This is a genomic window from Micromonospora sp. L32, from assembly GCF_052068055.1.
Classification (GTDB): Bacteria; Actinomycetota; Actinomycetes; order Mycobacteriales; family Micromonosporaceae; genus Micromonospora; species Micromonospora purpureochromogenes.
Genome location: NZ_JBQHDD010000002.1, coordinates 166,604 through 223,746, shown reverse-complemented (window position 1 = coordinate 223,746; position 57,143 = coordinate 166,604). Strand labels below are relative to the sequence as shown.

Genomic DNA, 57,143 nt, shown 5'->3' with positions numbered 1-57,143 from the left:
GGCTGGCCGTGCCGCACCTGTCGATCGAGCCCGGCCGGGCGATCGTCGGCCCGGCCGTCTTCACCCTGTACGAGGTCGGCACGGTCAAGGACGTCGACGGGATCCGCACCTACGTCAGTGTCGACGGCGGGATGAGCGACAACATCCGCACCGCGCTCTACGACGCCTCGTACTCGGCCACGATGGCGAACCGGGCGTCGGTGGCCGAGCCGATGCTCGCCCGCGTGGTGGGAAAGCACTGTGAGTCCGGGGACATCGTGGTGAAGGATGAATTCCTGCCCGCCGACGTGCAGCCCGGAGATCTTGTCGCGGTGCCCGGCACGGGTGCGTACTGCCGCAGCATGGCCAGCAACTACAACCACGTGCCCCGCCCCCCGGTGGTCGCGGTGCGGGACGGCCGGGCCCGGCTGATCGTCCGGCGGGAAACCGAAGAGGACCTGCTCGCTTTGGATGTGGGATGACGTCACCTGTGCGTTTGGCGCTGCTCGGCTGCGGGACCGTGGGCAGCGAGGTGGTCCGGTTGCTGCACCAGCAGTCGGCCGACCTCGCCGCCCGGATCGGCGCCCCGCTGGAGATCGCCGGCATCGCCGTACGCCGGGTCGGGCGCGACCGCGGTGACCTGCCGGTCGACCCGGCGCTGTTCACCACCGACCCGCTCGGGCTGATCAAGCGCGACGACGTCGACGTGGTGGTCGAGGTGGTCGGCGGCATCGAGCCGGCGCGCGGCTGGCTGGTCGAGGCGCTGCGGGCCGGCAAGAGCGTGGTCACCGCCAACAAGGCGCTGCTCGCCGAGGACGGCGCGGCCCTGCACGACGCGGCGGCCGAGGGCGGCGCCGACCTCTACTACGAGGCCTCGGTGGCGGGGGCGATCCCGCTGCTGCGCCCGCTGCGCGACTCGCTGCACGGGGACCGGATCAACCGGGTCACCGGCATCGTCAACGGCACCACCAACTTCATCCTCTCGGCGATGGACGCCACCGGCGCCGGCTTCGCCGAGGCGCTGGAGGAGGCCACCGAGCTCGGGTACGCCGAGGCGGACCCGACCGCCGACGTGGAGGGCTTCGACGCCGCCGCCAAGGCCGCCATCCTCGCCTCGCTGGCGTTCCACACCCGGGTCACCGCCGCCGACGTGCACCGCGAGGGGATCACCGAGGTGACCGCCGCGGACGTGGCCAGCGCCCGGGCGATGGGCTGCACGATCAAGCTGCTCTGCATCGCGGCCCGGGGCGCCGACGCCGCGGGCCGGGAGACGGTCAGCGTGCGGGTGCACCCGGCGATGATCCCGCTGACCCACCCGCTGGCCAGCGTCGGCGACGCGTTCAACGCGGTCTTCGTCGAGGCCGAGGCGGCCGGGCAGCTGATGTTCTACGGCCGGGGCGCCGGTGGCGCGCCGACGGCCAGCGCTGTCCTCGGCGACGTGGTGGCGGTGGCCCGCAACCGGCTCGCCGGGGCGCGGGCGGCCAGCGAGTCCGCGTACGCCGACCTGGCGGTGCGGCCGATGGGGGAGGCGCTGACCCGCTACCACATCAGCCTCGACGTGGCCGACCGTCCGGGTGTGCTGGAGGCGGTGGCCGGGGTGTTCGCCCGGCACGAGGTCTCCATCGCCACCGTGCGGCAGGGCCCGGCGGGCGGCGGGCCGGCCGGTCGGGGCTCCGACGCCGAGCTGGTCATCGTCACCCACGTCGCGCCGGACGCGGCGCTCGCCGCGACCGTACGCGAGCTGCGCGGGCTGGACATCGTCGGATCGGTGACCAGCGTGCTGCGGGTGGAGGGCGGGCAGTAGGGCGTCCCGTCTGGTGGGTGGCGGCGGGTGCGCCGGTCGCCACCCCGGTCGGTTGGTCCAGGCTTGAGGCACCCCCGAAGGAACGGGGCGAGGCGAGGAGAGCGACATGTGGCGGGGTCTGATCGAGACGTACCGGGACCGGCTGCCGGTCACCGACGCCACCCCCGTCGTCACCCTGCACGAGGGGAACACCCCGCTGCTGCCCGCGCCGGTGCTCTCCGCCCGGCTCGGCTGTGACGTGCACCTGAAGGTCGAGGGGGCCAACCCGACCGGCTCGTTCAAGGACCGCGGCATGACCGTCGCGGTGTCCAAGGCGGTCGAGGCGGGCGACAAGGTGATCATCTGCGCCTCCACCGGCAACACCAGCGCCTCCGCCGCGGCGTACGCGGCCCGCGCCGGGATCACCTGCGCGGTGCTCGTGCCGCAGGGCAAGATCGCGCTGGGCAAGCTGGCCCAGGCGCTGGTGCACGGGGCGAAGCTGCTCCAGGTCCACGGCAACTTCGACGATTGCCTGTCGCTGGCCGCGAAGCTCGCCCAGGACTTCCCGGTGGCGCTGGTCAACTCCGTCAACCCGGACCGGCTGCACGGCCAGAAGACCGCCGCCTTCGAGATCGTCGAGGCGCTCGGCGACGCCCCCGACATCCACTGCCTGCCGGTCGGCAACGCCGGCAACATCTCCGCGTACTGGATGGGCTACGGCGAGGACCTGGCCGCCGGCAACGCCACCCGGGCCCCGAAGATGTACGGCTTCCAGGCCGCCGGCGCCGCGCCGATCGTGACCGGCCAGGTGGTGCACGAGCCGTCCACGATCGCCACCGCCATCCGGATCGGCAACCCGGCGAGCTGGACGAAGGCGGTCGACGCCCGGGACGCCTCGCAGGGCCTGATCGCGGCGGTCACCGACCGGGAGATCCTGTCGGCGTACCGGCTGCTCGCCCGGGAGGTGGGCGTCTTCGTCGAGCTGGGCAGCGCGGCCAGCGTGGCCGGCCTGCTCCAGCAGGCCGCGGCGGGCCGGGTCCCGCCCGGTTCCACGGTCGTCTGCACGGTCACCGGCCACGGCCTCAAGGACCCGGAGTGGGCCATCTCCACCGCCCCCGCCCCTGTCACCATCGCCAACGACCCCCTCGCCGCCGCCCGCTCCCTCGACCTCGCCTGACCCCCCGGTCCCCCGCTCCGACGGGGTCGAGCGTTGATCATGAAGTTGGCAGCCTGGAATGCGCTTTCCCGGCAATTTCATGATCAACGAGCGGGGTGCCGGTGGGTGGGGGCGGCGGTGGGCCGGTGGGGGTGGGGGAAAGTGAATCGGGCACACTCTGGTCACCCCGTCGACCTCCTGCAGGAGTGAGTCCGCTGATGTCGCTGCTCGCCCGATCCAGCCTCGCCAACCGGGGACTGGTCGCCCTGATCGCGGTGGTGACCGCGGCGTTCGGGGCGTTCGCCGTCCCCTCGCTCAAGCAGCAGCTGCTTCCGTCGCTGGAGTTCCCCGGCGCGTTCGTCGTGGCGGTCTACCCCGGCGCCGGGCCGGAGATCGTCGAGTCCCAGGTCACCGAGCCGATCGAGAACAGCCTCCAGGGCCTGCCCGGGCTGGAGAAGGTCACCTCCACCTCGCGGGAGGGTTCGGCGACCGTCTCGGTGCAGTTCGAGTTCGGCACCGACGTCGACGACGCGGCCAACAAGATGCAGACCGCGCTGGGCCGGATCGACGCGCAGCTCCCCGCGGAGGTGGACCCGCAGGTCCTCACCGGGAGCACCGACGACCTGCCCGCGGTGGTGCTCGCCGCCAGCGGCGGCGGCGACGAGCGGGCGCTGGCGGAGAAGCTGCGCAGCACCGTCGTAGGAGAGCTGGAGGGGATCGACGGCGTCCGTACCGTCGAGGTGACCGGCACCCGCGACCAGGTCGTGACGATCACGCCGGACCCGGCGAAGTTCGCCGCCAAGAAGCTGGCCCCGACCGCCATTCCGACGGCGCTGAAGACCAACGGCATCTCCGTGCCGGCCGGCGCGGTCACCGACGGCACCCGGGCGCTCCCGGTGCAGGTCGGCGCCCCGATCACCACCCTGGACGACCTGCGCGGCATCGTGCTCACCCCGAGCGTGCCCAAGGCGCCGCCGGTCCGCCTCGGTGACGTGGCCGCCGTGCAGCAGCAGCTCGCCCCGGCCACCGCGATCACCCGCACCAACGGCATCGAGAGCCTCGGCGTCCAGGTGATCGCCGCCCCGGACGGCAACGCCGTACGCATCTCGCACGAGATCCGGGACCGGCTCGACGCCCTGCGCTCCACCTCCGGCGCCGAGCTGACCGTCGTCTTCGACCAGGCGCCGTTCGTCGAGAAGTCCATCGAGAGCCTGACCACCGAGGGCCTGCTCGGCCTGCTCATGGCCGTGGTGGTGATCCTGGTCTTCCTGCTGTCGGTGCGCTCCACCCTGGTCACCGCGGTCTCCATCCCGCTGTCGGTGGTGGTGGCGCTGCTCGCGCTCTGGGTCGGCGACTACTCGCTCAACCTGCTCACCCTCGGCGCGCTCACCATCGCCGTGGGCCGGGTGGTCGACGACTCGATCGTGGTGCTGGAGAACATCAAACGCCACCTGGAGTACGGCGAACCCAAGCGGGACGCGATCGTCACCGCGGTCCGCGAGGTGGCCGGCGCGGTGACCGCGTCGACCCTCACCACGGTCGCGGTGTTCGCCCCGATCGCGCTGGTGGGCGGCTTCGTCGGGCAGCTCTTCGCGCCGTTCGCGATCACCGTGACGGTGGCCCTGCTCGCCTCGCTGCTGGTCTCGCTGACCGTGATCCCGGTGCTGGCGTACTGGTTCCTCACGCCGCGCCGGGCCGGGGCGGACGACGCCGAGGTGCGCCGGGCCGCCGAGGAGAAGGAGCTGCGCAGCCCGTTGCAGCGGGCGTACCTGCCGACGATCGGGTTCGCCACCCGCACCCGCGGGACCCGCTGGATCACCGTCGCGGTGGGGCTGCTGGTGCTGCTCGGCACGTTCGGCCTCGCCCAGAAGCTGGAGACCAACTTCCTGGACGACTCCGGCCAGGACACCCTGAACATCACCCAGGAGCTGCCGGCGGGCACCGGACTGGCCGCCACCGACCAGGCGGCCCGCCGGGTCGAGGAGGTGCTCGGCCGGACCGACGGCGTCGAGACGTACCAGGTCACGGCGGGCGGCAGCGACCAGCCGTGGCTGGCCGGCGGGGGCAACAACACCGCCCGCTGGTCGGTGGCGCTCGACGGCGACACCGACGCCAAGGAGATGAAGGAGATCCTGCGGGAGAAGTTCGACGCCCTCGGTGCCGAGGTCGGCGAGCTCACCTTCGGCCAGGGCCAGGGTGACCAGCTGGAGCTGGTCGTCCAGGCCGCCGACCAGGAGACGCTGGCCAGGGCCGCCGAGGAGGCTCGCGCGGCGATGGCCGGCACGCCGGACGTCGAGGACGTCTCGACCAGCCTGGCGACGCGCGTGCCCCGGGTCGACGTCAGCGTCGACCGGCTCGCCGCGGCCCGGGTCGGGCTGAGCGAGGCGGCGGTCGGGCAGCTGGTGTCGCAGGCGTACCGGGGCGCCCCGCTGGGGCGGGTGACCCTGGACGGCGGTCAGCAGGACGTGGTGCTGCGGACCTCGGCCACCCCGCCGAGGACCGTGGAGCAGTTGCGGGCCCTTCCCGTCGGCCCGGTCAAGCTGGACGACATCGCGGACGTCACCCAGGGCGAGGGACCGCAGCAGGTCACCCGGATCGACGGCGAGCGCAGCGTGTCCGTCACCGGCACCGCCACCGGCTCCAACCTGGGAGCGATCACCCAGGAGCTGCGGAAGCGGATCGACGACATCGACGTGCCCGGCGCGACGGTGACCGTCGGTGGCGCGAGCGCCGAGCAGGAGGACGCCTTCGGCGACCTGGGCCTGGCGGTGCTGGCCGCGATCGCGATCGTCTTCCTGATCATGGTGGCGACCTTCCGCAGCATCACCCAGGCGCTGATCCTGCTGATCTCGATCCCGTTCGCCGCGACCGGCGCGATCGGCCTGCTGCTGGTCACCGGCACCCCGCTGGGCGTGCCGGCGCTGATCGGCGTGCTCATGCTGGTCGGCATCGTGGTGACCAACGCCATCGTGCTGCTGGACCTGGTCAACCAGTACCGGGCGCAGGGGATGGGCGTGGCCGAGGCGGTGGTCGAGGGCGGCCGGCGGCGGCTGCGTCCGATCCTGATGACCGCGGTCGCCACCATCTTCGCGCTCCTGCCGATGGCCCTCGGGCTGACCGGCGAGGGCGGCTTCATCTCCCAGCCGCTGGCCGTGGTGGTGATCGGCGGTCTGCTCAGCTCGACGCTGCTGACCCTGGTGCTGGTGCCGACGCTCTACACCATGGTGGAGCGCACCAAGGAGTCGCTGCGGGCCCGCCGGGCCCGGCGCTCCGGCGGCCCGGCCCCGGTCGAGCCGGCCGCGCCGGCCGCCGCCGGGGACGAGACCGACGCGCCGGTCCCGGCCGCGGTCGCCGCCACCGGTACGCCGGCCGCCGGATCGCCGGCCCGGCCGGCGCCCTCGGCCGCGCTGCTGGACGGCACGGACCAGTTCGAGGTGCTGCGGCTGCCGAAGACCCGGCGCTCGCCGCTGCCGCCGACCGAGGAGTAGTCCGACCCACGCACAGCGCCCCCGGCCCGTACCACCGGCCGGGGCGCTGTGCTGTCGAAACTCCGACAGCCCGCCGTGACCTTGGCCCTGTGCCGGCGTTGCGGCGGCCCCCTACCGTCGGTTGTCGATCATCCACTTCGGACGACCAGACGGGCGGGGCGCGGCATGGCGGGCGGGGACGGCGTGCGGTGGGGACGGCGGACGGTGCTGCGCGGCGGCGCGCTGCTGGCCGGTGGCACCGCGATCGGTGCGGTCGGGATGTCCGAGACCACGTACCTCGCCGACCGGCGGCTCCCGCTCGCCGGCGGGCCGGCCAGCGCCACCGTGGGCAACCGCCGGCAGCAGGTCGGCGGCGGCGCGCTGGAGGTGGTCTGGCATGTCCCGACCGAGGACCGGACGGTGGCGCTGACCTTCGACGACGGCCCGCTGCCACAGTGGACGCCGATGGTGCTGGACACCCTCGACGAGCACGACGTGCCGGCCACCTTCTTCCTGGTCGGCCAGCGGGTCCGCCGGCACGCCGGTCTGATCCGGGACCGGCTGGGCCGGCACGAGGTGGGCAACCACAGCTGGCGGCACCGGGACCTGGCCCGGATGGACGCCGCCGAGGTCCACGACGACCTGCGCCGCTCCCACGACGCCATCACCGACGTCACCGGCCGCCCGCCCCGGGTGGCCCGGCCGCCGTACGGCCACCTCGGCGGCGCGGTCCTGCACGCCGCCGTACGCCTCGACTACCGCCTGGTGCTCTGGTCGCTCCAGATGGTCGAGGGCGAGTTCCCGAACGACCCGGCGGGGCACGCCCGGCGCATCGTGGCCGACGTCGTGCCGGGCACCATCCTGCTCGCCCACGACGTGGGGGCCGAACGCCGCCAGGTCGCGCTGCGCGGCCTGCCGGCGATGATCGACGGGCTGCGGGACCGCGGCTACACCTTCGTCACCGTCTCCCAGCTGTTGCGACGCACCGCCGCGGTGTGAGCGGCCGGGTAAGGTTCGGGCACGTGTCGCCCACCTTCTCGGTCCTCACCCGCAACCGGAACTTCCGCAACCTCTTCCTGGCCGAGCTGGTGGTCTTCGGCGCCGACTGGTTCGTCATGGTGCCGCTGCTGGTGCTCCTGCCGAAGCTGACCGGCAGCGGCGTCTGGGGCGCGCTGGTGCTCGCCCTGGACACCGGGGTGGTCGCGCTGCTGCTGCCGTACACGGGAACAATCGCCGACCGGTTCGACCGCAAGAAGATCATGATGGTGGCGAACGTCGCCGCCCTGCTCGGGGTGCTGCTCCTGCTCGGCGTGCGCAGCGCCGGTACCGCCTGGCTGGCCATGCTGGCGATCGCCGCGGTGGCGGTGGCGAAGGCGTTCTACTCGCCGGCCGCGCAGGCCGCCCTGCCCAATGTGCTCGACCCGGACGAACTGGCCGCCGGCAACGCGATCGCCGGCTCCGCCTGGGGCACGATGACCGTGGTCGGCGCCTCGCTCGGCGGCGTGCTGAGCGCGGCGGCCGGGCCGTACGCCTGCTTCTGGGTGGCAGCGGTCGGCCTGGCGCTGGCCGCGGGCCTGGCCGCGCTGATCCGCCGGCCCCTGCAGGCCCCCCGGGACGCCGACCTGCCGACGCCGCGCACCTGGGCGGCGATCCGGGAGGCGCTGGGCTACATCGGGCACCGGCCGCGGGTGCTGGCGCTGGTCACGGTCAAGTCGGCGGTCGGGCTGGGCAACGGCGTGCTGACCGTCTTCCCGTTGCTCGCCGGCGTGTACGGCGTCGGCCCGGTCGGCGCCGGGCTGCTCTTCGCGTTCCGGGGCGCGGGGGCGCTGGTCGGGCCGATCCTGATGCGCCGGGTGCTCACCAACCGGGCCTGGCTGCTGCCCGGCCTGGCCGCGTCGATGTCCCTGTACGGCCTGGCCTACCTGGGCACCTCGGTGGTCGGCTGGTTCCCGCTGGTGCTGGTCCTGGTCTTCGTGGCCCACTTCGGCGGTGGCAGCAACTGGGTCCTGTCGAACTTCGCCCTGCAGGGCGAGGTGCCGGACCGGCTGCGCGGTCGGGTCTTCGCCACCGACATGATGCTGGCGACGCTGGCAATCTCGGTCAGCCAGCTGGTGGTGGCCTCGGTGGTGGACCTGGTCGACGAGCGGGTGGTGCTCGCCGGCTGCGGACTGGTGACGCTGGTCTACGCGGTGGGCTGGCGGATCGCCACCCGTCGCCTCTCGCTGTCCGACCCGGCCACGGAAGCGGCGCCGGCGTCGGCTTCCTGACAACCACCGGCCGACCCTCCCGACGGCCGCCGACCGCCCCGTGGCGGCCGGCGTCACCCGGCGGATCAGGTGCGGTCGGGCGGGAGCGCGGGGAGGTCGGTCACGCCCCACTGCGTGGCGGCGGGGGCCGGTGACGACGGGCCGGGGTCGACGTGCCCCGCGTCGTCCCCGGCCGGCGGCGTCCAGGCGCCCCAGTCGACGGTCGGCGCGGTGACCGGCCGGCCGGCGAGCACGGCGGCGACGAGCAGGCCGGTGCCGACCGGGTACCCGATCCACGCCACCACGCTCACCGCGATGCTGAGCAGTTTGAACCGGCGGAATTCGCCGCCACCGTCGATCGAGCGGAAGTCGAGCAGGTGCGGCACGGCGATGGTCCAGGCCAGGCTCACCAGGCCGGCCATCAGCAGCACCGCGATGCCCGACAGCACCAGCGCCCGGGACCGGCCGGGCAGCCGGCCGCGGCGGGCCACGACCAGCACCAGGCTGGCCACCAGCACGGCCAGGGTGGGCAACTCCCCGGCCAGCTGCAGGATCGAGTAACCGAAAAGTTCCATGCCGCCTCCGTCTGGCCGTGCGTCGGGCCAGGCTAGTGCCGTGTCCACAATCGTTGGCCGGGTGGGGTCGGGTTGGGAAAATGTCGTAGGGGTGGTGTTGGCTTCGGTTTATGCCTCGCCGTCGGGATCCCGCCGCCGAGCGGGTCGTGTACCGCACCGCGCGTGTCGCTGTGCGGGTCACGCCCGGCCAGCGGCGCCGGTGTTTCGGACTGCTGCGCTCCGCCGGTGACGTGTGGGCGTGTGTGGTGGAGGTCAACGCGTGGCGGCGCCGCCGCTGGGACACGCCGCTGGCCGGCTATCAGCAGTTGTGTCGCGAGCTGGCGGCATCCGGGCCGGGCACGTTCGCCGAGTTGAACTCTGTGGGTGCCCGCTCGGTGTTGCGCCGGTTTTCGGATGCGTGGTTCGCGGCGGCGAAACGCCGCAAGGACGGTGACCTGTCGGCCCGGTTCCCCCGTCGCCGGCGGGGGTTGGTGCCGGTGCGCTGGTATCACGGCACGTTCACCCTCGACGGGCGCCGGTTGCGGATTCCCACCGCCAGAGGCACCGCGCCATTGTGGGTGCGCCTGGCCAGGGAGGTGCCGTATCCGGCCGAGCAGGTCCGGTCGATCACGCTGCTGTGTGAGGGTGGGCGGCTGTTCCTCGACGTGACCGCCGAGGTGCCGGTGACGGTCTACCCGACCGGTGAACAACCGGACCCGGGCAGGGTGGCGGGGGTGGACCTGGGGATAATCCACCCCTACGCGGTGGCCGGCCCCGACGGGGAAGGGCTGCTCGTGTCGGGGCGGGCGATCCGCGCCGAGCACCGCATGCACCTGGCCGACACGAAAGCCCGCCGCCGTGCTGTCTCACGCCGGGCACCGAAGCCGGGCCAGAAGGGGTCGCGGCGGTGGCGGCAGTACCGGCGTCGGGCACGCCTAGTCGAGGGCCGGCACCGGCGTAGGGTCCGTCAAGCCCAGCACGAGGCCGCCCGCAGCGTCGTTTCGTGGGCGGTGCGGCAGCGGGTCGGTGTGCTGCATGTCGGTGACCCACGGGGCGTGCTGGATCTTTCCGCGGGGCGGCGGCACAACCTGCGGTTGCGGCAGTGGCAGATCGGCCGGCTCCTGCAGGTCCTCACCGACAAGGCCACCCTCGCCGGCATCACCGTCCGGCTGGTCGACGAACGCGGCACCTCCTCCACCTGCCCGGCCTGCGCCCGCCGGGTACCGAAACCCCGCGGGCGGACCCTGTCCTGCCCGCACTGCGCGTTCTCCGGGCACCGCGACCTCGTCGCGGCCGCCAGCATCGCCACCCGAACCCCGGGCGGCGGACCCACCACCCCGACAGCCGTCGTGCTGCCGCAGGTGGTCACGCACCGTCGAGCCGGCCGGCACCTCCCCGGTGCCGGACGGTCCCGACGTGACCCGCGGCGCCCAGCATGGGTGGCGCGAGGATCAGTTGGCCCGCGGAGGCCCGCCCCACCACCCGGTGGGGAGTCGCTCGCCCACCCGGCGAGGATCCACAACACCCACCGGACACCCAGTGAACGTTAGTGGACACCGCACTAGCGGAAAAGATCAGTTCCCACGCTCCGGGCGGAACCCCGCCACGTCGGTCCCGGGCCCTAGCATGAGCCGGTGCCGTTGACTTTCGCCTCCGGGCCGGTCCGCGTCCGGGTCCCCGCCACCAGCGCCAACCTGGGCCCGGGCTTCGACGCGCTGGGCCTCGCCCTCGGGCTGTACGACGACGTGGCGGCCGAGGTGACCTCGGGCGGCGTACGAGTGTCGGTGACCGGCGAGGGCGCCGGTGAGCTGCCGGCGGACGACCAGCACCTGGTGGCCCGCGCCATGCGCGCCACCTTCGACGTGCTCGGCGGTCAGCCGCCGGGGCTGGCGCTGGAGTGCGTCAACCGGATCCCGCAGGCCCGTGGCCTGGGCTCCTCCTCGGCGGCGATCGTGGCCGGGGTGCTGCTGGCCCGCGCGCTGGTCACCGACGGGCCGGAGCGACTCGACGACGACGCGGTGCTCCGGCTGACCGCCGAGATCGAGGGCCATCCGGACAACGTGGCCCCCTGCCTGCTGGGCGGCTTCACCGTGGCCTGGACGGAGCCCGGCGGCGCGCGGGCGGTGTCGCTGCCCGTCGCCGGGGGGATCCGGCCCACCGTCTTCGTCCCGGCCGAGCGCGGGCTGACCGCGACCGCCCGGGCGGCGCTGCCGGTGACCGTTCCGCACGCCGACGCCGCGCAGAACGCCGGCCGGGCGGCGCTGCTGGTGCACGCCCTGACCGCCGAGCCGGCGTTGCTGCTGCCGGCGACCGTCGACCGGCTGCACCAGGACTACCGCGCGCCCGGGATGCCGGGGACGGCGGCCCTGGTCAACGCGTTGCGTGCGGCGGATGTGGCGGCTGTGGTCAGTGGGGCGGGGCCGACGGTGCTGGCGCTGGGCGAGCCGCCGAGCGGCTTCCAGGCGGGAACAGACTGGCAGGTCTGGCGGTTGTCGGTAGAGGTGCGCGGCGCAACGGTCGCGCGGGGTAGACTGGGACACGCCGAGCGGGACCCTGTTGCCGCAGGTCGGAAGAGTTGATTACGCTCTAGACTTAGCACAGCCGCGAAGCATGCGATCTCCCTGCGGGTCGGCGCACCCCCGAAGCTCTCGGCGGTAAGCCCGTCACCCCTGCCAAGGCCCACGCCGCACCGCAGTTTCCACAGGTCGCCGCAGACGGCGAGACCTGCTCACCGATGCTGGTGAGTCGGGAAACCGACCAGCTGCTGTGCCACAGACTCCCGCGACGTGTCCATGCGAGGCGGGTGCACCGAGGCCGCCCGGCCACCTGAGTTTGTCGACTCCGGGCAGTCCCGGCCTATCGAGGGAAGGAATCCATTGAGCGACACCACCGACGTGACGTCGGATGTTTCCAACGTCGCTGGCGATGCCACCACCGCTGCCCCCGCCCGTCGTCGACGCAGCGGCACCGGCCTGTCGGCGATGCTGCTGCCAGAGCTGCAGAGCCTGGCCGCGTCGCTCGGCATCTCCGGGACGGCGCGTATGCGCAAGGGCGAGCTGATCAGCGCGATCACCGAGCGGCAGCAGGGCGGCGCCGCCGGCACCCCTCGACCGCGGGCCGAGGTCGCGGCCGCGGCCGCCCCGGCCCGTGAAGAGGTGCACGCCGAGGTTCGCGAGACCGGTGAGCGGGCTGCCGAGCAGGCCGCCGCCGCACCGGCCGCCACCGGCGAGGCCGAGGGCCGTACCCGGACCCGGCGCAGCCGGGCCGCCGCTGAGGGCCGTCCCGCTGAGGGCCGTCCCGCCGAGGGCCGTCCCGCTGAGGGCCGTCCCGCCGAGGCGCGGACCGAGGAAGCTGCTCCCGCCGAGGCCGGCGAGCGTGCCGAGCGCGGCGAGGGCCGTGGCCGGGACCGGGCCGAGCGCGGCGAGCGTGCCGAGCGCGGTGAGCGTGCCGAGCGCGGTGAGCGTGCCGAGCGTGCCGAGCGCGGCGACCGCAACGAGCGGGCCGACCGTGGCGACCGGGCCGAGCGCGGCGAGCGCAACGACCGCGGTGAGCGGGCCGAGCGTGACCGCACCGACCGGGGCGACCGCAACGACCGCGGTGGCGACCGGGCCCAGCGCGACACCGACACCGACGAGGACGGCGAGGGCGGCGGCCGGCGTGGCCGGCGCAGCCGGTTCCGCGACCGTCGGCGTGGCCGCGGCGAGCGCGCCGAGGGCGGCGACGGTGGCCGCGAGGGCGGTCGCGAGGGCAGTCGCGAGCCGCAGGTCAGCGAGGACGACGTGCTCGTCCCGGTGGCCGGCATCGTCGACATCCTGGACAACTACGCCTTCGTCCGGACCACCGGCTACCTGGCCGGCCCGAACGACGTCTACGTCTCGATGTCCCAGATCAAGAAGTACGGGCTGCGCCGCGGTGACGCGATCACCGGTGCGGTGCGGGCCTCCGCCCGTGACGGTGAGCAGCGGCGGGACAAGTACAACCCGCTGGTCCGGCTGGACACCATCAACGGCATGGAGCTGGACGAGGCCAAGCGTCGTCCCGAGTTCTACAAGCTCACTCCGCTGTACCCGCAGGAGCGGCTGCGGCTGGAGACCGAGCCGCACATCCTCACCACCCGGGTGATCGACCTGGTCATGCCGATCGGCAAGGGGCAGCGGGCGCTGATCGTGTCGCCGCCGAAGGCCGGTAAGACCATGGTGCTGCAGGCGATCGCGAATGCGATCACGCACAACAACCCGGAGTGCCACCTGATGGTGGTGCTGGTGGACGAGCGGCCCGAAGAGGTCACCGACATGCAGCGCACGGTCAAGGGCGAGGTCATCGCGGCCACGTTCGACCGTCCGCCGCAGGACCACACCACGGTGGCCGAGCTGGCGATCGAGCGGGCCAAGCGCCTGGTCGAGCTGGGGCACGACGTGGTCGTGCTGCTCGACTCGGTGACCCGGCTCGGCCGGTCGTACAACCTGGCGGCGCCGGCCAGCGGCCGGATCATGTCGGGTGGTATCGACTCCACCGCGCTCTACCCGCCGAAGCGCTTCCTCGGCGCGGCCCGCAACATCGAGAACGGCGGCTCGCTGACCATCCTCGCCACCGCGCTGGTGGAGACCGGGTCCATGGCGGACACGGTCATCTTCGAGGAGTTCAAGGGCACCGGTAACGCGGAGCTGAAGCTGGACCGGAAGATCGCCGACAAGCGGACCTTCCCGGCCGTCGACGTCAGTGCGTCCAGCACTCGCAAGGAGGAGATCCTGCTCTCGCCGGAGGAGCTGGCCATCATCCACAAGCTCCGCAAGGTGCTGCACTCGCTGGACTCCCAGGCGGCGCTGGACCTGCTGCTGGACCGGCTCAAGAAGTCCCGCACCAACATCGAGTTCCTGATGCAGATCGCCAAGTCGACGCCGGGGGAGTGACCTCACCCGGGTGAGACCCGCGAAGGGCACGGCCACACCGGCCGTGCCCTTCGTCGTGTCCCGGTCCGGCGGGGTTTGGAATTTTCCTTCAATTCAGTCCCCGGGTATTGAAACTTCTGTGCATAGCCGGGTTGACTGTCGTCCATGCGTACCCGCAGCCGAACCGCCCGCCTTCCCGGCGTCCTGCTGTTGACGCCGCTGCTCGCGCTCGCCGGGGCCGTCCCGGCGTCCGCCGCGCCGCCCGCCGCCGGCACCGCCGCCGAGGACGCGCCCCGTGCCTCGTCGTATCCGGCCGCCGCGGTGGCGCTCGCCCCGACCGGCGTCGCGCTGGCCGACGGACTGGAGACCGCCCGGACCACCCGACCGGTCGCGCCCGGGCTCGACCTCACCTCCTTCGACCGGTACGACGCCGTCGGCTGGCTGCGCGCCGACGCGCTCACCGCCGACCTGAGCGGCGGGCTGAGAGTCGACTACGTCAACTCGGGGGAGGTGGCCCGGGCCGAGCCGCTGCGCGGCGCGGTCGACCGGTCCCGGGCTGTCGCCGCGGTCAACGGCGACTTCTTCGACATCAACAACTCCGGTGCCGCGCAGGGCGTCGGCATCCGCGCCGGCGAACTGATCCAGTCGCCGGTCGCCGGCCACCACAACGCGGCCGCGATCACCGGCGACGGCCTCGGCCGGGTGGTCCAGGTGCACTTCGACGGCACCGCGACGCTGCCGGCCGGCCCGGTCACCCTGACCCAGTTCAACAACATGGTGCAGGCCAACGGCGTCGGCGTGTTCACCGCGCTCTGGGGGTCGTACCCCCGGCGGCGGGCCGTCGACGGGGCGGCCCGGGTCACCGAGGTGGCGGTCCGGGACGGCCGGGTGGCCACCGTCGGCACCGCGGCGGGCGAGGGGCCGATTCCGGCCGGGACCACCGTGCTGCTCGGCCGGGACGCCGGCGCGGACGCCCTGGCCGCCCTGCGCCCCGGTGACCCGATCGACCTGACCTGGAAGCCGAAGCCCTCCGAGGGCGGCGACCTGCGCGCCGCCGTGGGCGGCGGCAACGTCCTGGTCCGCGACGGGGCGGTGCAGACCATCGCCGACCCGACCCTGGCCCCGCGCACCGCCGTCGGCTTCTCCGCCGACGGGCGGCGGATGATCCTGCTCACCGTGGACGGGCGTCAGCTGGACAGCCGGGGCATCACGCAGACCGAGATGGGCGAGATGATGGCCGGGCTGGGCGCGTACCACGCGCTCAACCTGGACGGGGGCGGCTCGTCCACCCTGCTCGCCCGGGAGCCCGGCGCGGCGGCCGTGCAGGTGGAGAACAGCCCCTCCGACGGCACCGAGCGCCCAGTCCCCAACGGGCTGGCGGTCTACGCCCCCGAGGGCAGTGGGCGGCTCACCGGTTACTGGCTGGAGACCGCGAGCGACCCGACCGCCGCGCCGGGCGTCGCGCCGGTGCGGGGCGGCCGGCCCGACCGGGTCTTCCCCGGACTGACCCGCCGGCTGACCGCCGCGGGCTACGACGAGACGTACGGCCCGGCGGAGGGCGCGCCGACGTGGCGGGCGAACCCGGCGGCGCAGGGCACCGTGACCGACGGGGTCTTCCGAGCCGGCGCACCCGGCCGCAGCACCGTCACCGCCTGGCGCGGCGATGCCCGGGGCACGGTCGAGCTGACCGTGCTCGGCCCGCTGGCCCGGGTCGACTCCACCGTGGACCGGGTCGGCCTGAACCGGGCCGGCGACAGCGGGCTGTTCGGCGTGGTCGGCTACGACGCCGAGGGCAACACCGCGCCGATCGAGCCGGCCGACCTGAAGCTGGAGTACGACCCGAAGCTGCTGGCGGTCACCCCCACCGCCGACGGCAACCTGTCGGTCAAGGCCCTCGGCGACAGCGGGTCCGCCCTGGTCACCGTCCACGTCGGCCGGCACGCCACGGTGCTGCCCGTGACCGTCGGGCTGACCGACGTGCCGGTGGCCGGCTTCGACGACGCGGCCTCCTGGAGGTTCAGCCAGGCCCGGGCCAGCGGCGCGGTCGCCCCGGCGCCCGGGCACACCGGCACCGGCCTGCGGATGACGTACGACTTCAGCCGATCCACCGGCACCCGGGCCGCCTACGCCGACCCGCCGGCCTGGATCGCGGTGCCCGGCCAGCCGCAGGCGTTCGGCATGTGGATCCACGGCAACGGCACCGGCGAGTGGCCCAGCCTGCACCTGCACGACGCGCAGGACACCCAGCATGTGCTGCGCGGCCCGCTGGTCACCTGGAAGGGCTGGAAGTACGTCGAGTTCGCGGTGCCGCCCGGCGTGCAGTACCCGGTGCGGGTCCGCCGGTTCTACGTGGCGGAGACCAACCCGACGGCGCAGTACACCAGCGAGGTCATCATCGACGACCTGGTGGCGAAGGTGCCGCCCACCCTCGACGCGCCGGCCGAGCCGCCCCGTACCGACCGGGTGGTGCTGCGCGACGGCACGGTGGACGGCGCGCCCTGGCGCTTCGCGGTGATGTCCGACGCCCAGTTCGTCGCCGCCGACCCGGACAGCGACCTGGTCGCCCAGGCCCGCCGTACGCTGCGCGAGGTCAAGGCGGCGAAGCCGGACTTCCTGGTGATCAACGGCGACTTCGTGGACACCGCGTACCCGGCGGACTTCGCGCTGGCGAAGCGGCTGCTGGACGAGGAACTGGGCGGCGAACTGCCCTGGTACTACGTCCCGGGCAACCACGAGATCATGGGCGCGCCGATCGACAACTTCCGCGCCGTCTTCGGCGACACCCAGCGGGTCTTCGACCACGAGGGCACCCGGTTCGTCACGCTGAACTCGTCCACCGGGTCGCTGCGCGGCGGCGGCTTCGACCAGGTCCGGATGCTGCGCGAGGCGCTCGACTCGGCCGCCGCCGACCCGGCGGTCGGCTCGGTGGTGGTACTGCACCACCACCCGCCCCGCGATCCGAGCCCCGCCAAGGCCAGCCAGCTCGGCGACCGCAAGGAGGCGGCGCTGCTGGAGCAGTGGCTGGCCGACTTCCAGCACCGCACGGGCAAGGGCGCCCTGTTCGTCGGCGGGCACGTCGGCACCTTCCACGCCGACCGGGTGGACGGAGTGCCGTACGTGATCAACGGCAACTCGGGCAAGAACCCGTCGACGCCGCCGCAGCTCGGCGGCTTCACCGGCTGGACCGAGTTCGGCGTGGACCCGGTGACCCCGGCCGAGGCCGACCGGGCCCGCCGGGATCCGCTGGTCGAGGGGCCGCGCTGGGTCGCCGCGGAGTTCCACGCCCACACCGACCGGCTCGCGGTGAGCGCGCCGGCCGCCGTGCCGGTGGGGACGCCGGCCACGGTGACCGCGACGTTGACCCAGCCGGGCGGCCGTACCGTCCCCGTGGCGGCGCCGGTCAGCGCCGACTGGTCCGCCTCACCGAACGTCCACATCGGAGGGGCCGGCGGGGTGCGGCCCTGGCACGTGGCCCGCTTCGACCCGGCCACCGGGCAGCTGACCGCGCTGCGGGCCGGCGCGCAGGTGCTGCTCGCGGTGACCGTGAACGGCGTCCGGGCCGGGGCGACGATCGCGCTGACGGCGGCGGAGACACCTGGGGAGGCATCCGCCGCCTGACCGGCCCGGCGTACGCCGGGCATCCCGCTCGCCGGTCGGCCCCTGCGGCGAGGGGCCGACCGGCGGTCCGCTCCGGCCCGGTCGTCGGTCTCCTCGGCGAGGGCCGACCGGCGGCGCGTCTCAGAAGTCGCCCTCGGCGACCTGGAAGACGGTCAGCCCGAGCGACCGCCACATCCGCACCACCTGCTGCCGGTCGTCGAAGACCCCGGCCACCCGGTAGCGGTCGCGCACCTCACGCTCGTAGATCTCCTGCTTCACCACGGCGTCCTTGCGGGAGTCGCCCACCGCGCGCAGGTGCAGACCGAGGTACGGCACCCGCACGTGCCGGTCCAGCCAGGCCACCGTGGCGGCACGGGCGGTGGCGTCGCGTCCGGAGCAGAAGATCACCCCGTATCCGGCGGCGTGCATCGCCCGGACCGCCGCGATCACCGCCTCGTTGGGCTCGTCCTCGCCCACCCGGGTCATGTCGTACGGGCTGCGGGAGACGTTCAGCGCGACCGTGCCGTCGATGTCGACCAGCACGATCTCCGGCGGGCCGGCCGGGCTCGCGTCGACCGTGCCGGCCCGGCCGGTGCGGGCCGTCGGCACCGGCAGCGGCAGCTGCCGGTTGGCCAGGAAGCGCTCGTGCAGGCGACGGATGGCCGACTCGCCGACCCGGTCCGCCTCCGCCCGCACGGCGTCGCGGCGCAGACACTCGTCCAGCGGTACGTCGGTGAAGTCGTGCACCTCGAAGTCCGCGTCGTACCGGGCGGCCAGGTCGGCCCAGTCCCGCAGGGTGCGCGAGCGCAGGTTGGTGTCGTCCACGCAGACGCTCACCCCGGCCCGCAGCAGCGCCTCCACCTGGGCCCGCTGGGCGAGCGTCACCTGGTACTCGGCCCGCTGGGTGAACAGCCGCTCACCGTGCAGCATCCGGCGCAGGTCGTCGCGGTTCACCCGGGCCACGGCCGGTTGCAGGGTACGGGCGAAACTGGTCTTGCCGGAGGCGGGCAGCCCGCGGGTGGCGATCAGTCGGGGCATCCTGCCCATCCCACTCGGGTCAGGGATGAATCGGGCACGATCCCACCGTACGCCGGGGGCGGGAATGCTGGTCCCCGGTGGCGGGAATGCGAGCAGGGAGGCGGGCGTTTCCACTGCCGGACCGATCGTGCGGCCCGCCTGCCGGGTCGGCTCACGCCCATGGCACACTGGTCAATCGGCCACCGGTTCCGGTTCACGCCCGAGTCCGTCGCGCATCAGGCGACGGGGAGATCAGCGGCGACCCGGCGACCATCGACGAAAGGACCGAGGCGACATGAAGCCCAACATCCACCCGGAGTACGTGACCACCGAGGTCTCCTGCTCCTGCGGTAACACCTTCTCGACCCGCAGCACCGCCAAGGGCGGCTCGATCCACGTCGAGACCTGCAGCGCCTGCCACCCGTTCTACACCGGTAAGCAGCGCGTCCTCGACACCGCCGGCCGGGTCGCCAAGTTCCAGCAGAAGTACGCCAAGGTTCAGCCGAAGAAGGCCAAGTAGCTCCACCGACGACGCCCGTGTCCGGCTTCGGCCGGGCACGGGCGTTCGTCCGTTCCGCCCCCGGTTACGCCCGTCCGTCCGTCGAAGGAGCATCCCCCGCATGAGCAGCGAGCGCCTGGCTTCCCTCCTCGACGAGTACGCCGAGCTGGAGAAGCGGCTGGCCGACCCGGCCATCCACGCCGACCAGGGCACCGCCCGCCGGGTGGGCCGCCGGTACGCCGAGCTGGTCCCGCTGCACAAGGCCGCCGGTGAGCTGGAGCAGGCCCGCGCCGACCTGGCCGCGGCCCGGGAGTTGGCCGCCGAGGACCCGTCCTTCGCCGCGGAGGCGGAGTCGATCGCGGCGAGCCTGCCGGCACTGGAGGAGCGCCTGGCCGAGCTGCTGATCCCGCGCGACCCGCACGACGCCAAGGACGTGATCATCGAGATCAAGGCCGGCGAGGGTGGCGAGGAGTCCGCGCTCTTCGCCGGCGACCTGCTGCGGATGTACACCCGGTACGCCGAGCGGCACGGCTGGCTCACCGAGGTGATCGACGCGCAGGACTCCGACCTGGGTGGGGTCAAGGACGTCTCGCTGGCGATCAAGACCAAGGGCGTCCCGGAGGGCGGCAACGGCGTCTGGTCGCGGCTGAAGTGGGAGGGCGGCGTGCACCGGGTGCAGCGCGTGCCGGTCACCGAGTCGCAGGGGCGCATCCACACCAGCGCCGCCGGCGTGCTGGTGCTGCCCGAGGCGGAAGACGTCGACGTCACCATCGACCCCAACGAGCTGCGGATCGACGTGTTCCGCTCGTCCGGGCCGGGCGGCCAGTCGGTGAACACCACCGACTCGGCGGTCCGGATCACCCACCTGCCGACCGGCGTGGTGGTCTCCTGCCAGAACGAGAAGTCCCAGCTGCAGAACCGGGAGCAGGCGATGCGCATCCTGCGGGCCCGGCTGCTCGCCGCCGCCCAGGAGCAGGCCGACGCCGCCGCCTCCGACGCCCGCAAGGCGCAGGTGCGCACGGTGGACCGCTCGGAGCGGATCCGCACCTACAACTTTCCGCAGAACCGGATCACCGACCACCGGATCGGCTACACGGCGTACAACCTCGACCTGGCGCTCGCCGGCGACCTGGACGGCGTCCTGGACGCCCTCACCGAGGCCGACCGCGCCGCCCGCCTGGCCGGCGACCCCGAACTGACCCGCCGCTGACCGACCTCCCCACGGGGCGGGCCCAACGACGCACCTTCACGGAAAGTGTGGCTATTCGGCGCCGAATAGCCACGCTTTCCGTGAAAGAGGCCCCAAGCGCTCGGGGGTCAGGAGGCGCGGGGGCGGGTTTTCGCGCGGAGCATCTCGCGGTCGGCGATCTCGAAGGCGGTGCCGAGGGCGTCGCGCAGGGCGCCGTGGGCGCCGTCGACCTCGGCGAAGCCGATGCTCACGCCGACCGGGGTGCCGGGTACCAGGGACTCCCAGTCCTCGGTGCGGACCGCCGCGTGGATCCGCCGGGCCACCTCGGCCGCCTCGGTCATCCCGGCCCCGGAGAGCACCACCACGAACTCGTCCCCGCCGTAGCGGGCCACGAAGTCGCCCCGGCGCATCACCCGGTTGATCACCCCGGCGATGCGTTGCAAGACCAGGTCGCCGGAGTGGTGGCCGTGGGTGGTGTTGACCGCCTTGAACCCGTCCAGGTCGCAGACGCCGATCACCACCCGCTCGCCGCGGGCGGTCACCGAGGCGATGTAGCGCTCCAGCCGGCGCCGGTTCGGCAGGCCGGTGAGCGGGTCGGTCAGTGCCTCGCCCTCGTACCGGGCGGCCTCGCGGCGCATCTCCTCGTGGTCGATCCGGGCGGCGATGCCGTCGATGTACACGTCGCGCAGCCGGTCGTTGCGCTGGGCGGCCAGCCGGAACGCCATCCGGTCGGCCCGGTGCGCCGCCACGTGGTCGCCGGCCCGGGCGTACGCGATGCTGCGCAGCCGGGACGGCTCGGCCGCGCCGAGCGTCTCGTTGGAGACCAGCGCGGTGTCCAGCCGGGTGATCGCCTCGATCGGCCGGCCGTCGGCGACGGCCAGGCAGACCTGCCCGAGCTGCCGCATGTCGCGGGCGCGGGCGCTGTCGCCGCCGTGGGCGAGCAGCCGGACCGGGTCGGTCTTGGTGCCGGTCTCCAGCGGGTCGCCGAGGGCGGCCCGGCGGGCCGCCGCGTAGCCGTACGCGGCCAGGCTGCTGGGGCGGATCCGCTCGCTCCGCCCGTCGCGGACGAACCGGTTCAGGTCGATGGCGATGTCCCGGAGCACCCGCAGGCAGCCGTCACTGTCGCCGTTGTGGTCCAGGGCGACCGCGTTGCGCAGTCGGATCCCCGGCGCGGCGAAGACCTCCTCGGGGAGCCCGGCGGCCAGCCCGTGCTGCCGGGCCCGCTCGATCGCGCCGAGCGCGTAGCCGTGGAAGCTGAGGTACGAGTAGGCCATCGCCAGGTCGTGCCAGCCCCAGGCGGTGTCCCGGTCGCGCTCCTCGGCCGCGCCCAGCGCCCGGGCGGCGCGCACCAGGTGGGTGACGCACCGGTCCAGCGCGCCCTGGTGGTGCGCGGCGAGCGCGGCCAGCGCGTTGAGGTGCCCGTGCAGGTACGGCTCGGGCAGGTCGCGGACGGCGGTGGACGCCTCCTCGATGGCCCCGGTGAACTCCGCCGTCCGACCGAGATTGATCAGCGCGCAGAGACGCTGCACCAGCGCGTCGGCGCGGGTGTTCGGGTCGGTGGTGCTGCGCAGCACCGCTTCCAGCAGGCCGCACGCCTCGGCGGACCGGCTCGCCTCCTGCAGGGCCCGGGCACGCCGGAGAGCGTCAACCTGGTCATCGACCCGGTCGAGCCACCCCACCTGCGAACCTCCTGTCGGTGTGCGTCCGGCCGCACCCACTCGTGACGTGACCCGCGACGCTTCATGATTATGTCGTGACCTTCCTTCCGCGCCACCCCTCCGAAGGGACAGAACGCGAGCGACCCTCGCTCGCCGTGGCCCGCGCCACCCGTGCCCTGACCGCCGCCGGGGTGGAGTCGGCCCGCGCCGAGGCGGAACTGCTCGCCGCGTACGTGCTGGACGTGCCCCGCGGCCGGCTGGCGCTGGCGGACGGCTTCACCGCCGCCCAGCGGGAGCGGTTCGAGGCGCTGGTCGCCCGCCGGGCCGACCGGGTGCCGTTGCAGCACCTGACCGGCCGGGCCGGGTTCCGGCACCTGGAGCTGGCGGTCGGGCCGGGGGTCTTCGTGCCCCGGCCGGAGACCGAGCTGCTGGCCGGGTGGGGGATCGAGGTGGCCCGGTCCCGGCCGGCGCCGCTGGTGGTGGACCTGTGCAGCGGCTCGGGGGCGATCGCGCTGGCGGTCGCCCAGGAGGTGCCGGCCGCCCGGGTGGTGGCCGTGGAGCGGTCGCCCGCCGCGCTGGAGTGGCTGCGGCGCAACGCCGCCGAGCGGGCCGCCGCCGGGGACCGGCCGATCGAGGTGGTAGCCGCCGACGTCACCGACCCGGAGCTGCTGGCCGCGCTGGTCGGCGAGGTGGACGTGCTGCTCTGCAACCCGCCGTACGTGCCCCGGGCGGTGGCCGTACCGCCGGAGGTGGCCGGGCACGATCCGGACGAGGCGGTCTTCGGCGGGACGGACGGGTTGAGCGTGATCCGGCCGGTGCTGGCCCGCGCCGGGGACCTGCTGCGCCCCGGCGGCGCGCTGGGCGTGGAGCACGACGACACGCACGGGGCGGCGGTGCCGGCGCTGCTCGCCGCCGACGGCCGGTACGTCGACGTGACGGAGCACCGGGACCTGGCGGGACGGTCCCGCTTCGCCACCGCGTCCCGGCGGGCGGACGGCCCGCACGCCGGTGTGGCCCCGGCGTGGCAGACTGGCTCCTCGTGATGCTCTACGACTGTCGGTCGCCCGCCGACCGGGACCGCGGCATCGCCGCTGCCATCGAGGCGGTCAAGAACGGCGAGCTGGTCGTCCTGCCGACCGACACGGTCTACGGGATCGGCGCGGACGCCTTCACCCCGTACGCGGTCAAGGCCCTGGCGGACGCCAAGGGCGGCAGCCGGCAGGCGCCGCCGGTGCTGATCGGCTCCCGGCACACGCTGGACGGCCTGGTCTTCTCGCTGCCGCGCGCCGCGCGCGACCTGGTCGAGGCGTTCTGGCCCGGTGCGCTGACCATCGTGGTGGAGCACTCGCCGAGCCTGGCCTGGGACCTGGGCGACGCCACCGGCACGGTGGCGGTCCGGATGCCGCTGCACCCGGTGGCGCTGGAGGTGCTGCGGGAGACCGGCCCGATGGCGGTGGCCTCGGCGAACAAGGCGGGCCAGGCGGCCGCGCTGACCGCCGAGGAGGCCCGCGACCAGCTCGGCTACTCGGTGCGCGCCTACCTGGAGGCCGGGCCCTGCCCGGACCCGGTGCCGAGCACGATCGTCGACCTGACCGGCGAGCTGCCGCGGGTGCTCCGGCTGGGCGCGATCGGGCTGGACAAGCTCCGCGACGTGGCGCCGGACATCCTCGACGAGCGGGGGGCGTGAGTGCCGCCGTTCACCGTCCTGCACGTGTGCATGGGCAACATCTGCCGCTCGCCGATGGCGGAGCGGCTGCTGGTGCTCGCGGTCCGGGAGCGGCTGGGTCGGCTCGGCGTCGATCCGACCCGCCCCGACGAGCTGCTGCACACCCACAGCGCCGGCACCGGCGGCTGGCACGCCGGCGAGGAGATGAACCCGCCGGCGGCCCGGCAGGTGCTCTCGCGCGGCGGTGACGTGGACGGCTTCGCCGCCCGCAAGCTGCGCTCGGATCTGATCGACGCCGCCGACCTGGTCCTCACCGCCACCGCCGACCAGCAGGAGTACGTGGTGGCGCTGCGTCCCGACGCCGCGGCCCGCACCTTCGTGCTCGGCGAGTTCGGCCGGCTGCTCGGGCTGGTGGACGCCGCCGCCCTGCCACCGGCGCAGGCCACCGGCGAGGCGGTGTACGCCCGGGGCGTGGCCCTGGTGGCGGCCGCCGACGCGGCCCGGCAGGGCGCCTCCGCGCTGCACTCCGACGACCTGGACGACCCCTGGGGCCGGGGCGACCAGTGCTTCAGCCGGGTTGCCGACGAGATCGAGGAGACCGTGCACCCGCTCACCGCGGCGCTGCTGCCCTGACCCCCCGTCCGGGTGAACCGGGCGGCGTGTCCGGTGCTCCGCGCCGCGTCCCGCTCGCGAGTTTCCTCCGGGTTTCACGAAATATGAGGGCGGAAGGGGCATAGCGGGTCATTCTGAACGGGTCCTGACGGCTCCTGCGGGGAGTGCTGATGATCCGGGCCCATCTCGACAAGTTGTTCACCGTGGTGATCGCCGGCGTGCTCGCCGGGCTGGTGCTGGCGGCGGCGGCCCTCCCGGTCGCCCTGGTGCTCGGGCTGGGCTTCGGCGCGCTCTCCGCGCCCTACTCCGAGCTGCCGTCGAGCCTGCGCACCCCACCCACCGCGCAACGGTCGAACCTGTACGCCAACGACGGCCGCACCCTGATCACCTCGTTCTACACCGAGGACCGCGTCGAGGTGCCGCTGGCCAAGGTGGCGCCGGTGATGCGCCAGGCCATGGTGGCCGCCGAGGACACCCGCTTCTACCAGCACCGGGGCGTCGACCTGCGCGGCGTGCTCCGGGCCCTCACGGTCAACCGGCGCGACGGCACGACCCGGCAGGGCGCCTCCACGCTGACCATGCAGTACGTGCGCAACGTGCTGGCCAGCGACCCCCGGCTGACCCGGGAGCAACGCACCGCGGCCACCGAGATCAGCGCCGCCCGCAAGCTGCGGGAGATGCGGTACGCCCTGTCGCTGGAGCGCGAGCTGGACAAGGACGAGATCCTCCGGCGTTACCTCAACATCGCCTACTTCGGCGCCGGGGCGTACGGCATCGCGGCGGCCAGCAAGCGCTACTTCTCCACCTCGCCGGCGAACCTCACCCTGCCGCAGGCGGCCCTGCTCGCCGGTCTGGTCCGCTCGCCGGACACCGACGACCCGATCAACGGCGACGCCGACGCGGCGCTGCGCCGCAAGGCGTACGTGCTGGACCGGCTCGTCGACGCGGGGCAGGTGTCGACGGCCGAGGCGGCGCAGGCGAAGGCCGCCCCGTTGGCACTGCGCCCCAGCCAGACCCCGAACGACTGCACCGCGGTGCCGCGGGAGCAGGGCGACTGGGGCTTCTTCTGCGACTGGTTCACCCAGTGGTGGAACGCCCAGCCGGCCTTCGGCGCGTCCGCCGCCGAGCGGCAGGACACCCTGCGCCGGGGCGGCTTCCGGATCGTCTCGTCGCTGGACCCGGCCGTGCAGCGGGCCACCCTGCGGCAGGTGCTGGACATCTACCCCGTCACCGACCGGCGGGCCGTGCCGACCGCGGTGGTCCAGCCCGGCACCGGCCGGGTGCTGGCGATGGCGGTGAACCGGAACTACAGCGTGGCCGACAACCCCGGCGGCCAAAAGAACCACCCGAACACCGTCAACCAGCTCGTCGCCGGTGGCGGCGGCATCGAGGGCTACCAGGGCGGCTCGACCTTCAAGCTCTTCACCATGCTGGCCGCCCTGGAGTCCGGGCTGCCGCTGGACACCGGCTTCGACGCCCCGACCCGGATCGTCACCCGGTTCCCGGTCGACGCGGGACGGGCCAGCTGCGGCGGCAACTGGTGCCCGGTCAACGCCACGCCGGACTGGATGGACGGGCGGCACACCATGTGGACCGCCTTCGGCCGCTCGGTGAACACCTACTTCGCCTGGCTGATCGAGCGGGTCGGCGCGGACCGGGTGGTGGAGATGGCCGAGCGGCTGGGCATCGGGTTCCGGGCCGAGGACGACGCCCGGCTGGCCCGCTCCGGCGCGCGGAACTGGGGCTCGTTCACCCTCGGGGTCTCCTCGACCACCCCGCTCGACCTGGCAAACGCGTACGCCACGGTCGCCGCCGAGGGGACCTGGTGCGCGCCGCTGCCGGTGGTGTCGATCACCGACAGCGCCGGGCAGGAGGTGGCCGCCGGCCGCCCGGACTGCCGGCAGGTGGTCGACACCGACGTGGCCCGGGCGGCGGTGGACGCGGCCCGCTGCCCGGTCGGCGACCAGACCATGTACCACCGCTGTGACGGCGGCACCGCGGAGCGGCTCCGGCCGTTGCTGGGCCGCCCGGTGGCCGGCAAGACCGGCAGCTCGGAGGGGTACGAGAGCGAGTCGGTGGTCGCGTTCACCCCGCAGCTCGCGATCGCCTCGATGGCGGCGAACCCGGACGACCCGCGGGACGCGGTCGGCAAGGCGGTGCAGGCCCGGATGGTGGACGCGGTGGGCCGGGTGCTCCTCACCGCGCTCAAGGACCAGCCCGTCCGCGACTTCGTCCCGCCCAGCGCGGCGGTCACCTACCGCCAGACCGGCCCCCGCGACGGCAACTGACCCGCGCCGGACCGGGTCAGCCGGTGGCGTGCTCGGCGCCCCGGGCGATGTTGCGGGCCATCCCGCCGAAGACGATGGCGTGGAAGGGGGCGACCGAGCCCCAGTAGGCGTGGCCGGCCAGGCCGCGGGGGAGGAAGACGGCGCGCTGCACGTACCGGCTGCGGCCGTCGGCGGTGGGCTCGACGCGCATCTCCAGCCAGGCCCGGCCGGGCAGCCGCATCTCGGCGCGCAGCCGCAGCAGCTCGCCCGGCACGATCTCCTCGACCCGCCAGAAGTCCAGCGCCTCGCCGACCTGGAGCCGGTGCGGGTCCCGCCGGCCGCGGCGCAGCCCGACCCCGCCGATCAGCCGGTCCAACCAGCCCCGCACCGACCAGGCCAGCGGGAACGAGTACCAGCCGTGCTCGCCGCCGACCCCCTCGATCACCCGCCACAGCGCGCTGCTCGGGGCGGCCACGTCGCATTCCCGGACGTCGGTGTAGACCGTGCCGCCGGACCACTTCGGGTCGCTGGGCAGCGGCTCGGCCGGCGCGTCCGGGCCGCTCGCGGTGGACCAACGGGTCTCCACCTCGGCGTCGCGCACCTTGGCCAGCGCCAGCGCCACGGCCTCGTCGAAGCCGGTCAGCCCGCCCGGCGGGTCGGGGATGAACCGGGCGATGTCGTGCTCGTGCGCCACCGCCTCGTGGACCAGGCTCTCCACCAGCGGCCGGGCGATCTTGTTGGGCACCGGGGTGACCAGCCCGACCCAGTACGAGGAGAGCGACGGCGTCAGCGGCCGCACCCGCAGGATCACCCGCCGGCGCAGCCCGGCCACCCGGGCGTACCGCTGCATCATCTCCTCGAAGGTGAGCACGTCCGGGCCGGCGATGTCGAAGGCCCGGTCCACCTCGGGCGGCAGGGCCGCGCCGGCGACCAGGTAGCGCAGCACGTCGCGGACCGCGATCGGCTGGATCCGGTTGCGCACCCAGCGCGGGGTGACCATCCCCGGCAGCCGCTCGGTGAGATAGCGCAGCATCTCGAACGAGGCCGAGCCGGACCCGATGATCACGGCGGCCCGCAGCACCACCGTCGGCACGCCGCTGGCCAGCAGGATCCGCGCCACCTCCGCCCGGGAGCGCAGGTGCGGCGAGGGGACCGCGCCGTCCTGCTTCGGCTCCGGGCCGCCGAGGTAGACGATCCGGCGTACGCCGGACCGGGCGGCCGCCGCGGCGAAGTGGGTCGCCGCCTCCCGGTCGGCCGCCTCGAAGCCGGCCTGCCCGAGCGAGTGCACCAGGTAGTACGCGACGTCGACGCCCTCGAACGCGGCGGGCAGCGTCTCCGGCCGGCGCAGGTCGCCCTCGACCACCTCGGCCCGCGCCGCCCAGGGCACGTCGCGCAGCCGCCCGGCCTTGCGGGCCAGGCAGCGCACCTCGTACCCCTCGGCGAGCAGCCGGGGGGCGAGCCGTCCGCCGATGTAACCCGTGGCGCCGGTGACCAGGCATCTCACGGTTTCCAGTGTGCGGCCCCATAGACTCCTTCGCTGTGGAGAACGCGAGCAACACCTTCTGGGGGCCGGACTTCCAGCAGCTCAGTACCGTCGACCCGGAGATCGCCGGGGTGGTGCTGGGCGAACTGGAACGGCTGCGCGGCGGCCTGCAACTGATCGCCAGCGAGAACCTCACCTCCCCGGCGGTGCTCGCGGCGCTCGGCTCGACGCTGACCAACAAGTACGCCGAGGGCTACCCCGGCCGGCGCTACTACGGCGGCTGCGGCGAGGTCGACCGGGCCGAGGAGATCGGCATCGCCCGGGCGAAGGAGCTCTTCGACGCCGAGCACGCCAACCTCCAGCCGCACTCCGGGGCCAGCGCCAACCTCGCCGCGTACGCCGCCCTGGTGCAGCCCGGCGACACGGTGCTGGCGATGGACCTGCCGCACGGCGGGCACCTCACCCACGGCAGCCGGGTGAACTTCTCCGGCAAGTGGTTCCATCCGGTCGGCTACACGGTCCGGCCGGACACCGAGCTGATCGACTACGACGAGGTCCGTGACCTCGCCCTGGCGCACCGGCCCAAAATGATCATCTGTGGCGCGACCGCCTATCCCCGGCTGATCGACTTCGCCCGGTTCCGGGAGATCGCCGACGAGGTCGGCGCGTACCTGATGGTGGACGCCGCGCACTTCATCGGGCTGGTCGCCGGCCGGGCCATCCCGTCGCCGGTGCCGTACGCCGACGTCGTCTGCTTCACCACCCACAAGGTGCTGCGCGGCCCGCGCGGCGGCATGATCCTCTGCCGGGAGTCACTGGCCGCCCGGATCGACAAGGCGGTCTTCCCGTTCACCCAGGGCGGCCCGCTGATGCACGCCGTCGCGGCCAAGGCGGTCGCGCTGCGCGAGGCCGCGCAGCCCGAGTTCCGGGCGTACGCCGGGCAGGTGGTGGAGAACGCCCGGGCGCTCGCGGCCGGGCTGGCCGCCGAGGGGATGCGCCCGGTCTCCGGCGGTACCGACACCCACCTCGCCCTGATCGACCTGCGCGAGACCGGGGTGACCGGCGCGGAGGCCGAGGCCCGCTGCGACGCCGCGACCATCACCCTGAACAAGAACGCGATCCCGTACGACCCGCAGAAGCCGATGGTGGCCTCGGGCATCCGGGTCGGCACGCCGAGCGTCACCACCCAGGGCATGGGAGTCCCGGAGATGCGTCAGGTCGCCTCGCTGATCGCCCGCGCGGTACGCACCGACCCGGCCGCGCCCGGGGGCGCGGACATGCTCGCCGGGATCGCCGGCGAGGTCGCCGAGCTGGTCGCCGCCTTCCCGGCGTACCCCCGTGGCTGAGCCCGGGGTGCGCGCGCCGGAGGCGGCCGCGGACCGGCGCTGGCGGTTGCGCCACCTGCCGGTGCTGCTGATCGCCTCGGTCCTGCTGGGTGCGGTGGCCGCCCTGGTGGGCGGGGTGGTCGGCGGTGGCGACGCGGCGCTGGGCGCGGCGGCCGGGGTGGCGGTGACGGCGGCGAGCTACACGCTGACCACCGTGGTGCTGGCCTGGGCCGACGCGGTCAACCCGCAGCTGGTGCTCCCGTTCGGGCTCGGCCTGTACGCCGCCAAGTTCACCCTGCTGGGTGTCGTGATGGTGGCCGTGGCGTCGACGGGCTGGGACGGGCTGCTCCCGCTCTGCCTCGGCATCGCGGCGGGCGTGGCGGTCTGGACCGGGGTGCACATCTGGTGGCTGACCCGGGTGCACCGACGCGGGGTCGCCGGCTGACCGGTCTGGCGCACACCGAGCGTGGTGGATCTGTAGCGCCGTCCCACCTGGCGGGCGACGCGCGCGTCTGTCCACCTTCGGTCATTTTCTGGCCGGCCGAAGGGGAGTAGCGTGCCTCCAGACGACGCGCCCGCCAAAGGCCCACACAACGACGGTTGTGCGGGGGGTGAGGCACAGCCTCGTCTTCCCGGCTGATATCGTTCGCCCCGTCATGGCTGATGACCAAACCCCCCGATCCAGCGGCGGCTCAGGCGACGTTCCGTCCGGTGCCGGCCAGGGTTGGACCGCGCTCGGATACCTCATCACGGGCATGGTCTTCTGGGGTTTCATCGGCTGGCTGGTCGACCAGTGGCTCGACACCGGGGGCATCGCCACCGGGATCGGCGTCGTGCTCGGCATGGCCGGGGGAATCATCCTGGTCGTCCGCCGACTCGGCACGCCTACTTAGGAAGGGACGCGGTGTTCGGACAGGCGAACGTCCTGGCAGCGGGCCAGGCGGCATTCCCACCCAGTGTGGAGGACTTCTACCTGCCCAGCATCCTGCCCTGGGGTGCGCACGACTCGTACTGGTTCACCAAGATCACGGCGATGGTCTGGATCGCGGTCGGCGTCCTGATCATCTTCTTCCTGGCCAGCTACCGGAAGCCGCAGCTGGTCCCGACGAAGAAGCAGTGGTTCGCCGAGTCGATCTACGGCTTCGTGCGGAACAACATCGCGGTCGACATGATCGGGCACGCGGGGGTGCGGTTCGCGCCGTACTTCACCACGCTGTTCTGCTTCATCCTGCTGACCAACTTCTTCGCGATCCTGCCGGGCTTCCAGATCTCGCCGAACTCGCACATCGCCTTCCCGGCGATCCTCGCGGTGATCAGCTACGTGCTCTTCATCTACGCCGGCATCAAGCACCACGGCTTCGGCAAGTTCGTCAAGAACTCGCTGATCCCGCCGGCGCCCTGGTACATCCTGCCGCTGCTGATCCCGATCGAGTTCTTCTCGACCTTCCTCGTCCGGCCGTTCTCGCTGGCCGTCCGTCTCTTCGCGAACATGTTCGCCGGCCACATGCTCCTGCTGGTCTTCACGCTCGGCGGCTTCGCGATGCTCAGCGCCAACACCTGGCTGGCTCCGGTCTCGGTGCTGTCCTGGGTGATGACCATCGCGCTGACCTTCCTCGAGTTCCTGGTGATCGTCCTGCAGGCGTACGTCTTCACGGTGCTGACCGCCAGCTACGTGCAGGGCGCGCTCGCGGAAGAGCACTGATCCACTTCGCACCAACCGTTGTCGTCCCGCGTGACCGTCACGCGTGATAACCAGGAGGAACCCACTAATGGACGTCTACGCCGCGGTAGAGGGCAGCACCGCCGCCATCGGCTACGGTCTCGCGGCCATCGGCCCGGGCATCGGTGTCGGCCTGGTCTTCGCCGCCTACATCCAGTCGACCGCCCGCCAGCCGGAGTCGTCGCGGATGACCCTGCCGTACGTCTGGATCGGCTTCGCCGTCATCGAGGCGCTCGCGCTGCTGGGTATCGCCTTCGGCTTCATCTGGGCTGGCGCCTGATCCACCCCTGTTGACCGGGAGGTAACCATGTACCACCTGCTCGCCGCCGAAGGTGGTGAAACGGCGCACAACCCGATCGTTCCGCTGTGGCAGGAGCTCGTGGTCGGGACGGTCGCCTTTGCCGTGCTCTGCTTCGTGCTGATGAAGTTCGTCTTCCCCCGCATGGAGCAGACGTTCCAGGCGCGGGTCGACGCGATCGAGGGTGGCATCAAGCGCGCCGAGGCCGCTCAGGCCGAGGCCAACCAGCTCCTCGAGCAGTACCGCGCGCAGCTCGCCGAGGCGCGCACCGACGCCGCCAAGATCCGGGACGACGCCCGGGCCGACGCCGAGGGCATCCGCCAGGACATCCTCGCCAAGGCGCGGGAGGAGTCCGACCGGATCATCGCGGCGGGCAAGGAGCAGCTCGTCGCCGAGCGGGCCACCATCGTGCGCGAGCTGCGCACGGAGGTCGGCACGATCGCGGTCGACCTGGCCAGCAAGATCGTCGGTGAGTCGCTCGCCGACGAGGCTCGTCGCAAGGGCACCGTCGACCGGTTCCTGAGCGGTCTCGAGAGCGCGGGGGCCCGCTGATGCAGGCCGCCAGCCGGGAGTCGTACAAGGTCGCGGCGGAGCACCTCGACGCGTACGCGCGCAGTGCCGACCCGGTCGCGGTGGCCCACACCGCGAACGACCTGCTCGCCGTCGCCGGCCTGCTCCGGCGGGAGACTCGGCTGCGGCGGGCGCTCTCGGACTCCGCCCGGTCCGCCGCGGACCGTGCCGGTCTGCTCGGCGAGATGCTGCGGGGCAAGATCAGCGATGGCGCGCTCGACCTGCTCGCCGCGCTGGTCTCCGGCCGTTGGTCGGCGCCGTCGGAACTGCTGGACGGCGCCGAGCGGCTCGGCGTGGAGGCCGTGCTGGCCAGCGTCGACGCCGCGGGTGATCTGGGCGAGGTCGAGGACGAGCTGTTCCGTTTCGGGCAGGTCGTCGCCGGCCAGCCCGGGCTCTCCGCGGTGCTGTCGAACCCAGTGGCCCCGGTGGACCAGCGGGCTGTCCTGGTCGGCGAGCTGCTGGCCGGCAAGGCCAAGCTGGCCACCGTCCGCCTCATCGAGGTGGCGCTGGCCGGCTTCGGGGGGCGTTCCTTCACCGGATCGCTCACCCGGCTGGTCGAGCTGGCCGCCGAACGGCGGGACCGCCAGGTGGCGTACGTCACGGTGGCAGCCCCGTTGACTGACGAGGAGGAGCGACGCCTGGGTGCCCGCCTCTCCGCGATGTACGGTCGAGAGGTTTCCGTCAAGCAGACGGTCGACCCGGAGGTGCTCGGTGGGGTGAGCGTGCAGGTCGGCTCCGACCTGTACGACGGCACCGTCCTGCGCCGCCTCAACGAGACCCGCAACGCGCTCGCGAAGCGCTGACCAGCGTCTCCGCAGCCCTGATCGACGCCATTCGGACCGGTCGGTACTAGGTATCCCGGGACCCTGATACTTAAGGAAGCAGAGGATGGCCGAGCTGACCATCTCGACGGAGGAGATCCGCGGCGCCCTGGAGCGCTACGTCTCCTCCTACACGGCCGACGTCTCCCGCGAGGAGGTCGGCACCGTCGCCGACACCGGTGACGGCATCGCCCACGTCGAGGGCCTGCCCTCGACCATGACCAACGAGCTCCTGGAGTTCGAGGACGGCACGCTCGGCGTGGCGTTGAACCTCGACGTCCGGGAGATCGGTGTCGTCGTCCTCGGTGACTCCGCCAAGCTGGAGGAGGGGCAGCGCGTCAAGCGCACCGAACGGGTGCTCTCCGTCCCGGTCGGCGACGCCTTCCTCGGCCGCGTGGTCAACGCGCTCGGCCAGCCGATCGACGGGCTCGGCGACATCGCCAACGAGGGCTACCGCGAGCTGGAGCTCCAGGCCCCGAACGTGATGTCCCGGCAGTCCGTCGACGAGCCGCTGCAGACCGGCATCAAGGCGATCGACGCCATGACCCCGGTCGGTCGGGGCCAGCGGCAGCTGATCATCGGTGACCGGAAGACCGGCAAGACCACGGTCGCCCTGGACACCATCCTCAACCAGCGGGACAACTGGCGCTCCGGCGACCCGAAGAAGCAGGTCCGCTGCATCTACGTCGCCATCGGCCAGAAGGCCTCCACGATCGCCTCGATCAAGGGCATCCTGGAGGAGGCGGGCGCGATGGAGTACACCACCATCGTGGCGTCCCCGGCCTCCGACCCGGCCGGCTTCAAGTACCTGGCCCCCTACACCGGCTCGTCCATCGGGCAGCACTGGATGTACGGCGGCAAGCACGTCCTGATCGTCTTCGACGACCTGAGCAAGCAGGCCGAGGCGTACCGGGCCGTGTCGCTGCTGCTGCGTCGCCCGCCGGGCCGCGAGGCGTACCCGGGTGATGTCTTCTACCTGCACTCCCGCCTGCTGGAGCGCTGCGCCAAGCTCTCCGACGAGCTGGGTGGCGGCTCGATGACCGGCCTGCCGATCATCGAGACGAAGGCCAACGACATCTCGGCCTTCATCCCGACCAACGTCATCTCGATCACCGACGGCCAGATCTTCCTCGAGACCGACCTGTTCAACCAGGGCGTCCGTCCGGCGATCAACGTCGGCACCTCGGTCTCCCGGGTCGGCGGCGCGGCGCAGGTCAAGCCGATGAAGAAGGTGGCCGGTTCGCTCCGGCTCAACCTGGCCCAGTTCCGCGAGCTGGAGGCGTTCGCCGCCTTCGCCTCCGACCTGGACAAGGCCTCCCGCGCCCAGCTGGAGCGCGGCGCCCGCCTGGTCGAGCTGCTCAAGCAGCCGAACTACTCGCCGTACCCCGTGCAGGAGCAGGTCGTCTCGGTCTGGGCCGGCACCGAGGGCAAGCTGGACGACATCCCGGTCGGCGAGGTGCGTCGCTTCGAGTCCGAGTTCCTCCAGTACCTCCGGCACAAGCACGAGGGTGTGCTGGCGGCGATCGCGGACAACAAGTGGGGCGACGACATCATCGGCTCGCTGGAGTCGGCCATCACCGAGTTCAAGCAGGTCTTCCTGGGCAAGGAGGACGAGCGTCGGATCAACGAGGCCCCGGCCGCGCCGCTCGAGGGCGAGGAGAACCGCGAGACGGTGACCCGCTTCCGGGACGGCTCGACCGACCGCCCGGCCGAGAGCTGATCCATGGCTGCCCAGGTTCGCGTTCTTCGCCAGCGGATCCGCTCGGCGAAGGGGATGAAAAAGATCACCAAGGCGATGGAGCTCGTGGCGACGAGCCGGATCGCCAAGTCCCAGGCCCGGGTGGAGGCTTCCCTGCCGTACGCCCGGGCCATCACGGGCGTGCTCACGGCGCTGGCGTCCAACGCGCGGATCGACCACCCGCTGCTCACCCCGCGTGAGCGGGTGCGGCGGGCGGGCGTCGTGCTGGTCACCAGCGACCGCGGCCTGGCCGGCGGTTACAGCTCCAACGCGATCAGGACGGCGGAGTCGCTGATCGCCCGGCTCAAGGCCGACGGCAAGGAGCCGGTGCTCTACGTCATCGGGCGCAAGGGCGTCACGTTCTACCGGTTCCGCAACCGGCCGATCGAGGCGAACTGGACCGGGTTCTCCGAGCAGCCGACGTTCGCCGACGCCCGCACCGTGGGCGAGACGCTGATCAAGGCGTTCTCGGCCGGTGCGGACGACCTCGACGGCGGCGCCGGGGCGGACGGGGTACTCGGCATCGACGAGTTGCACATCGTCTACACCGAGTTCCACTCGCTGATGACCCAGAACCCGGTCGCGAAGATCATCGGCCCGATGCAGGTCGAGGACCGTCCGCGGTCCGAGGGCCTGCTGCCGGCGTACGAGTTCGAGCCGGAGGCCGAGGCGCTGCTCGACGCGCTGCTGCCGAAGTACATCAACACGCGGATCTACGCGGCGTTGATCGAGTCGGCGGCGAGTGAGTCGGCGGCGCGGCGGCGGGCGATGAAGAGCGCCACCGACAACGCCGAAGAGATGATCGAGAAGTACACGCGCGAGATGAACTCGGCCCGCCAGGCCGGGATCACCCAGGAGATCAGCGAGATCGTCGGCGGCGCGAACGCGCTGGCCGCGTCGGGAAGTGAAGTGTGATGACTGCACCAGTGGAGACCAAGACGGCCACGGGTCGCGTGGTCCGGGTCATCGGCCCGGTCGTCGACGCCGAGTTCCCGCGCGACGCCATGCCGGCCCTGTTCAACGCCCTGCGGGTGGAGGTGAAGCTCGCCGGCGGCGGGAAGACGCTGACCCTGGAGGTCGCCCAGCACCTGGGTGACAACATGGTCCGCGCGATCTCGATGCAGCCGACCGACGGCCTGGTCCGCGGCACGGAGGTGAGCGACACCGGCTCGCCGATCAGCGTTCCGGTGGGTGACACCGTCAAGGGCCACGTCTTCAACGCCATCGGCGAGTGCCTCAACCTGACCGAGGGCGAGACCCTCCAGCCCGACGACCACTGGGGCATCCACCGCAAGGCCCCGGCCTTCGCGGACCTGGAGCCGAAGACCGAGATGCTGGAGACCGGCATCAAGGTCATCGACCTGCTCGCCCCGTACGTCAAGGGCGGCAAGATCGGCCTGTTCGGCGGTGCCGGCGTGGGCAAGACGGTGCTCATCCAGGAGATGATCACCCGAGTCGCGAACAACTTCGGTGGTACGTCGGTCTTCGCCGGCGTGGGTGAGCGGACCCGTGAGGGCAACGACCTCATCGCCGAGATGACCGAGTCCGGCGTCATCGACAAGACGGCGCTGGTCTTCGGTCAGATGGACGAGCCGCCGGGCACCCGGCTGCGGGTCGCCCTGTCCGCGCTGACCATGGCGGAGTACTTCCGCGACGTGAAGAAGCAGGAGGTGCTGCTCTTCATCGACAACATCTTCCGCTTCACCCAGGCCGGTTCCGAGGTCTCCACGCTGCTCGGCCGCATGCCGAGCGCCGTGGGTTACCAGCCGACCCTGGCCGACGAGATGGGCGAGCTCCAGGAGCGGATCACCTCCGTCCGGGGCCAGGCCATCACCTCGATGCAGGCGATCTACGTGCCGGCGGACGACTACACCGACCCCGCCCCGGCCACCACGTTCGCCCACCTCGACGCGACCACCAACCTGGAGCGGTCGATCTCCGACAAGGGCATCTACCCGGCCGTGGACCCGCTGGCGTCCTCGTCCCGGATCCTCGCCCCGGAGTTCGTCGGCGCCGAGCACTTCGCGGTGGCCACCGAGGTGAAGCGGATCCTGCAGCGCTACAAGGACCTGCAGGACATCATCGCCATCCTCGGCATCGAGGAGCTCTCCGAGGAAGACAAGATCACCGTGGCCCGGGCCCGGCGGATCGAGCGCTTCCTGTCGCAGAACACCTACGCCGCCGAGCAGTTCACCGGCGTGCCGGGCTCGACGGTCCCGATCAGCGAGACCATCGAGGCGTTCAAGAAGATCAGCGAGGGCGAGTACGACCACTTCCCCGAGCAGGCCTTCTTCATGTGCGGCGGTCTCGAGGACCTGGAGCGCAAGGCGAAGGAACTGATGTCGGAGGGCTGAGAACTCCGCCACAACTGACGAAGGCCACCCCGGTTCGCCGGGGTGGCCTTCGCCCGTTGCTGGGCTGGTCGGACCGAATGTCCGATTGTCGGGAGAGCGATTCCCACGACGGCGGGGTACCGTTTCGAGCGCGACGCCCGCCAATCGGCGTCGATCCGGTGCAACTTTTCGGCTGCGTCCGCCCGTCCCTTGAGTTGTGGGCGTGACGACGAATGGAGAAGCTCGTGGGTAAGGCCGGCAAGGGCGGCGGCAAGCCGTCCATGTGGTCGGGCGTGCCGCGGTGGGCCAGGACGTGCACCATTTTCGGCGCCGTGCTCATGCTGCTCAGCGGCGTGGTGCTGGTCGGCTACGAGGCGCTGCTGGCCCGGTACGAGGGCGCCGTCGGCAAGGCCGACCTCTTCGGCGACCAGGCGGCCGGGGCGCAGGAGCGCAAGAGCGACGTCAAGGGCCCGCTCAACATCCTGCTGGTCGGCACCGACCCCCGCAAGCCGGAGGACCGGCCGCTGGCCGACTCGATCATGGTGCTGCACGTGCCGGAGTCGATGGACCGGGCGTACCTGTTCTCCCTGCCCCGCGACCTGTACGTCGACATCCCGCAGTTCGACAAGGCCGGCTACTCCGGCGGCGCCGGGAAGCTCAACGGCGCGATGTCGCACGGCAGCGTCGTGCAGGGGCAGAACCCGAGCGCCCCGCAGGGCTTCGAGCTGCTCGCCAAGACCGTGCAGAACGTGACCGGCATCGAGCGGTTCGACGCCGGCGCGATCATCAACTTCACCGGCTTCCAGAAGATCGTCGACGCGATGGGCGGCGTCGACATGTACATCGAGCGGGACGTGCGGTCCGAGCACCGCGAGCCCGACGGTACGCACCGCAAGGGCAACCCGAACGGCCCCGGTTACATCGGGCCGCAGGCGGAGTACAAGAAGGGCAACCAGCACCTGAGCGGCTGGCAGGCGCTGGACTACGTGCGGCAGCGCTACCCCAAGAACGGCGTCCCGGACGGCGACTACGGCCGCCAGCGCCACCAGCAGCAGTTCATCAAGGCGATGGTCAAGCAGGCGTTCAGCGCCGACGTGGTGACCAACCCGATCAAGCTGGACCGGGTGATCCGGGCCGCGGGCCAGTCGCTGACCTTCAACGGCCGGGGCAACAGCGTGGTCGACTTCGCCGTCGCCCTCAAGGGTGTGCGCCCGGAGAACGTCGAGCTGATCAAGCTGCCGGGGGAGGGGCTCGGCACCGGCAGCGCGTACCGGGGCGAGCGGCTGCTGCCGGCCGCGGACGACTTCTTCACCGCGCTGAAGAACGAGCAGCTCGACGCGTTCCTGCTCGAACACCCGGAGTTCCGCAACCGGAACAAGTGACCTTCGCGCCACCGCCGGGCCGGCCTTTCGCCGGCCCGGCTCCGCGTGTCACGACACCGGGTGGCGTAGGTCTCGCCACCCGCGTTGGGGCGATCCCGGCCGCGGGACTAGACTTTCGACATTCCGCCGCCGCAGCAAGGAGACAGCGTGGCACAGCAGCTTCACGTCGAGCTCGTAGCCGTCGAGGAGAAGGTCTGGTCGGGCGAGGCCGAGATGGTCGTCGCCCGGACTACCGAGGGTGAGCTGGGTGTGCTGCCCGGGCACGCGCCCCTGCTCGGCCAGCTGGCGGAGCCCAGCCAGGTCCGCATCAAGCAGGTCGGCGGCCAGCAGGTCGCGTACGACGTCGCCGGCGGCTTCCTGTCGGTGACCGGTGAGGGCGTCACCGTCCTCGCCGAGAGCGCCTCCCCGGCCACCCCCGCGCGCTGAGCCGACCCGCCGATGGAGATCGTGGAAGGGATCGGAATCGGCTTTGCGGTGGTCGTCGCCGCGATCCTGATCCTCTTCATCCGGCGGGCCCTGGTCACCCGTAGCGGAGGCATCATCCGGCTCGGCGTCCGAGTCACCACGGTGCTCGACGGCCGGGGCTGGTCGCCCGGCTTCGGGCGCTTCGTCGGCGACGAGCTCCGGTGGTACCGGATGTTCAGCTTCGCCCTGCGACCCAAGCGGGTGCTCTCCCGCAAGGAGCTGGTGGTGGAGCGACGGCGCCTGCCGGAGGGGCAGGAGCGTCTCTCGATGCCCGCCGACTGGGTGATCCTCCGGTGTACCAGTCACCACGCTCCGGTCGAGATCGCCATGGCGCGTTCCACCGTCACCGGATTCCTCAGCTGGTTGGAGGCCGCCCCGCCCGGGGCGGCCTCGCCGCGTGTGGCCTCCCAGGACTGGCCCGCGGCCTGACCCGCGCGCACTCCGGGATTTCCAGGGAGCCCACTCGCTCCGGGCGGTCAGGCTTGATCCCTCCGCGAGTGGGCTCCCCGGAAATCCCTCATGTTGACGCGCCGTGCCAGACGCTTCTTACCTTGCACCGTTACCGGGTTCGTCGGAGGCGACCAGCTCGACTTCGTACCCCTGGATGTCGGTGAGGTAGGCGGCGTAGGTGTTCGGGCCGCCGGCGTGCGGGTGGCGGTCCGGGAAGAGCAGCGTCCAGCCGTGCGCGGGCGCGGCCGCGACCAGCCGGTCCACCGCGGCGGGCGGACCGGCGTGGAACGCGAGGTGGTTGAGCCCGGGGGCGAGCCGGTCGTGCGCCCGCCCCGACAGCGCGGGGGACTCCTCCAGCACCAGGTACGTCGGGCCGAGCCGCCAGGACCGGCCGGCGGGCCAGTCCTGGTACGGCGTCCAGCCCAGCTCGCCCAGCAACCAGCCCCAGCTCGCCCGGGCGGCGTCGAGGTCGGGCACCCAGACCTCGACGTGGTGCAGCGCGCCGAGGCTCAGCGCTTACCGCCCGGCACCCATAGCACATCTCCGTCCGGATTTGCCGTTCTTGACAGGATGAACAGCAGGTCGGAGAGGCGGTTGAGATACTTTGCCGGAAGGGAGCTGGTGCGATCCGGGTCGTGCGCGACCAGTGCCCAGGCGGCCCGTTCGGCGCGCCGGGCGACCGTCCGTGCCACGTGCAGCAGCGCCGCGCCAGCGGTGCCGCCGGGGAGGATGAAGGAGTCGAGCTTGCTCAGGCGTGCGTTGTACTCGTCGCACCAGCCCTCGAGGCGCTCCACGTACTCCTCGGTTACCCGCAGCGGCGGGTACGCCGGATCCGGCTCGACCGGAGTGGCCAGATCGGCGCCGACGTCGAACATGTCGTTCTGGATCGACCCCAGCACCGCCCGGAGCTCCTCGTCGAGCTGCCCCAGGGCGAGCGCCACGCCGATCGCGGCGTTGCACTCGTCGACGTCCGCGTACGCGGCGATCCGCGGGTCGGTCTTCGGCACCTGCTCGTTGTTGCTCAGCCTGGTCATGCCGGCGTCGCCGGCCTTGGTGTAGATGCGCGTGAGGTGGACGGCCATGACGCACAGCCTACGGATACCGGACCTGACGATCCCGGCACGGCCGGACCCCGCCCTCGGCTGGCCGAGCGGAACGGGGGCCGGTGACGCCGGCGACCAGGCGGTCAACGACGTCGACGTCATCCGGGTCGGCGGCGACGCCCGGCTGGCCGGCACGGTGCACGTGGTCGGCGCCAAGAACTCCGCGCTCAAGCTGATGGCGGCCGCGCTGCTCGCCCCGGGGCGCAGTGTGATCACCAACGTCCCCCGGATCACCGACATCGCGATCATGGGCGAGGTGCTGCGCCGGCTCGGCTGCGGCGTGCGGTTCGAGGCGGACGATCCGGTCGACCCGATGGTCGCCCGGGGTGGGGCCGCCCGGTCCCGCTCGGTCGTCATCGACGTCCCGGAGCGGCCCGGCGTGGAGGCCGACTACGACCTCGTCCGCCGGCTGCGCGCGTCGATCTGTGTGCTGGGCCCGCTGCTGGCCCGTCGCGGGCACGTCCGGGTGGCCCACCCGGGCGGGGACGCGATCGGCTCCCGGGGGCTGGACATGCACATCTCCGGGCTGACCCGGATGGGCGCGGACATCTCCGGTGAGCACGGCTTCGTCATCGCGTCGGCTCCCGACGGCCTGCACGGCGCGGAGATCGTGCTGGACTTCCCCAGCGTGGGGGCGACCGAGAACCTGGTGATGGCGGCGGTGCTGGCCCGCGGCGTGACGGTGATCGACAACGCGGCCCGGGAGCCGGAGATCGTCGACATCTGCACGATGGCCAACCAGATGGGCGCGCGGATCTCCGGCGCGGGCACCTCCACCCTGCGGATCGTCGGGGTGCCCGAGCTGCACCCGGTGCGGCACGCCACGGTGGGGGACCGGATCGTCGCCGGCACCTGGGCGTTCGGCGCCGCGATGACCCGGGGGGACGTCACCGTCACCGGCGTGGACCCGGCCTACCTGGAGGTCGCGCTGGACAAACTGGTCTCGGCCGGCGCACTGGTGGAGACCCGCGGCGACGCCTTCCGGGTACGCGCCGACGACCGGCCCGCCGCGGTCGACGTGGTCACCCTGCCGTACCCGGGCTTCGCCACCGACCTGCTGCCGATGGCGATCGGCCTCGCCGCGGTGAGTGACGGCGCCTCCCTGATCACCGAGAACATCTTCGACGGCCGGTTCATGTTCGCCAACGAGATGATGCGGCTGGGGGCGGACATCAAGACCGACGGCCACCACGCGGTGGTACGCGGTCGCGACCGCCTCTCCGGCGCCCCGGTACGCGCCACCGACATCCGGGCCGGCGCGGGTCTGATCATCGCGGGGCTCTGCGCCGAGGGGGTCACCGAGGTCTCCCACGTGTACCACGTGGACCGGGGCTATCCGGACTTCGTGGCCGACCTGCGGGCGCTCGGTGTGCGGGTGGAGCGGGGGACCGCGCCGGAGGCCCCGGACCTCACCATCTGATCGGCCCCGCCGCCGCAGCCGGGGCCTTAGCCGTCGTTCAGGCTCGCCGACTGGACTGTCCTGTCATGCCCTCACGGCCCTCGCTGCGCTCGGTGCGTTCGGTCATGACTAGGGTGCTGACAGACAACTCATTCGCAGCGAGGGAGAAGCAGATGGCGGGTCGACTCGCGGTCGTCGGTGCCGGGCTGATGGGTTCGGGCATCGCCCAGGTGGCGGCGCAGGCGGGCTGGCAGGTGACGCTGCGCGACCTGGACGACGCGGCCACCAAGCGGGGCGTCGACGGCATCCGGAAGTCGCTGGAGAAGTTCGCCGAGAAGGGCCGGATCGACGCGTCCGAGGTCGAGGCGACGCTGGGCCGGATCACCCCCACCACCGACCTGGAGGCGGTCGCCGACGCGGACATCGTGGTCGAGGCGGTCTTCGAGCGGTTGGAGATCAAGCACGAGGTGTTCCGCGCGCTGGACAAGATCTGCAAGGCCGACGCGGTGCTGGCCACCAACACCTCGGCCATCCCGGTCACCCAGATCGCGTCGGTGACCGAGCGGCCGGAGGCGGTCGTCGGCACCCACTTCTTCTCGCCGGTGCCGATGATGAAGCTCTGCGAGCTGGTCCGGGGCTACAAGACCAGCGACGAGACGCTGGCGACGGTGAAGGCGTTCGCCGAGGGGATCGGCAAGACGGTCGTCGTGGTCAACCGGGACATCGCCGGTTTCGTCACCACCCGGCTGATCGCGGCGCTGGTCGTCGAGGCGGTCAAGCTGGTCGAGTCCGGCGTGGTGTCGGCCGAGGACCTGGACACCGCCTGCAAGCTCGGTTTCGGCCACGCCATGGGTCCGCTGGCCACCACCGACCTGACCGGCGTGGACGTGCTGCTGCACGCCTCGAAGAACATCTACACCGACACCGCCGACGAGAAGTTCTTCCCGCCGGAGCTGCTCCAGCGCATGGTCACCGCCGGCGACCTGGGCCGCAAGACCGGCAAGGGCTTCTACACGTACTGAGCCGACCTCGACGCCGGGCGCCGGCGGCGCTCAAACCGCCCAGGGCGGGTGGCCGCCGGCGCCTTCGTCCTGCACCAGGCCGTCGCCGCCGGATCGCACCTCGGTACGGCCGGTGAGGTCGCCGGGAGCCTGCTCACGCCGGCGGCGTCGGTATCGCCGTGACGGGTTCGGGTGCGGTCCGTCGCAACCCCGAGGTGAGCGCGACGGTGGCCGCCAGCGAGGCTCCGGCCAGCAGCGCGACGGCCCAGTACGCCGGGACCAGGTCCGCGACCGTGCCGGCGAGCGCGGCGCACACCGCCTGACCGGCCAGCATGCCGTTGTGGTGCAGGCCGAGCACCTGGCCACGGGCCTCGGGTGGCGAGTGGGCGATCAGCCGCTCCTGCAACGGCAGCCCGGCGGCGAAGCCGACCGAGGCGATCAGTGCGACGACCATGGCCAGTGGTAGCGGCGGCGACAGCAGGAAGACCAGATAGGGGACTGCGAGCAGCAACCGCAGCGCGGGAACCCACCGCTCCCGGCGGGCCACGGTCAGGAACCGCCCCACCACCACGTCCCCGATCAGCATGCCGAGGGCGGCAGCGGCGAACAGGAAGCCGGCGCGGTCACCGGCGTACGGGACGAAGAGCGCCTCGCACCCGACGATCAGACCGTTGGGTACCCACAGGTTCAGGAATAGCGAGCGGCGGCCCGGGTCTGCCCAGAGTTCCTTGTTCACCCGCACGGTGCGCGCGATCGTCGTCCGCTCGGTGACCCGAACCGGGCGTTCGGACAGCCCGAACCAGCCCACCGCGGCGGCCACCGCCCGGAGCACCGCGGCGAGCAGGAACACCTGGTACGGGGTCAGCAGGACGAGCAGGGCGCCGGCCAGCCCGAACCCAGCGATCTGCATCACCCCGACGCTCGTGTTCATGGTGGCCCGGGCCAGTACGTAGGCGTTGGCCGGCAGGATGTCGGTGAGCAGCGCCCACCTGGCCCCACCGGTGATCGAGCCGACGTACGCGCTGAAGAAGATGATCGTGAAGCGGGCCCACAGCGGCAGCCCGGGCACGGCCTGCACCACCGCTCCGACGGTGACCAGCACCGCAGCGAGGGTCAGCGCCCGGCGGGGCGGCAGGCTGTCCGCGGCCGACAGCAACGTCAGGCTGCCGAGCACGCCGGCCAGCGGTGCGCCGAACATGCTGAGCGCGGTGAGTAGTGCCGAGCCGGTCGACGCATAGGTCAACGCGCCCAGCGCCAGCGCTGACGTGGTGTGCGCTGCGATCCCGGCGCAGTTGGCGAGGAACAGGTTGCGGAACTCACGGGCCGCGAACAGGTCTGCGTACGTTCTCACGGGCACGATCGTGTGGGCCGCCGAGTGGATCTCCTAGAGTTACGTCTGGAGGCGAAACGTGGGCGTCTGGCAGGTGCCATCGGATCTGCTCGCGCGCAGCCGCTTCGCGGTCTCGCCGATGGTCGACACGGTCGCCGCGCTGCACGCGCTGTATCACCCGCGTACGCCCTGGCAGCGTGCCTGGCGAGAGCGCCACATGGAGGCGTTCCGGCGGATGCTGGCCGCCCGGCCCGTGGCCCGGGCGCTGCTGCCCGCGTCGTTCAACCCCCGGTGGACCGCGGACTTCCTCACCATCGCACCCGCCTCGCCGGAACCGACGTTCCCGGCGGAGCTGGCGGCCGTTGAGCAGTTGTCCGACGAGCAGATCCGAGCCGACCTGCTGGCCACCCGCCCGGCGCCGCTCGCCGCCGAGTTGCTGGCGGACGGTCTCACCGGGCAGGTGGTGGAACTCCTCGACTGGGTCTGGACGCACACCGTCGAGCCGGAGTGGCCGGAGCGGGAACGCCGGCTCCGCGCGGACATCGTGGCCCGCACCGCCGCGTTGAGCACGGGCGGCTGGGCCGGGGTGTTCGCCGACCTCAACCGCAACATGCGCTGGCTGGGCGACGGTCGTCTCCAGATCAACGACTACCCGGAGCCGCCGCTGTCGCTGGACGAGGCCGAGCAACTGGTCTTCGTGCCGGCACACTGCCGTCGCGGCTGGGTGGTGTGGGACGTGCCCACCCGGTTCGGGATGGTCTATCCGGCACGCGGAATCCTGGTGGATCCCACCTCACCGGCACCCGACGGTCTCGCCCGGTTGATCGGCGCGAACCGGGCCAACATCCTGGCCAGGCTTGATGCGCCGCTGAGCACCTCGCAGCTGATGGCGGTGACCGGGCTGTCCCTCGGGACGGTGAGTGACCACCTGCGGGTGCTGCTCGACGCGGGCGCCGTCAGCAAACGGCGGTCCGGGCGCGAGGTGCTCTACTGGCGTACGCCGCTCGGTGCCGCGCTCGTCGCCGGCGGGTGAGCGGGCCGGCCGACCGGCGGTGCCGGAACCCTCCGGCGGATCAGCCGTCGCGCTTGGTGGTCCAGCGGAAGGTGGTCAGGCAGAGCACCAGCCCGATCACGCACCAGGCGGCGAGCACCAGGGCGACCCGGCCCAGCTCGAACGAGCCGGCCGGCTCCTGGGCGCCGAAGCTCTCCGGCAGGAAGACCGAGCGCAGCCCCTGGCACATCCACTTCAGCGGGAAGAGCGCGGCCACCTGCTGCATCCAGGACGGCAGCTCGGTGAAGACGAAGAACACCCCGGAGATGAACTGGAGCACCAGCGCGACCGGGGTGACCACCGCCGAGCCGCTGCGCGCGGTGCGGGCCAGCGACGAGATGGCGATGCCGCAGAGGGTGCAGGCGGTCACGCCCAGCACCGACACCCAACCGAAGGTGAGCCACTTCGCGGCGGTGCCGGGCAGGTCGAGGTCGAACAGCGCCACCGAGACGGCCAGCAGCAGCACGGTCTCCGCGACGCCGATGGCGACCACCATCAGCACCTTCCCGGCGAACCACACCCACTTCGGCATCGGCGTGCCCCGGTAGCGCTTGAGCACTCCCCGATCGCGCTCGATCGGGATCCAGATGCCGAGGTTCTGGAAGCTCACCGTCATCAGGCCGGTGGCGATCATGCCGGTGATGAAGTACTGGGTGTAGCTGACTCCGGGCGCGATCTCGTCGCTGAAGATCGCCGCGAAGATCAGGATCATGATGACCGGGAAGCCCATCGTGAAGACGACGGACTCCCGGCTGCGCAGGAACTGGGTGATCTCCAGCCGGCCCTGCCGCCCGGCGAGGGCCAGCGGCCCCCGCCGCCGGACCGGCCCGGCGGCGGCCGGCGCGGCCGGCTTCATGGTGGCGGTCATGCGTGTCCGATCATGGTGAGGTAGATGTCCTCCAGGGTCGGCCGGGCCACCGTGAGGCCGGGCACCTCGCCGCCGTAGCGCGCGGCCAGCTCCGCCACCAGCGCCGTCGGCGTCGCGCTCTCGACGCTCTCCAGAGTCCCCTCCGGCGTGCGCCAGGAGACCGTCGCCAGGGCCTCCTGCCGATTGCCCAGCCGGTTCGGCGCGGCGACCTCGACCAGCCGGCCGTCCGCGATGACCCCGACCCGGTCGGCCAGCGACTCGGCCTCGTCCAGGTAGTGCGTGGTGAGCAGGATGGTGGTGCCGGCCGCCGCCAGGTCCCGGATCAGCTCCCAGAACTCCCGCCGGGCCTCCGGGTCGAAGCCGGTGGTCGGCTCGTCGAGGAAGAGCAGCTCGGGGCGGCCGATGATGCCCAGCGCCACGTCGAGCCGGCGCTTCTGCCCGCCGGAGAGGGTGTGCGTACGGGCCTTCGCCTTGCCGGCCAGGCCGACCCGCTCGACGACCTTGTCCGGGTCGTCGGCGTCCGGGTAGAAGCCGGAGAAGTGCCGGACCACCTCGGCGACGGTCAGCTCGTCAAACTCGCCGGTGCCCTGGAGCACGATGCCGACCCGGGACCGCCAGTGCGGGTCAGGGTGGGCCGGGTCGCTGCCCAGCACCGAGACCTCGCCGGCGTCGCGCTGCCGGTAGCCCTCGAGGATCTCCACCGTGGTGGTCTTGCCCGCGCCGTTCGGGCCGAGCAGGGCGAACACCTCGCCGCGCCGGACGTCGAGGTCGACCCCCGCCACCGCGACGGTGTCGCCGTACGCCTTGCGCAGTCCCCGTACGGAGATCGCGAGCTCGTCATCCATGACGTCCAGTGTGCGACCTGGGACGCCGTCCCGGCCGGCCGGGGTGTGGTGGTGTCGGCCATGTCGCGTCGGCCGTGCCCGGTGGTCCGCTCCATGGACCTGTGTGGTTTTCCACAGCCCGTTTTACTGAACGGTAACTTAAACTCCGGCCATGGACGAGAAGGCACTCTCCGGCCGGCTGCCCGAGCGCGACCGCCCCTGGGTGATGCGCACGTACGCCGGGCACTCCTCCGCCGCGGCCACCAACGCGCTCTTCCGGCGCAACCTGGCCAAGGGCCAGACCGGTCTGTCGGTCGCCTTCGACCTGCCGACCCAGACCGGGTACGACCCGGACCACGAGCTGGCCGCCGGTGAGGTGGGCCGGGTCGGGGTGCCGGTGGCCCACCTGGGCGACATGCGGGCGCTCTTCGACGGCATCCCGCTCGCCGAGATGAACACCTCGATGACCATCAACGCGCCGGCGATGTGGCTGCTCGCCCTCTACGGCACGGTCGGCGCGGAGCAGGGCGCCGAGCTGTCGCGCTGCGCGGGGACGACGCAGAACGACATCATCAAGGAGTACCTGTCCCGGGGGACGTACATCTTCCCGCCGGCGGCGTCGCTGCGGCTGACCGCCGACATCATCGCGTACACGCTGCGCGAGATGCCGCGCTGGAACCCGACGAACATCTGCTCGTACCACCTGCAGGAGGCCGGCGCGACGCCGGTGCAGGAGGTCGGCTTCGCCCTGGCCACCGCCGTCGCCGTGCTCGACGCGGTCCGCGACTCCGGCCAGGTGCCCGCCGAGCGGATGGGCGACGTGGTGCAGCGGATCTCGTTCTTCGTCAACGCCGGCGTGCGCTTCGTCGAGGAGATCGCCAAGATGCGCGCCTTCGGCGCGCTCTGGGACGAGATCACCCGTGAGCGCTACGGCGTGGAGAACCCGAAGCAGCGCCGCTTCCGCTACGGGGTGCAGGTCAACTCGCTGGGCCTGACCGAGGCGCAGCCGGAGAACAACATCCAGCGCATCGTGCTGGAGATGCTCGGCGTCACCTTCTCCCGGGACGCCCGGGCCCGCGCGGTGCAGCTGCCCGCCTGGAACGAGGCGCTCGGCCTGCCCCGGCCGTGGGACCAGCAGTGGTCGCTGCGGATGCAGCAGGTGCTCGCGTACGAGTCGGACCTGCTGGAGTACCCCGACCTCTTCGAGGGCTCGCACGTGATGACCGCGCTGGTCGACGAGATCGTCACCGGTGCCCGCGTCGAGCTGGAAAAGGTGCTGGAGATGGGCGGCGTGGTGACCGCCGTGGAGAGCGGCTACCTCAAGAGCGCGCTGGTCGCCTCGCTGGCCGACCGGCGCCGCCGGATCGAGTCCGGCGCCGACGTGGTGGTGGGCGTCAACCGGTTCACCGAGACCGAGCCGTCCCCGCTGACCGCCGCCGGCGCGGAGTCCGTCGAGCAGGTCGACCCGGCGGTCGAGGCGGCCGCCACCGCTTCCGTACGCGAATGGCGGGCCGGCCGGGACGACGCGGCGGTCGACGCGGCACTGGCCCGGCTGCGGGCGGACGCCGCGACCACGGCGAACCTGATGCCGGCGACGCTGGAGTGCGTGCGGGCCGGGGTGACCACCGGCGAGTGGGCCGGCGCGCTGCGCCAGGTCTTCGGCGAGTACCGCGCGCCGACCGGGCTGACCGGCGCGGCCGGGGTCGGCGGGGACGCCACCCTCGTCGCGGTCCGCGAACGGGTCGCCGCCACCGCGCAGGAGCTGGGCAGCGGCCGGCTGCGGCTGCTGGTCGGCAAGCCGGGCCTGGACGGGCACTCCAACGGCGCAGAGCAGATCGCGGTACGCGCCCGGGACGCCGGCTTCGAGGTGGTCTACCAGGGCATCCGGCTGACCGCCGGGCAGATCGTCGCCGCCGCCGTCGAGGAGGACGTGGACCTGGTCGGGCTCTCGGTGCTCTCCGGCTCGCACCTCGCGGCCGTGCCGGCGGTGCTGGACGGGCTGCGCGCGGCCGGCCGCGCTGACCTGCCCGTCGTCGTCGGTGGCATCATCCCCGCCGGGGACGCCGAGGCGCTGCGCGCCGCCGGGGTCGCCCGGGTCTTCACCCCGAAGGACTTCGCCCTGACCGGGATCATCGACGAACTGGTCGGCGTGATCCGCCAGGCGAACGGTCTCACCGCCTGACCGCGGCCCACCGCCCGCGCGACCGCCCGGTCGCGCGGGCTCACACGGTCAGCGGCTGGTACGTCACGCAGTCGGCCATGTCCTGGTCCGGGGCGACGGTGATCGCCGGGGCGTGGCACTCCAGCTCCGAGTTGTGCCGGCAGTCCGACCGGCTGCACGCGCCCACCTGCGCGATGATCTGCTCGATCCCGCCCCGCACCGGCATCTCGACGAAGGTGTGGCAGTGGGCGTGGTCGCTGCTGCCGACGGTGATGGCGAAGGCGTGGCAGTCGTTGGTGCGGTTGTAGGCGCAGGACGCGACGGTGCACTCCTGCACCCGGGGCATCTCGATCGATGTGGTCATGACGGCCTTCCTCTCGACTCCTGTGCCGATGGTAGGCATTTGCCCGACTTCGGCGCGGAGTTCGGCGGGACCGTCACCCGCACAGGCGCCAGGCTCCGTCCTCCTTGACCAGCGTCAACACCTGGGTGCTCGCGCCGCCGGTCTCCGTCGTCAGCCGCACGGTGGCGGTGCCCCGGACCCGGCCGTTGGTGTTGTTGACGGTCAGCCCGGCGACGTCGTAGTCGACCAGGCGCGGCTCGGCCTCCCACCGCCGGCCGAACTCGGCCAGCGACGTCCGCTCCCGCTCCTCCCGGCAGAGCAGGCCGTACGCCCGCTGGTGGTCGCCGGTTCGGATGGCGTCCAGGTAGCTCGTGGTGGCCTCCCGGACCGGCCCGACCGCCTCCTTCGCCGCGCCGTAGACGAAGAAGCCGCCGACCGCGCCGCCGAGGCAGCAGAGCGCCAGCACCGCGCCCACCACGATCAGGACGATCCGCAGGGTACGGCGATTGTCGCGCGGGGGCACCGGGATCGGCTGGTACGTCATGGCCGCAGGCTAGGCGGGTCGCGCAAACCCGCCGCCCGCGCTCCGGCTCACCGGCCGAGCACCTCGGAGAGCGGGGCCGGTTCCAGACCTCGCTCGGCCAGCCCGGCCAGGATGCGGGGCAGCGCCTCGTCGGTCATCGCCGCGTTCGCCTCGGTGACGTGCAGGATGATCACCGAACCGGGCCGGACCTGGCTCAGCACCGCCCGGACGATCGGCTGCCAGGCGGTGGCGAACGGATCGCCGCTGACCACGTCACCGTCCACCACGGTCAGTCCGAGCGGGGCCAGCTCGGCCAGCGCCGCCCGGTCGTGGCAGAGGCCGGGGAAGCGGAAGTAGCGGGTCTGCCGGCCGCCGTACCGGCCGATCACCTCGAAGGTCCGCGCCACGTCCCGGGTCATCTCCCGCCGGGGCAGCGGCGTCAGGTGGTAGCAGCGCGGGGTGAACGCGGCGTGCCCGTAGGTGTGGTTGGCCAGCTCGAAGCGCGGGTTGGCGGCCAGCCGGCGGGTCAGCTCCGGGTAGTCCTCGACCCACTTGCCGGTGAGGAAGAAGGTGGCCGGCACCCGCTCCCGTTCCAGCAGCTCGACGATCGCCAGGTTCGCGTACGACGGCGGGTGCGGTCCGCGCAGCTGCCGGCGCATGGTGTCGGTCATGTCGGCGTCGAAGGTGAGCGCGACCTTGCGCCCGGTACGCGGACCATGGTCGACCACCGGCGGCAGGGTGCCCAGTGGCGTCGCACCGGGCAGCCCGGAGTCCTCCCCGGGCTGCCCACCGTTGCCGGGCTGCCCGCTCTGCCCGGGGGCCGGCGGTACGGCGGTCCCGCCCGCCGTGGCCGGTCCGTTGCCGGCCGGCATCTTCAGCACGGCCCGTACCGGGGCCCGGTGGGGCGCGGGACCGACGAGGAGCGCGGCGATGGCGGCCAGGGCGAGGGTGGCGGCGGTGAGCAGGACGCGGGAGTTCTTCGCGAGCACCGGGTGATCATGGCAGTGGGGGCGGTGTCGTGGTGGCCCCCGAACGGCCCCTTCCGCCTGGCGGCCGGTCCGTCGGGGGATCTGCCGCCCGCACCCGCGCCTCGGCCCGGCCACCGGCCGCGCGATGTGCGGCGTGCCCGAGGTGGTCGCACGGCGGGGCTAACCGGGTGTGGTGTCGGCGGGGAAACGCTCGTGCCCCAGCACGGCGAGCAGCCGCAGCTTCTCGTCACCCTCGCTGCGCGGTGGCGCGGTGAGCACGAGCAGCGCCTGGGACCGGTCCTCGGTGAACAGGACCTGGCAGTCCAGCTCGATCGCGCCGAGTTCGGGGTGGATGAGCGTCTTGTGGTCGGCGAAGCGCTGCGCGACCTCGTGCCGTTCCCACAGCTCGGCGAACTCCGGGCTCGCCTTCTGCAGCGCCCGCACCAGCTCACCGGCGCGCGACCGCGGGCCCATCGACCCGTACGCGGCGCGCAGGTTGGCCACCTGGGCGCGGCTCTGCCGGGGGCGGTCGTCCTCCGGGTAGCGCAGCCGCTCGGCGGGGTCGGTGAACCACCGGTAGATCTCGCTGCGGGCGAGGCCCGTGTGGCCCGACCGGTCCCCGAACAGGGCTTCGGCCATCCGGTTCTGCACGAGGACCTCGCCGAGGTTGGACAGGATGAGCGCCGGGGTGTCGTCGAGCCGGTCCAGCACGCGCAGCAGCGCCGGGGCGACGTGCGTCGCCGTCGTCACCCGCGCCGGGGCGTTGTGCCCCGCCACCCGGAACAGGTAGTCGCGCTCACCGGTCGTCAGCCGCAGCGCCCGGGCCAGCGCGGCGAGCATCTGCGGGCTCGGCTGCGGGCCGCGCTGCTGCTCCAGCCGGGTGTAGTAGTCGGTCGACATGGCGGCCAGGGCGGCCACCTCCTCGCGCCGCAGGCCCGGCGCGCGCCGCCGCGCGCCGGCTGCCAGCCCGACGTCCCCGGGCTGCAGCGCCTCCCGGCGGCGGCGGAGGAAGTCGGCCAGGGCTGCACGGTCCATGATCCGAGTATCCGCCTGCCGCCGGGACGAACCAGGGATTGCCGATCCCCCGATGAGCGCTCTCTTCATCCACCCCGGCGGACCGGCGAAGGTGGGTGCATGAACATCTCCGGAAACACCGTCTTCATTCCCGGCTCCACCAGCGGGATCGGCCTCGCCCTCGCCCTCGAACTGCAGGCCAGGGGGAACACCGTCATCGTCGGCGGCCGCCGCACCGATCTGCTGAAGGAGATCGCCGCCGAGCACCGGGGCATCGACACGGTCACGATCGACACGGCGGACCCGGTGAGCATCGCGTCGGCCGCGCGGGAGGTGCTGGCGAGGCACCCGGACCTCAACGTCCTCGTCACCATGGCCGGCATCATGCGCGTCGAGGACTGGCACCAGCCCGAGACGTTCCTCGCCTCCGCCGAGGCCGTGGTGAACACCAACGTGCTCGGCCCGATCCGGCTCATCGCCGCGTTCATCGAGCACCTGCGGGCGCAGCCGGACGCCACGATCATGACAGTCTCGTCGGGCCTCGCGTTCGCGCCGCTCAAGGTCACCCCGAGCTACAACGCGTCGAAGGCCGCGATCCACATGCTCAGCGAGTCGATCCGGCTGCAGCTCGCTGACACGACCGTGAAGGTCGTGGAGCTCGAACCGCCGGCCGTGCGTACCTCGCTGCTGCCCGGGCAGGAGCACAGCGAGTTCGCGGTGCCGCTGGACGAGTTCGTGGCGGAGGTGCTCGGGCTGCTGGAGGCGCAGCCGGAGGCGAAGGAGATCCAGGTCGAGCGGGTCAAGTTCCTCCGGTACGGCGAGGCGCGCGGCGACTACGACCAGGTGGTCGAGACGCTGAACGCCGCCGACCCGCACGGAAAGTAGCGTCGGCGGGGCGTTCCTCTCCCGGTCCTGGCCTTCTCACCGCGACTTCGGTACCTGCCGGTTGAAGCGGGGCCCGAGGGCCGGGACCAGGGCTTCCTCGGTCCTGCGTTGCGCCGGTCGCGCCGGTTTCGGTCGCGCCCGCTCCTGTCGTGCCGATCCGGTCGCGCCAGTCGGGGGATGACACCACCACGAGCGTGATACCTCAGAGGCATCAATATGACGGTGAGGTATCACGCTCATTCGGTGACGGCCGTGCCGACGAGACACGCGCGTGGCGGTTTGGGGACCAGTCGGCGCGACTGTCCGGTTCCGGCACGGCTCGGCGTTGCCTGGATGACCGGCCCCGAGTTGGCATCGGCGTGCCGGATGTCCGATTGCAGGGCGCGCTGGGAGGTGCCAGATGTCCGGTCTGGGATAGCTGGTCCGGGCCGTCCCGTGACCGGGGGCATGCTGGCGGTGGAATGGTGGCCTGGCCGGTGTCGTTACATCACCTGGACGATCGCAGCAGCACCCCCGCCGGCCTGGCCCGATCACGTGGCCGGCCCCGGGATGCGGGCCGCCGGAATGATGGTGGGCCGCCGGTCGTTACACCTGGACCCGGCGCCGTGAGCCCCCCGCTCGCGAAGCCAGCCGGGACGAGACTTTCCCCTGATCTTTTGAGCGCCGTCGTGGTGCTTGCGCCCGCTCGACCCCCGTCGGGCCTGGGTGCCGACCCCCGAATGGAGCCACTCTGATGAACACCACCATTCTGCGTAAGAGCGTTCTCGGTATTGCTGGTCTGGCTTTCGCCGGTGGCGTCTTCGCCGGCCCGGTCACCGAGGCCCACGCCACCCCGGCCGCTGAGGCGAAGTCGGTTGCCGTGGTGCAGGCCGACAAGCCGGGTGTGGACAAGGGCAAGCTGATCCCGCACGGTGTGCAGGGCAAGCAGTCGCGCATCGACCTGGGCAGCGAGCAGACCGAGAACGTGAAGGCGATCATCGCGGCGACGAAGAAGTCGGGTATGGACGAGCGGGCCGCCGTGGTGGCGATCGCGACCGCGCTGCAGGAGTCGAAGTTGGAGAACCTGGGTCACCTGGGTGAGCGCAACGACCACGACTCGCAGGGCCTGTTCCAGCAGCGCCCGTCCTCGGGTTGGGGCACCGTCGAGCAGATCACCGACCCCGAGTACTCGACGATGGCGTTCCTGAAGGGTCTGAAGCAGGTCGACGGCTGGCAGGACATGCCGCTGACCAAGGCCGCGCAGACCGTGCAGGTCTCGGCCTACCCGGACCACTACGCGCAGTGGGAGAAGCAGGCCGCCGACCTGGTCGCCAAGCACTGGAACAACTGACACGTGAACGACACGCTGGCCGGCACCCCCGAGCGGGGTGCCGGCCAGCGGCGTATCCGCCCGGGGATTGGGGGCGTACCCGGGGTCAGACGCGGAAGCCGGCCGCGCGGGCCGCCTGGCGTTCCCGGCGGCGGTCGGAGCGGCGTCGCAGGAACCAGAAGAGGAAGGCCACCAGCCCCAGCAGGAAGGCCAGCACCAGCACCGGCAGGACGATCGCCACCAGGGACATGACCACGCTGGTCGCGTCCTCGGCGGTGCTGGCCACCGGCGCGCCGAAGCCCGCGGTGGTGGCGTTGACGACCGGCCGGGCGGCCGACTTCAGCAGGTGCACGCCGAGCGCGATGACGACGCCGGTCACCACCGGCACCCACTGGTGGGACGAGAAGAAGCTCCCGGGGTCGCTGACCGTCACGGTCTCCGAGCTGGCGCCGGCACCGAAGGCCAGGCCGCCTGCGGTCGGGCGGACGACGGTCTGCACGAGGTCGTTGACGTGGTCGACCACGGGCACCTTGTCGGCGACGACCTCGACGGCGAGCAGCACCGCCAGGATCAGTACGACCCAGCCGTTGCCCAGCCACTGCCAGCCGCTCGGCAGCTCGATCAGGTCGGTGTAACGGGCCAGCAGTCCCATGATGATCAGGGGGATGTAGGCGTTCAGGCCGGCCGATGCGGCCAGGCCGGTACCCGTGAGAACTTCGAACACGAAATCAGCATCGCACCGGCGCGCCAGGTCCGCTCGGTGGCGACGGCCCGGTACTCGGCTACCCTCGTCGGGTGCGGCTGGTGATTGCGAAGTGCTCGGTGGACTATGTCGGACGGCTCTCGGCTCACCTGCCGCTGGCCACGCGGCTGCTGATGGTCAAGGCGGACGGCTCCGTGTCGATCCACGCCGACGACCGGGCGTACAAGCCGCTGAACTGGATGAGCCCGCCCTGCCGGCTCGAGGAGGCCCCGGGCGTCTGGCGGGTGGTCAACAAGGCCGGCGAGGAGCTGCGGATCACCCTGGAGGAGATCTTCCAGGACACCTCGTACGAGCTGGGTGTCGACCCGGGTCTGCGCAAGGACGGCGTCGAGGCGCACCTGCAGGAGCTGCTCGCAGCCAATCCGGAGACCCTCGGCGAGGGCTTCACCCTGGTCCGGCGCGAGTACATGACCGCCATCGGCCCGGTCGACCTGCTCTGCCGGGACGCCAACTCCGGCGCGGTGGCCGTGGAGGTGAAGCGGCGCGGCGAGATCGACGGCGTGGAGCAGCTCACCCGCTACCTGGAGCTGATGAACCGCGACCCGCTGCTCGCCCCGGTCTCCGGCGTCTTCGCCGCGCAGGAGATCAAGCCGCAGGCCCGCGTGCTCGCCACCGACCGGGGGATCCGGTGCGTGGTGGTCGACTACGACAAGCTGCGCGGCATCGAGCGCGACGAGCTGACCCTCTTCTGACCGGCCGCCCGCTCAGCGCCGGCCGTACATCACCTTGGCGGCCTTGACCAGGCGCGCCACGTCGGCGGGGGTCCGCTCGAAGGTCATCGACGGCAGCAGCGACCGGGCCCGCCGTCGGGTGATCGACTTGGCCCGGCCGAACTCGCGCAGCCCGTCCTCGCCGTGGATCCGCCCGAAGCCGGAGTCACCCACGCCGCCGAACGGCAGCGTGGACATGCCGGCGAAGGTGAGCGCCGAGTTGACCGAGGCCATGCCCGAGCGCAGCCGCCGGGCGATCGCCACGGCCCGCTTGCGGCCGAAGACCGAACCCCCCAGGCCGTACGACAGCGCGTTGGCCCGGCGTACGGCCTCGTCGGCGTCGCTCACCCGGCTGATCGTCAGCGTCGGGCCGAAGGTCTCCTCGCGGACGGCGGCCGAGGTCTCGGGGACGTCCACCAGCACCGTCGGGTGCACGTACGGCGGCTGGACCGCGCCCGGCCCGCCGAGCACGGCGCGGCCGCCGGCGGCGACGGCGTCGTCGATGTGCCGCCGGATCACGTCGAGCTGGCTGGGCATGGTGATCGGGCCGATGTCGGCGCCCTCCGCGCCCACGGTCAGCCGGCCGGCGCGGGCGACCACCTTGTCGACGAAGGCGTCGTAGACCGGCTCGACGGCGTAGACCCGCTCGATGCCGATGCAGGTCTGGCCCGCGTTGGTCAGCGCGCCCCAGACGCACGCCTCGGCGGCGGCGTCCAGGTCGGCGTCCGCGTCCACGATCATCGCGTCCTTGCCGCCGGCCTCCAGCAGCACCGGGGTCAGCGACTCGGCGCAGGCGGCCATCACCTTCTTGGCGGTGGCGGTCGAGCCGGTGAAGGCCAGCTTGCCCACGCCCGAGCGGCACAGCGCCGCGCCGACGTCGCCGAGACCGTGCACCGCGGTCAGCACCGGCTGCTCCGGCACCACCTCGGCGAAGGCGTCCACCAGCCACTGCCCCACGGCCGGGGTGTACTCGCTGGGCTTGAGCACGACGGCGTTGCCGGCGGCGAGGGCGTACGCGGTGGAGCCGATCGGGGTGAAGACCGGGTAGTTCCACGGGCCGATCACCCCGACCACCCCGTACGGCTGGTATTCGAGGTGACCGGAGAACTCGGCCAGGATCAGCCGCGAGCGGACCCGACGTGGCCCCAGCACCCGGCGGGCGTTGCGGGCGGCCCAGTCGATGTGCTCGATCGCGGTGAGGATCTCGACGATGGCGTCGGCGACCGGCTTGCCGCCCTCGACGTGGACCAGCTCCGCCAGCTCCTCGATCCGCCGGGCGAGCAGGCCGCGCCAGCGCAGCAGCCGCTCCCGGCGCCCGGTGAAGCCCAGACCGGCCCACCACTCGCCGGCGGCCCGGGCCCGCTCGACCGCGTGGGCGACGTCGTCGGGGGTGGCCACGGGGAAGCGGCCGGCTTCGGCGCCCGTCGCGGGGCTCGTCGAGACCAGCCGATCGCCCTCGATGACCGGGGTGCCGGGGACATGCACAGCCGTCATGGCGGAAGTCTAGACCCGGAGATTACCCACCGGTAGGGGTGACCGGAGGTCCCCGGCACCCCGTCCCGGATCGGCTTGCCGCGCGTCACCCACCGACGGTGGGCGACGTCGACCCGTGCCGCCGCCGCCCGAATCGGTTAGCGGTAGTTGTCCGGCCGGGGTCGCGGAGGTGTCCGCGCGGGGGGTGAGGTGGGCGGGGGGAACTGGCACGCTGACGCGGGGCGACGGTGGGT

General features: G+C 72.7%; 51 protein-coding genes (1 of these 51 cut by a window edge). 36 read left to right on the top strand and 15 right to left on the bottom strand.

Features of this window, described 5'->3' with window-relative positions:
- From lysA to ACTMTB_RS05585, 6 genes are all read left to right on the top strand, one after another.
- Positions 1 to 461, top strand: the 3' end of a protein-coding gene (lysA, locus tag ACTMTB_RS05610; protein ID WP_441142953.1) for a diaminopimelate decarboxylase. Its footprint begins 925 nt before the window's first position; 461 of the gene's 1,386 nt are visible here — the last part of the coding sequence; the start codon falls outside the window, past its left edge; the stop codon is at positions 459 to 461.
- A gap of 8 nt (positions 462 to 469) precedes the next feature.
- On the top strand, positions 470 to 1,783 hold the full coding sequence (locus tag ACTMTB_RS05605; protein WP_441143990.1) for a homoserine dehydrogenase: 1,314 nt from the start codon (positions 470 to 472) through the stop codon (positions 1,781 to 1,783).
- Between the two features lie 106 nt (positions 1,784 to 1,889).
- Positions 1,890 to 2,939, top strand: a complete 1,050-nt coding sequence (gene thrC / locus ACTMTB_RS05600) for a threonine synthase (RefSeq protein ID WP_441142951.1) — start codon at positions 1,890 to 1,892, stop codon at positions 2,937 to 2,939.
- Positions 2,940 to 3,136: 197 nt separating this feature from the next.
- On the top strand, positions 3,137 to 6,406 hold the full coding sequence (locus ACTMTB_RS05595) for an efflux RND transporter permease subunit (RefSeq protein ID WP_441143988.1): 3,270 nt from the start codon (positions 3,137 to 3,139) through the stop codon (positions 6,404 to 6,406).
- 165 nt (positions 6,407 to 6,571) lie between these two features.
- Positions 6,572 to 7,384, top strand: coding sequence for a polysaccharide deacetylase family protein (locus ACTMTB_RS05590; RefSeq protein ID WP_441142949.1), 813 nt, complete (start codon positions 6,572 to 6,574; stop codon positions 7,382 to 7,384).
- 23 nt (positions 7,385 to 7,407) lie between these two features.
- On the top strand, positions 7,408 to 8,652 hold the full coding sequence (locus ACTMTB_RS05585) for an MFS transporter (protein ID WP_441142947.1): 1,245 nt from the start codon (positions 7,408 to 7,410) through the stop codon (positions 8,650 to 8,652).
- 65 nt (positions 8,653 to 8,717) lie between these two features.
- Here the strand turns inward: ACTMTB_RS05585 and ACTMTB_RS05580 are convergent, their stop codons facing one another.
- Entirely contained in the window at positions 8,718 to 9,206 is a 489-nt protein-coding gene (locus tag ACTMTB_RS05580) for a hypothetical protein (RefSeq protein WP_441142945.1), read from the bottom strand.
- Positions 9,207 to 9,316: 110 nt separating this feature from the next.
- Here ACTMTB_RS05580 and ACTMTB_RS05575 point away from each other — a divergent pair, with 110 nt between their 5' ends.
- The 4 genes from ACTMTB_RS05575 (at position 9,317) to ACTMTB_RS05560 (ending at position 17,692) form a co-directional block, all read left to right on the top strand.
- Complete coding sequence (locus ACTMTB_RS05575) at positions 9,317 to 10,735, top strand: RNA-guided endonuclease InsQ/TnpB family protein (protein ID WP_441142943.1); 1,419 nt, start codon at positions 9,317 to 9,319, stop codon at positions 10,733 to 10,735.
- A gap of 84 nt (positions 10,736 to 10,819) precedes the next feature.
- The gene (gene thrB / locus ACTMTB_RS05570) at positions 10,820 to 11,764 is read left to right on the top strand and encodes a homoserine kinase (protein WP_441142941.1); all 945 of its coding nucleotides are present in this window, start codon (positions 10,820 to 10,822) and stop codon (positions 11,762 to 11,764) included.
- Positions 11,765 to 12,061: 297 nt separating this feature from the next.
- On the top strand, positions 12,062 to 14,095 hold the full coding sequence (gene rho / locus ACTMTB_RS05565; RefSeq protein WP_441142940.1) for a transcription termination factor Rho: 2,034 nt from the start codon (positions 12,062 to 12,064) through the stop codon (positions 14,093 to 14,095).
- 144 nt (positions 14,096 to 14,239) lie between these two features.
- A complete protein-coding gene (locus ACTMTB_RS05560) occupies positions 14,240 to 17,692 on the top strand; it encodes a phosphodiester glycosidase family protein (RefSeq protein WP_441142938.1) in 3,453 nt (1,150 codons plus the stop codon).
- A gap of 120 nt (positions 17,693 to 17,812) precedes the next feature.
- Here ACTMTB_RS05560 and ACTMTB_RS05555 read toward each other — a convergent pair whose 3' ends face one another.
- Positions 17,813 to 18,709 carry a phosphatase domain-containing protein gene (locus ACTMTB_RS05555; protein ID WP_441142936.1) on the bottom strand — a complete coding sequence of 299 codons (897 nt, stop codon included), beginning with the start codon at positions 18,707 to 18,709 and terminating at the stop codon, positions 17,813 to 17,815.
- A 274-nt stretch (positions 18,710 to 18,983) separates the two neighbouring features.
- Between ACTMTB_RS05555 and rpmE the strand changes: the two genes are divergently transcribed.
- The gene (gene rpmE, locus ACTMTB_RS05550) at positions 18,984 to 19,208 is read left to right on the top strand and encodes a 50S ribosomal protein L31 (RefSeq protein WP_280835989.1); all 225 of its coding nucleotides are present in this window, start codon (positions 18,984 to 18,986) and stop codon (positions 19,206 to 19,208) included.
- A gap of 100 nt (positions 19,209 to 19,308) precedes the next feature.
- Entirely contained in the window at positions 19,309 to 20,397 is a 1,089-nt protein-coding gene (gene prfA / locus ACTMTB_RS05545; protein WP_441142933.1) for a peptide chain release factor 1, read from the top strand.
- A gap of 107 nt (positions 20,398 to 20,504) precedes the next feature.
- On the opposite strand, the gene ACTMTB_RS05540 is transcribed toward prfA, so the two are convergent.
- The gene (locus ACTMTB_RS05540) at positions 20,505 to 22,055 is read right to left on the bottom strand and encodes a diguanylate cyclase domain-containing protein (protein ID WP_441142931.1); all 1,551 of its coding nucleotides are present in this window, start codon (positions 22,053 to 22,055) and stop codon (positions 20,505 to 20,507) included.
- Between the two features lie 74 nt (positions 22,056 to 22,129).
- On the opposite strand from ACTMTB_RS05540, the gene prmC reads away from it, so the two are divergent.
- The 4 genes from prmC (at position 22,130) to ACTMTB_RS05520 (ending at position 26,600) form a co-directional block, all read left to right on the top strand.
- Entirely contained in the window at positions 22,130 to 23,077 is a 948-nt protein-coding gene (gene prmC / locus ACTMTB_RS05535) for a peptide chain release factor N(5)-glutamine methyltransferase (protein ID WP_441142929.1), read from the top strand.
- On the top strand, positions 23,077 to 23,721 hold the full coding sequence (locus tag ACTMTB_RS05530) for an L-threonylcarbamoyladenylate synthase (RefSeq protein WP_441143986.1): 645 nt from the start codon (positions 23,077 to 23,079) through the stop codon (positions 23,719 to 23,721). Before prmC ends, ACTMTB_RS05530 begins: the two co-directional genes overlap by 1 nt.
- Positions 23,722 to 24,333, top strand: a complete 612-nt coding sequence (locus ACTMTB_RS05525) for an arsenate reductase/protein-tyrosine-phosphatase family protein (RefSeq protein ID WP_441142927.1) — start codon at positions 23,722 to 23,724, stop codon at positions 24,331 to 24,333.
- 149 nt (positions 24,334 to 24,482) lie between these two features.
- On the top strand, positions 24,483 to 26,600 hold the full coding sequence (locus ACTMTB_RS05520) for a transglycosylase domain-containing protein (protein WP_441142925.1): 2,118 nt from the start codon (positions 24,483 to 24,485) through the stop codon (positions 26,598 to 26,600).
- Positions 26,601 to 26,616: 16 nt separating this feature from the next.
- On the opposite strand, the gene ACTMTB_RS05515 is transcribed toward ACTMTB_RS05520, so the two are convergent.
- A complete protein-coding gene (locus tag ACTMTB_RS05515; protein ID WP_441142924.1) occupies positions 26,617 to 28,083 on the bottom strand; it encodes an SDR family oxidoreductase in 1,467 nt (488 codons plus the stop codon).
- Positions 28,084 to 28,118: 35 nt separating this feature from the next.
- Between ACTMTB_RS05515 and glyA the strand changes: the two genes are divergently transcribed.
- The 13 genes from glyA to ACTMTB_RS05450 all read left to right on the top strand — a co-directional run bounded on the left by glyA (position 28,119) and on the right by ACTMTB_RS05450 (position 39,143).
- The gene (glyA, locus tag ACTMTB_RS05510; protein ID WP_441142922.1) at positions 28,119 to 29,408 is read left to right on the top strand and encodes a serine hydroxymethyltransferase; all 1,290 of its coding nucleotides are present in this window, start codon (positions 28,119 to 28,121) and stop codon (positions 29,406 to 29,408) included.
- Complete coding sequence (locus tag ACTMTB_RS05505) at positions 29,401 to 29,832, top strand: hypothetical protein (RefSeq protein WP_179801600.1); 432 nt, start codon at positions 29,401 to 29,403, stop codon at positions 29,830 to 29,832. The genes glyA and ACTMTB_RS05505 overlap by 8 nt, the downstream gene beginning before the upstream one ends.
- Before the next feature lie 211 nt (positions 29,833 to 30,043).
- Positions 30,044 to 30,280 (top strand): AtpZ/AtpI family protein, encoded by a 237-nt coding sequence (locus tag ACTMTB_RS05500; RefSeq protein ID WP_088964442.1) that lies wholly within the window; start codon positions 30,044 to 30,046, stop codon positions 30,278 to 30,280.
- Between the two features lie 11 nt (positions 30,281 to 30,291).
- Complete coding sequence (gene atpB, locus ACTMTB_RS05495; RefSeq protein WP_441142920.1) at positions 30,292 to 31,089, top strand: F0F1 ATP synthase subunit A; 798 nt, start codon at positions 30,292 to 30,294, stop codon at positions 31,087 to 31,089.
- Between the two features lie 67 nt (positions 31,090 to 31,156).
- Positions 31,157 to 31,387: an ATP synthase F0 subunit C gene (locus ACTMTB_RS05490; RefSeq protein ID WP_210776188.1), complete on the top strand. Its 231-nt coding sequence runs from the start codon at positions 31,157 to 31,159 to the stop codon at positions 31,385 to 31,387.
- A 27-nt stretch (positions 31,388 to 31,414) separates the two neighbouring features.
- The gene (locus ACTMTB_RS05485; protein ID WP_179801598.1) at positions 31,415 to 31,957 is read left to right on the top strand and encodes a F0F1 ATP synthase subunit B; all 543 of its coding nucleotides are present in this window, start codon (positions 31,415 to 31,417) and stop codon (positions 31,955 to 31,957) included.
- Entirely contained in the window at positions 31,957 to 32,778 is an 822-nt protein-coding gene (locus tag ACTMTB_RS05480; protein ID WP_441142917.1) for a F0F1 ATP synthase subunit delta, read from the top strand. Before ACTMTB_RS05485 ends, ACTMTB_RS05480 begins: the two co-directional genes overlap by 1 nt.
- An 85-nt stretch (positions 32,779 to 32,863) precedes the next feature.
- Positions 32,864 to 34,516 carry a F0F1 ATP synthase subunit alpha gene (gene atpA, locus ACTMTB_RS05475; protein ID WP_441142915.1) on the top strand — a complete coding sequence of 551 codons (1,653 nt, stop codon included), beginning with the start codon at positions 32,864 to 32,866 and terminating at the stop codon, positions 34,514 to 34,516.
- A gap of 3 nt (positions 34,517 to 34,519) precedes the next feature.
- Positions 34,520 to 35,449: a F0F1 ATP synthase subunit gamma gene (locus ACTMTB_RS05470; RefSeq protein WP_441142913.1), complete on the top strand. Its 930-nt coding sequence runs from the start codon at positions 34,520 to 34,522 to the stop codon at positions 35,447 to 35,449.
- Positions 35,449 to 36,888, top strand: a complete 1,440-nt coding sequence (gene atpD, locus ACTMTB_RS05465; RefSeq protein WP_357611360.1) for a F0F1 ATP synthase subunit beta — start codon at positions 35,449 to 35,451, stop codon at positions 36,886 to 36,888. The genes ACTMTB_RS05470 and atpD overlap by 1 nt, the downstream gene beginning before the upstream one ends.
- 212 nt (positions 36,889 to 37,100) lie before the next feature.
- The gene (locus tag ACTMTB_RS05460) at positions 37,101 to 38,249 is read left to right on the top strand and encodes an LCP family protein (protein ID WP_441142911.1); all 1,149 of its coding nucleotides are present in this window, start codon (positions 37,101 to 37,103) and stop codon (positions 38,247 to 38,249) included.
- A 147-nt stretch (positions 38,250 to 38,396) separates the two neighbouring features.
- Positions 38,397 to 38,675: a F0F1 ATP synthase subunit epsilon gene (locus ACTMTB_RS05455; RefSeq protein WP_441142909.1), complete on the top strand. Its 279-nt coding sequence runs from the start codon at positions 38,397 to 38,399 to the stop codon at positions 38,673 to 38,675.
- Positions 38,676 to 38,687: 12 nt separating this feature from the next.
- Positions 38,688 to 39,143, top strand: a complete 456-nt coding sequence (locus tag ACTMTB_RS05450) for a DUF2550 domain-containing protein (protein WP_154942282.1) — start codon at positions 38,688 to 38,690, stop codon at positions 39,141 to 39,143.
- A 117-nt stretch (positions 39,144 to 39,260) separates the two neighbouring features.
- Here ACTMTB_RS05450 and ACTMTB_RS05445 read toward each other — a convergent pair whose 3' ends face one another.
- Positions 39,261 to 39,677 carry a VOC family protein gene (locus ACTMTB_RS05445; protein WP_441143984.1) on the bottom strand — a complete coding sequence of 139 codons (417 nt, stop codon included), beginning with the start codon at positions 39,675 to 39,677 and terminating at the stop codon, positions 39,261 to 39,263.
- Entirely contained in the window at positions 39,674 to 40,246 is a 573-nt protein-coding gene (locus tag ACTMTB_RS05440; protein WP_350794261.1) for a cob(I)yrinic acid a,c-diamide adenosyltransferase, read from the bottom strand. Before ACTMTB_RS05440 ends, ACTMTB_RS05445 begins: the two co-directional genes overlap by 4 nt.
- Here ACTMTB_RS05440 and murA point away from each other — a divergent pair.
- Positions 40,245 to 41,687, top strand: coding sequence for a UDP-N-acetylglucosamine 1-carboxyvinyltransferase (gene murA / locus ACTMTB_RS05435; RefSeq protein WP_441142906.1), 1,443 nt, complete (start codon positions 40,245 to 40,247; stop codon positions 41,685 to 41,687). The genes ACTMTB_RS05440 and murA overlap by 2 nt on opposite strands.
- 152 nt (positions 41,688 to 41,839) lie before the next feature.
- Complete coding sequence (locus ACTMTB_RS05430; RefSeq protein ID WP_210776197.1) at positions 41,840 to 42,688, top strand: 3-hydroxyacyl-CoA dehydrogenase family protein; 849 nt, start codon at positions 41,840 to 41,842, stop codon at positions 42,686 to 42,688.
- 133 nt (positions 42,689 to 42,821) lie between these two features.
- On the opposite strand, the gene ACTMTB_RS05425 is transcribed toward ACTMTB_RS05430, so the two are convergent.
- Complete coding sequence (locus ACTMTB_RS05425; protein WP_441142905.1) at positions 42,822 to 44,018, bottom strand: MFS transporter; 1,197 nt, start codon at positions 44,016 to 44,018, stop codon at positions 42,822 to 42,824.
- 58 nt (positions 44,019 to 44,076) lie between these two features.
- On the opposite strand from ACTMTB_RS05425, the gene ACTMTB_RS05420 reads away from it, so the two are divergent.
- Entirely contained in the window at positions 44,077 to 45,030 is a 954-nt protein-coding gene (locus ACTMTB_RS05420) for a helix-turn-helix domain-containing protein (RefSeq protein ID WP_441142904.1), read from the top strand.
- 40 nt (positions 45,031 to 45,070) lie between these two features.
- On the opposite strand, the gene ACTMTB_RS05415 is transcribed toward ACTMTB_RS05420, so the two are convergent.
- Positions 45,071 to 45,916, bottom strand: a complete 846-nt coding sequence (locus tag ACTMTB_RS05415) for an ABC transporter permease (RefSeq protein WP_441142903.1) — start codon at positions 45,914 to 45,916, stop codon at positions 45,071 to 45,073.
- Positions 45,913 to 46,761 (bottom strand): ABC transporter ATP-binding protein, encoded by an 849-nt coding sequence (locus ACTMTB_RS05410; RefSeq protein ID WP_441142901.1) that lies wholly within the window; start codon positions 46,759 to 46,761, stop codon positions 45,913 to 45,915. The genes ACTMTB_RS05415 and ACTMTB_RS05410 overlap by 4 nt, the downstream gene beginning before the upstream one ends.
- Before the next feature lie 151 nt (positions 46,762 to 46,912).
- Between ACTMTB_RS05410 and ACTMTB_RS05405 the strand changes: the two genes are divergently transcribed.
- Positions 46,913 to 48,922, top strand: coding sequence for a protein meaA (locus tag ACTMTB_RS05405; RefSeq protein ID WP_441142899.1), 2,010 nt, complete (start codon positions 46,913 to 46,915; stop codon positions 48,920 to 48,922).
- 40 nt (positions 48,923 to 48,962) lie between these two features.
- Here ACTMTB_RS05405 and ACTMTB_RS05400 read toward each other — a convergent pair whose 3' ends face one another.
- The 4 genes from ACTMTB_RS05400 to ACTMTB_RS05385 form a co-directional block, all read right to left on the bottom strand.
- Positions 48,963 to 49,265, bottom strand: a complete 303-nt coding sequence (locus tag ACTMTB_RS05400; RefSeq protein ID WP_441142897.1) for a DUF1540 domain-containing protein — start codon at positions 49,263 to 49,265, stop codon at positions 48,963 to 48,965.
- Positions 49,266 to 49,338: 73 nt separating this feature from the next.
- Complete coding sequence (locus ACTMTB_RS05395; RefSeq protein ID WP_441142895.1) at positions 49,339 to 49,788, bottom strand: Rv0361 family membrane protein; 450 nt, start codon at positions 49,786 to 49,788, stop codon at positions 49,339 to 49,341.
- A gap of 47 nt (positions 49,789 to 49,835) precedes the next feature.
- Positions 49,836 to 50,756, bottom strand: a complete 921-nt coding sequence (locus tag ACTMTB_RS05390) for a polysaccharide deacetylase family protein (RefSeq protein WP_441142894.1) — start codon at positions 50,754 to 50,756, stop codon at positions 49,836 to 49,838.
- A gap of 159 nt (positions 50,757 to 50,915) precedes the next feature.
- Entirely contained in the window at positions 50,916 to 51,770 is an 855-nt protein-coding gene (locus ACTMTB_RS05385) for a helix-turn-helix transcriptional regulator (RefSeq protein WP_441142892.1), read from the bottom strand.
- A gap of 99 nt (positions 51,771 to 51,869) precedes the next feature.
- Here ACTMTB_RS05385 and ACTMTB_RS05380 point away from each other — a divergent pair, with 99 nt between their 5' ends.
- Together ACTMTB_RS05380 and ACTMTB_RS05375 are read left to right on the top strand one after the other, a co-directional pair.
- Entirely contained in the window at positions 51,870 to 52,634 is a 765-nt protein-coding gene (locus tag ACTMTB_RS05380) for an SDR family oxidoreductase (RefSeq protein ID WP_441142891.1), read from the top strand.
- A gap of 733 nt (positions 52,635 to 53,367) precedes the next feature.
- On the top strand, positions 53,368 to 53,964 hold the full coding sequence (locus ACTMTB_RS05375; protein WP_441142890.1) for a hypothetical protein: 597 nt from the start codon (positions 53,368 to 53,370) through the stop codon (positions 53,962 to 53,964).
- 85 nt (positions 53,965 to 54,049) lie between these two features.
- Here the strand turns inward: ACTMTB_RS05375 and ACTMTB_RS05370 are convergent, their stop codons facing one another.
- The gene (locus tag ACTMTB_RS05370; RefSeq protein ID WP_179805899.1) at positions 54,050 to 54,667 is read right to left on the bottom strand and encodes a DUF4126 domain-containing protein; all 618 of its coding nucleotides are present in this window, start codon (positions 54,665 to 54,667) and stop codon (positions 54,050 to 54,052) included.
- A gap of 71 nt (positions 54,668 to 54,738) precedes the next feature.
- Between ACTMTB_RS05370 and nucS the strand changes: the two genes are divergently transcribed.
- Positions 54,739 to 55,398: an endonuclease NucS gene (gene nucS / locus ACTMTB_RS05365; protein WP_088964445.1), complete on the top strand. Its 660-nt coding sequence runs from the start codon at positions 54,739 to 54,741 to the stop codon at positions 55,396 to 55,398.
- A gap of 12 nt (positions 55,399 to 55,410) precedes the next feature.
- On the opposite strand, the gene ACTMTB_RS05360 is transcribed toward nucS, so the two are convergent.
- A complete protein-coding gene (locus tag ACTMTB_RS05360; protein ID WP_441142889.1) occupies positions 55,411 to 56,910 on the bottom strand; it encodes an aldehyde dehydrogenase family protein in 1,500 nt (499 codons plus the stop codon).
- Between the last annotated feature and the right edge of the window lie 233 nt (positions 56,911 to 57,143).

Bases quoted from the DNA above. Each gene is read 5' to 3' on its own strand.
- thrC (WP_441142951.1), top strand. From the start codon at position 1,890: ATGTGGCGGGGTCTGATCGAGACGTACCGGGACCGGCTGCCGGTCACC.
- ACTMTB_RS05595 (WP_441143988.1), top strand. From the start codon at position 3,137: ATGTCGCTGCTCGCCCGATCCAGCCTCGCCAACCGGGGACTGGTCGCC.
- ACTMTB_RS05590 (WP_441142949.1), top strand. From the start codon at position 6,572: ATGGCGGGCGGGGACGGCGTGCGGTGGGGACGGCGGACGGTGCTGCGC.
- ACTMTB_RS05580 (WP_441142945.1), bottom strand. From the start codon at position 9,206: ATGGAACTTTTCGGTTACTCGATCCTGCAGCTGGCCGGGGAGTTGCCC.
- ACTMTB_RS05575 (WP_441142943.1), top strand. From the start codon at position 9,317: ATGCCTCGCCGTCGGGATCCCGCCGCCGAGCGGGTCGTGTACCGCACC.
- ACTMTB_RS05560 (WP_441142938.1), top strand. From the start codon at position 14,240: ATGCGTACCCGCAGCCGAACCGCCCGCCTTCCCGGCGTCCTGCTGTTG.
- ACTMTB_RS05555 (WP_441142936.1), bottom strand. From the start codon at position 18,709: ATGCCCCGACTGATCGCCACCCGCGGGCTGCCCGCCTCCGGCAAGACC.
- rpmE (WP_280835989.1), top strand. From the start codon at position 18,984: ATGAAGCCCAACATCCACCCGGAGTACGTGACCACCGAGGTCTCCTGC.
- prfA (WP_441142933.1), top strand. From the start codon at position 19,309: ATGAGCAGCGAGCGCCTGGCTTCCCTCCTCGACGAGTACGCCGAGCTG.
- ACTMTB_RS05530 (WP_441143986.1), top strand. From the start codon at position 23,077: ATGCTCTACGACTGTCGGTCGCCCGCCGACCGGGACCGCGGCATCGCC.
- ACTMTB_RS05520 (WP_441142925.1), top strand. From the start codon at position 24,483: ATGATCCGGGCCCATCTCGACAAGTTGTTCACCGTGGTGATCGCCGGC.
- ACTMTB_RS05500 (WP_088964442.1), top strand. From the start codon at position 30,044: ATGGCTGATGACCAAACCCCCCGATCCAGCGGCGGCTCAGGCGACGTT.
- ACTMTB_RS05490 (WP_210776188.1), top strand. From the start codon at position 31,157: ATGGACGTCTACGCCGCGGTAGAGGGCAGCACCGCCGCCATCGGCTAC.
- ACTMTB_RS05485 (WP_179801598.1), top strand. From the start codon at position 31,415: ATGTACCACCTGCTCGCCGCCGAAGGTGGTGAAACGGCGCACAACCCG.
- ACTMTB_RS05480 (WP_441142917.1), top strand. From the start codon at position 31,957: ATGCAGGCCGCCAGCCGGGAGTCGTACAAGGTCGCGGCGGAGCACCTC.
- atpA (WP_441142915.1), top strand. From the start codon at position 32,864: ATGGCCGAGCTGACCATCTCGACGGAGGAGATCCGCGGCGCCCTGGAG.
- ACTMTB_RS05470 (WP_441142913.1), top strand. From the start codon at position 34,520: ATGGCTGCCCAGGTTCGCGTTCTTCGCCAGCGGATCCGCTCGGCGAAG.
- atpD (WP_357611360.1), top strand. From the start codon at position 35,449: ATGACTGCACCAGTGGAGACCAAGACGGCCACGGGTCGCGTGGTCCGG.
- ACTMTB_RS05460 (WP_441142911.1), top strand. From the start codon at position 37,101: ATGGAGAAGCTCGTGGGTAAGGCCGGCAAGGGCGGCGGCAAGCCGTCC.
- ACTMTB_RS05450 (WP_154942282.1), top strand. From the start codon at position 38,688: ATGGAGATCGTGGAAGGGATCGGAATCGGCTTTGCGGTGGTCGTCGCC.
- murA (WP_441142906.1), top strand. From the start codon at position 40,245: ATGACGCACAGCCTACGGATACCGGACCTGACGATCCCGGCACGGCCG.
- ACTMTB_RS05440 (WP_350794261.1), bottom strand. From the start codon at position 40,246: ATGGCCGTCCACCTCACGCGCATCTACACCAAGGCCGGCGACGCCGGC.
- ACTMTB_RS05430 (WP_210776197.1), top strand. From the start codon at position 41,840: ATGGCGGGTCGACTCGCGGTCGTCGGTGCCGGGCTGATGGGTTCGGGC.
- ACTMTB_RS05415 (WP_441142903.1), bottom strand. From the start codon at position 45,916: ATGACCGCCACCATGAAGCCGGCCGCGCCGGCCGCCGCCGGGCCGGTC.
- ACTMTB_RS05410 (WP_441142901.1), bottom strand. From the start codon at position 46,761: ATGGATGACGAGCTCGCGATCTCCGTACGGGGACTGCGCAAGGCGTAC.
- ACTMTB_RS05405 (WP_441142899.1), top strand. From the start codon at position 46,913: ATGGACGAGAAGGCACTCTCCGGCCGGCTGCCCGAGCGCGACCGCCCC.
- ACTMTB_RS05400 (WP_441142897.1), bottom strand. From the start codon at position 49,265: ATGACCACATCGATCGAGATGCCCCGGGTGCAGGAGTGCACCGTCGCG.
- ACTMTB_RS05395 (WP_441142895.1), bottom strand. From the start codon at position 49,788: ATGACGTACCAGCCGATCCCGGTGCCCCCGCGCGACAATCGCCGTACC.
- ACTMTB_RS05385 (WP_441142892.1), bottom strand. From the start codon at position 51,770: ATGGACCGTGCAGCCCTGGCCGACTTCCTCCGCCGCCGCCGGGAGGCG.
- ACTMTB_RS05380 (WP_441142891.1), top strand. From the start codon at position 51,870: ATGAACATCTCCGGAAACACCGTCTTCATTCCCGGCTCCACCAGCGGG.
- ACTMTB_RS05375 (WP_441142890.1), top strand. From the start codon at position 53,368: ATGAACACCACCATTCTGCGTAAGAGCGTTCTCGGTATTGCTGGTCTG.
- ACTMTB_RS05360 (WP_441142889.1), bottom strand. From the start codon at position 56,910: ATGACGGCTGTGCATGTCCCCGGCACCCCGGTCATCGAGGGCGATCGG.